The organism is Pseudoalteromonas sp. S4492 (genome assembly GCF_005886115.1).
GTDB lineage: Bacteria > Pseudomonadota > Gammaproteobacteria > Enterobacterales > Alteromonadaceae > Pseudoalteromonas > Pseudoalteromonas gelatinilytica.
In genome coordinates this window covers 115,344-173,014 of sequence record NZ_PNCP01000004.1, presented here as the reverse complement: position 1 = coordinate 173,014, position 57,671 = coordinate 115,344, and the positions used below count along the sequence as shown (strand labels likewise).

51 protein-coding genes, 1 tRNA gene and 1 pseudogene (2 of these 53 cut by a window edge) are annotated in these 57,671 nt (G+C 41.9%); 22 read left to right on the top strand and 31 right to left on the bottom strand.

Annotation, left to right across the window (positions count from 1 at the left end; translation table 11 throughout):
* From nusA to CWC28_RS01480, 3 genes are all read right to left on the bottom strand, one after another.
* Positions 1-107, bottom strand: the 5' end (the start) of a protein-coding gene (gene nusA, locus CWC28_RS01490) for a transcription termination factor NusA (RefSeq protein WP_063706756.1). It extends 1,393 nt beyond the left edge of the window; the window shows 107 of its 1,500 coding nt (coding positions 1-107); the start codon lies at positions 105-107; its stop codon lies beyond the left edge, outside the window.
* Positions 108-145: 38 nt separating this feature from the next.
* Positions 146-601 (bottom strand): ribosome maturation factor RimP, encoded by a 456-nt coding sequence (gene rimP, locus CWC28_RS01485; protein ID WP_054553177.1) that lies wholly within the window; start codon positions 599-601, stop codon positions 146-148.
* A gap of 291 nt (positions 602-892) precedes the next feature.
* Positions 893-969 (bottom strand) — tRNA-Met (locus CWC28_RS01480).
* Positions 970-1,211: 242 nt separating this feature from the next.
* Between CWC28_RS01480 and CWC28_RS01475 the strand changes: the two genes are divergently transcribed.
* Positions 1,212-1,673 carry a globin gene (locus tag CWC28_RS01475; protein WP_138624620.1) on the top strand — a complete coding sequence of 154 codons (462 nt, stop codon included), beginning with the start codon at positions 1,212-1,214 and terminating at the stop codon, positions 1,671-1,673.
* Here the strand turns inward: CWC28_RS01475 and CWC28_RS01470 are convergent.
* Positions 1,668-2,450, bottom strand: coding sequence for a hypothetical protein (locus CWC28_RS01470; protein WP_105175217.1), 783 nt, complete (start codon positions 2,448-2,450; stop codon positions 1,668-1,670). The genes CWC28_RS01475 and CWC28_RS01470 overlap by 6 nt on opposite strands.
* Positions 2,451-2,581: 131 nt before the next feature.
* On the opposite strand from CWC28_RS01470, the gene CWC28_RS01465 reads away from it, so the two are divergent.
* The 4 genes from CWC28_RS01465 to CWC28_RS01450 all read left to right on the top strand — a co-directional run bounded on the left by CWC28_RS01465 (position 2,582) and on the right by CWC28_RS01450 (position 6,968).
* The gene (locus tag CWC28_RS01465) at positions 2,582-4,132 is read left to right on the top strand and encodes a cryptochrome/photolyase family protein (protein WP_171038272.1); all 1,551 of its coding nucleotides are present in this window, start codon (positions 2,582-2,584) and stop codon (positions 4,130-4,132) included.
* 117 nt (positions 4,133-4,249) lie between these two features.
* Entirely contained in the window at positions 4,250-5,263 is a 1,014-nt protein-coding gene (locus tag CWC28_RS01460; RefSeq protein WP_138624619.1) for a phospholipase C/P1 nuclease family protein, read from the top strand.
* Positions 5,263-6,447, top strand: coding sequence for a peptidylprolyl isomerase (locus CWC28_RS01455; protein WP_249324935.1), 1,185 nt, complete (start codon positions 5,263-5,265; stop codon positions 6,445-6,447). Before CWC28_RS01460 ends, CWC28_RS01455 begins: the two co-directional genes overlap by 1 nt.
* Positions 6,444-6,968 (top strand): hypothetical protein, encoded by a 525-nt coding sequence (locus CWC28_RS01450; RefSeq protein ID WP_138624618.1) that lies wholly within the window; start codon positions 6,444-6,446, stop codon positions 6,966-6,968. The genes CWC28_RS01455 and CWC28_RS01450 overlap by 4 nt, the downstream gene beginning before the upstream one ends.
* Before the next feature lie 39 nt (positions 6,969-7,007).
* Here the strand turns inward: CWC28_RS01450 and CWC28_RS01445 are convergent, their stop codons facing one another.
* Positions 7,008-7,454, bottom strand: a complete 447-nt coding sequence (locus tag CWC28_RS01445; RefSeq protein ID WP_063706740.1) for an Hsp20 family protein — start codon at positions 7,452-7,454, stop codon at positions 7,008-7,010.
* 329 nt (positions 7,455-7,783) lie between these two features.
* On the opposite strand from CWC28_RS01445, the gene CWC28_RS01440 reads away from it, so the two are divergent.
* The 3 genes from CWC28_RS01440 (at position 7,784) to CWC28_RS01430 (ending at position 10,595) form a co-directional block, all read left to right on the top strand.
* Positions 7,784-8,242 (top strand): TlpA family protein disulfide reductase, encoded by a 459-nt coding sequence (locus CWC28_RS01440; protein ID WP_249324934.1) that lies wholly within the window; start codon positions 7,784-7,786, stop codon positions 8,240-8,242.
* Between the two features lie 118 nt (positions 8,243-8,360).
* The gene (locus CWC28_RS01435) at positions 8,361-8,624 is read left to right on the top strand and encodes a GrxA family glutaredoxin (protein WP_054553185.1); all 264 of its coding nucleotides are present in this window, start codon (positions 8,361-8,363) and stop codon (positions 8,622-8,624) included.
* Positions 8,625-8,771: 147 nt separating this feature from the next.
* Positions 8,772-10,595 carry a DEAD/DEAH box helicase gene (locus CWC28_RS01430; RefSeq protein ID WP_063706736.1) on the top strand — a complete coding sequence of 608 codons (1,824 nt, stop codon included), beginning with the start codon at positions 8,772-8,774 and terminating at the stop codon, positions 10,593-10,595.
* Between the two features lie 160 nt (positions 10,596-10,755).
* On the opposite strand, the gene CWC28_RS01425 is transcribed toward CWC28_RS01430, so the two are convergent.
* The 8 genes and pseudogenes from CWC28_RS01425 to CWC28_RS01390 form a co-directional block, all read right to left on the bottom strand.
* On the bottom strand, positions 10,756-12,315 hold the full coding sequence (locus tag CWC28_RS01425; RefSeq protein WP_063706734.1) for an AbgT family transporter: 1,560 nt from the start codon (positions 12,313-12,315) through the stop codon (positions 10,756-10,758).
* A 149-nt stretch (positions 12,316-12,464) separates the two neighbouring features.
* Positions 12,465-12,743, bottom strand: coding sequence for a YfcL family protein (locus CWC28_RS01420; RefSeq protein WP_054553188.1), 279 nt, complete (start codon positions 12,741-12,743; stop codon positions 12,465-12,467).
* A 2-nt stretch (positions 12,744-12,745) separates the two neighbouring features.
* A complete protein-coding gene (locus CWC28_RS01415) occupies positions 12,746-13,888 on the bottom strand; it encodes an ATP-NAD kinase family protein (RefSeq protein WP_138624616.1) in 1,143 nt (380 codons plus the stop codon).
* Positions 13,878-14,447 (bottom strand): elongation factor P hydroxylase, encoded by a 570-nt coding sequence (locus CWC28_RS01410; protein ID WP_138624615.1) that lies wholly within the window; start codon positions 14,445-14,447, stop codon positions 13,878-13,880. Before CWC28_RS01410 ends, CWC28_RS01415 begins: the two co-directional genes overlap by 11 nt.
* Positions 14,448-14,537: 90 nt before the next feature.
* Positions 14,538-17,714 carry an HD domain-containing phosphohydrolase gene (locus tag CWC28_RS01405; protein ID WP_105175220.1) on the bottom strand — a complete coding sequence of 1,059 codons (3,177 nt, stop codon included), beginning with the start codon at positions 17,712-17,714 and terminating at the stop codon, positions 14,538-14,540.
* A gap of 122 nt (positions 17,715-17,836) precedes the next feature.
* Positions 17,837-19,429, bottom strand: a pseudogene (locus CWC28_RS01400) (HD-GYP domain-containing protein); the annotation flags it as partial.
* 955 nt (positions 19,430-20,384) lie between these two features.
* Positions 20,385-21,548 carry a GGDEF domain-containing protein gene (locus CWC28_RS01395; RefSeq protein ID WP_138624613.1) on the bottom strand — a complete coding sequence of 388 codons (1,164 nt, stop codon included), beginning with the start codon at positions 21,546-21,548 and terminating at the stop codon, positions 20,385-20,387.
* A gap of 175 nt (positions 21,549-21,723) precedes the next feature.
* Positions 21,724-22,374 (bottom strand): glutathione S-transferase family protein, encoded by a 651-nt coding sequence (locus CWC28_RS01390; protein WP_138624612.1) that lies wholly within the window; start codon positions 22,372-22,374, stop codon positions 21,724-21,726.
* A gap of 101 nt (positions 22,375-22,475) precedes the next feature.
* Between CWC28_RS01390 and CWC28_RS01385 the strand changes: the two genes are divergently transcribed.
* Positions 22,476-23,315, top strand: a complete 840-nt coding sequence (locus CWC28_RS01385; protein ID WP_138624611.1) for a LysR family transcriptional regulator — start codon at positions 22,476-22,478, stop codon at positions 23,313-23,315.
* A gap of 13 nt (positions 23,316-23,328) precedes the next feature.
* Here CWC28_RS01385 and CWC28_RS01380 read toward each other — a convergent pair whose 3' ends face one another.
* Positions 23,329-25,329 (bottom strand): winged helix-turn-helix domain-containing protein, encoded by a 2,001-nt coding sequence (locus CWC28_RS01380; RefSeq protein WP_138624610.1) that lies wholly within the window; start codon positions 25,327-25,329, stop codon positions 23,329-23,331.
* Between the two features lie 130 nt (positions 25,330-25,459).
* Here CWC28_RS01380 and CWC28_RS01375 point away from each other — a divergent pair, with 130 nt between their 5' ends.
* A complete protein-coding gene (locus CWC28_RS01375) occupies positions 25,460-27,466 on the top strand; it encodes a fused MFS/spermidine synthase (RefSeq protein WP_138624609.1) in 2,007 nt (668 codons plus the stop codon).
* Positions 27,467-27,534: 68 nt separating this feature from the next.
* Here the strand turns inward: CWC28_RS01375 and aroC are convergent, their stop codons facing one another.
* Both aroC and prmB read right to left on the bottom strand, forming a co-directional pair.
* Positions 27,535-28,632: a chorismate synthase gene (gene aroC, locus CWC28_RS01370; RefSeq protein ID WP_138624608.1), complete on the bottom strand. Its 1,098-nt coding sequence runs from the start codon at positions 28,630-28,632 to the stop codon at positions 27,535-27,537.
* A gap of 65 nt (positions 28,633-28,697) precedes the next feature.
* Positions 28,698-29,633, bottom strand: coding sequence for a 50S ribosomal protein L3 N(5)-glutamine methyltransferase (prmB, locus tag CWC28_RS01365; protein ID WP_063706718.1), 936 nt, complete (start codon positions 29,631-29,633; stop codon positions 28,698-28,700).
* Positions 29,634-29,734: 101 nt separating this feature from the next.
* On the opposite strand from prmB, the gene smrB reads away from it, so the two are divergent.
* Positions 29,735-30,292, top strand: coding sequence for an endonuclease SmrB (gene smrB / locus CWC28_RS01360; RefSeq protein WP_054553197.1), 558 nt, complete (start codon positions 29,735-29,737; stop codon positions 30,290-30,292).
* Positions 30,293-30,316: 24 nt separating this feature from the next.
* Positions 30,317-31,237 (top strand): AEC family transporter, encoded by a 921-nt coding sequence (locus tag CWC28_RS01355; RefSeq protein WP_138624607.1) that lies wholly within the window; start codon positions 30,317-30,319, stop codon positions 31,235-31,237.
* 2 nt (positions 31,238-31,239) lie between these two features.
* Here the strand turns inward: CWC28_RS01355 and CWC28_RS01350 are convergent, their stop codons facing one another.
* Genes CWC28_RS01350 through sixA form a run of 4 tightly spaced genes read right to left on the bottom strand, consistent with a single transcriptional unit; the run spans position 31,240 to position 33,308 of the window.
* Positions 31,240-31,974, bottom strand: a complete 735-nt coding sequence (locus CWC28_RS01350; protein ID WP_063706714.1) for an SDR family oxidoreductase — start codon at positions 31,972-31,974, stop codon at positions 31,240-31,242.
* Complete coding sequence (locus tag CWC28_RS01345; RefSeq protein ID WP_063706712.1) at positions 31,971-32,447, bottom strand: ASCH domain-containing protein; 477 nt, start codon at positions 32,445-32,447, stop codon at positions 31,971-31,973. Before CWC28_RS01345 ends, CWC28_RS01350 begins: the two co-directional genes overlap by 4 nt.
* Positions 32,431-32,781: a RidA family protein gene (locus CWC28_RS01340; RefSeq protein WP_054562122.1), complete on the bottom strand. Its 351-nt coding sequence runs from the start codon at positions 32,779-32,781 to the stop codon at positions 32,431-32,433. Before CWC28_RS01340 ends, CWC28_RS01345 begins: the two co-directional genes overlap by 17 nt.
* A gap of 50 nt (positions 32,782-32,831) precedes the next feature.
* Positions 32,832-33,308, bottom strand: coding sequence for a phosphohistidine phosphatase SixA (gene sixA, locus CWC28_RS01335; protein WP_063706710.1), 477 nt, complete (start codon positions 33,306-33,308; stop codon positions 32,832-32,834).
* A 195-nt stretch (positions 33,309-33,503) separates the two neighbouring features.
* Between sixA and CWC28_RS01330 the strand changes: the two genes are divergently transcribed.
* Together CWC28_RS01330 and CWC28_RS01325 are read left to right on the top strand one after the other, a co-directional pair.
* Positions 33,504-36,224 carry an insulinase family protein gene (locus tag CWC28_RS01330; RefSeq protein ID WP_138624606.1) on the top strand — a complete coding sequence of 907 codons (2,721 nt, stop codon included), beginning with the start codon at positions 33,504-33,506 and terminating at the stop codon, positions 36,222-36,224.
* A 176-nt stretch (positions 36,225-36,400) separates the two neighbouring features.
* Positions 36,401-38,515: a sensor domain-containing protein gene (locus tag CWC28_RS01325; RefSeq protein WP_420820060.1), complete on the top strand. Its 2,115-nt coding sequence runs from the start codon at positions 36,401-36,403 to the stop codon at positions 38,513-38,515.
* On the opposite strand, the gene CWC28_RS01320 is transcribed toward CWC28_RS01325, so the two are convergent.
* Positions 38,512-38,706, bottom strand: coding sequence for a hypothetical protein (locus CWC28_RS01320; protein ID WP_138624605.1), 195 nt, complete (start codon positions 38,704-38,706; stop codon positions 38,512-38,514). The two genes, CWC28_RS01325 and CWC28_RS01320, sit on opposite strands and share 4 nt — an antisense overlap.
* 221 nt (positions 38,707-38,927) lie before the next feature.
* Between CWC28_RS01320 and CWC28_RS01315 the strand changes: the two genes are divergently transcribed.
* On the top strand, positions 38,928-39,404 hold the full coding sequence (locus tag CWC28_RS01315; RefSeq protein WP_063706703.1) for a DUF4234 domain-containing protein: 477 nt from the start codon (positions 38,928-38,930) through the stop codon (positions 39,402-39,404).
* A 61-nt stretch (positions 39,405-39,465) separates the two neighbouring features.
* Here CWC28_RS01315 and CWC28_RS01310 read toward each other — a convergent pair whose 3' ends face one another.
* The 7 genes from CWC28_RS01310 to efpL all read right to left on the bottom strand — a co-directional run bounded on the left by CWC28_RS01310 (position 39,466) and on the right by efpL (position 46,742).
* Positions 39,466-40,785 carry a DUF58 domain-containing protein gene (locus tag CWC28_RS01310; protein ID WP_138624604.1) on the bottom strand — a complete coding sequence of 440 codons (1,320 nt, stop codon included), beginning with the start codon at positions 40,783-40,785 and terminating at the stop codon, positions 39,466-39,468.
* Positions 40,782-41,765 (bottom strand): AAA family ATPase, encoded by a 984-nt coding sequence (locus tag CWC28_RS01305; protein WP_138624603.1) that lies wholly within the window; start codon positions 41,763-41,765, stop codon positions 40,782-40,784. Before CWC28_RS01305 ends, CWC28_RS01310 begins: the two co-directional genes overlap by 4 nt.
* Positions 41,762-42,910, bottom strand: coding sequence for a DUF4350 domain-containing protein (locus tag CWC28_RS01300; RefSeq protein ID WP_105175222.1), 1,149 nt, complete (start codon positions 42,908-42,910; stop codon positions 41,762-41,764). The genes CWC28_RS01305 and CWC28_RS01300 overlap by 4 nt, the downstream gene beginning before the upstream one ends.
* Positions 42,900-44,360: a hypothetical protein gene (locus tag CWC28_RS01295; protein ID WP_105175223.1), complete on the bottom strand. Its 1,461-nt coding sequence runs from the start codon at positions 44,358-44,360 to the stop codon at positions 42,900-42,902. The genes CWC28_RS01300 and CWC28_RS01295 overlap by 11 nt, the downstream gene beginning before the upstream one ends.
* Positions 44,350-45,300 carry a stage II sporulation protein M gene (locus tag CWC28_RS01290; protein ID WP_063706692.1) on the bottom strand — a complete coding sequence of 317 codons (951 nt, stop codon included), beginning with the start codon at positions 45,298-45,300 and terminating at the stop codon, positions 44,350-44,352. The genes CWC28_RS01295 and CWC28_RS01290 overlap by 11 nt, the downstream gene beginning before the upstream one ends.
* A complete protein-coding gene (locus CWC28_RS01285; protein WP_063706690.1) occupies positions 45,297-46,025 on the bottom strand; it encodes an RDD family protein in 729 nt (242 codons plus the stop codon). Before CWC28_RS01285 ends, CWC28_RS01290 begins: the two co-directional genes overlap by 4 nt.
* 144 nt (positions 46,026-46,169) lie before the next feature.
* Positions 46,170-46,742: an elongation factor P-like protein EfpL gene (gene efpL, locus CWC28_RS01280; protein ID WP_063706689.1), complete on the bottom strand. Its 573-nt coding sequence runs from the start codon at positions 46,740-46,742 to the stop codon at positions 46,170-46,172.
* A 190-nt stretch (positions 46,743-46,932) separates the two neighbouring features.
* On the opposite strand from efpL, the gene CWC28_RS01275 reads away from it, so the two are divergent.
* Entirely contained in the window at positions 46,933-47,319 is a 387-nt protein-coding gene (locus CWC28_RS01275) for an MmcQ/YjbR family DNA-binding protein (protein ID WP_063706687.1), read from the top strand.
* 13 nt (positions 47,320-47,332) lie between these two features.
* On the opposite strand, the gene CWC28_RS01270 is transcribed toward CWC28_RS01275, so the two are convergent.
* The 3 genes from CWC28_RS01270 to fadI all read right to left on the bottom strand — a co-directional run bounded on the left by CWC28_RS01270 (position 47,333) and on the right by fadI (position 51,536).
* Positions 47,333-47,863 carry a GNAT family N-acetyltransferase gene (locus tag CWC28_RS01270; protein WP_063706685.1) on the bottom strand — a complete coding sequence of 177 codons (531 nt, stop codon included), beginning with the start codon at positions 47,861-47,863 and terminating at the stop codon, positions 47,333-47,335.
* 137 nt (positions 47,864-48,000) lie between these two features.
* Entirely contained in the window at positions 48,001-50,226 is a 2,226-nt protein-coding gene (fadJ, locus tag CWC28_RS01265; protein WP_063706683.1) for a fatty acid oxidation complex subunit alpha FadJ, read from the bottom strand.
* Positions 50,226-51,536, bottom strand: coding sequence for an acetyl-CoA C-acyltransferase FadI (fadI, locus tag CWC28_RS01260; protein WP_063529462.1), 1,311 nt, complete (start codon positions 51,534-51,536; stop codon positions 50,226-50,228). The genes fadJ and fadI overlap by 1 nt, the downstream gene beginning before the upstream one ends.
* A 336-nt stretch (positions 51,537-51,872) precedes the next feature.
* On the opposite strand from fadI, the gene CWC28_RS01255 reads away from it, so the two are divergent.
* The 6 genes in view from CWC28_RS01255 to CWC28_RS01230 are tightly spaced (at most 3 nt apart) and all read left to right on the top strand, a layout consistent with a single transcriptional unit that may run on beyond the window.
* Positions 51,873-52,829 carry an AAA family ATPase gene (locus tag CWC28_RS01255; protein WP_054553219.1) on the top strand — a complete coding sequence of 319 codons (957 nt, stop codon included), beginning with the start codon at positions 51,873-51,875 and terminating at the stop codon, positions 52,827-52,829.
* Positions 52,830-52,832: 3 nt separating this feature from the next.
* Positions 52,833-53,777 (top strand): DUF58 domain-containing protein, encoded by a 945-nt coding sequence (locus CWC28_RS01250; protein WP_063706681.1) that lies wholly within the window; start codon positions 52,833-52,835, stop codon positions 53,775-53,777.
* Between the two features lie 2 nt (positions 53,778-53,779).
* Positions 53,780-54,220, top strand: coding sequence for a DUF4381 domain-containing protein (locus CWC28_RS01245; RefSeq protein ID WP_063706678.1), 441 nt, complete (start codon positions 53,780-53,782; stop codon positions 54,218-54,220).
* A complete protein-coding gene (locus CWC28_RS01240; RefSeq protein WP_138624602.1) occupies positions 54,213-55,202 on the top strand; it encodes a vWA domain-containing protein in 990 nt (329 codons plus the stop codon). Before CWC28_RS01245 ends, CWC28_RS01240 begins: the two co-directional genes overlap by 8 nt.
* Before the next feature lies 1 nt (position 55,203).
* Positions 55,204-57,087, top strand: coding sequence for a vWA domain-containing protein (locus CWC28_RS01235; RefSeq protein WP_138624601.1), 1,884 nt, complete (start codon positions 55,204-55,206; stop codon positions 57,085-57,087).
* Positions 57,081-57,671, top strand: the 5' portion of a protein-coding gene (locus CWC28_RS01230; RefSeq protein ID WP_138624600.1) for a BatD family protein. It continues 1,059 nt past the right edge of the window; the window shows 591 of its 1,650 coding nt (coding positions 1-591); its start codon is at positions 57,081-57,083; its stop codon lies beyond the right edge, outside the window. The genes CWC28_RS01235 and CWC28_RS01230 overlap by 7 nt, the downstream gene beginning before the upstream one ends.

Here is a 57,671-nt window from a genome sequence, read left to right as displayed (position 1 = left end):
TTTGTAGCAGTCGCTAATGCGAACTCTAACGCTTCAAAAATCTTTTCTTTTGGAACCGCTTTCTCATTGGAGACGGCTTCAGCAACCAATAATATTTCTTTTGCCATGGGTTATGCCTCGCTTGCCCTATTCCTTCGCACTCGAATTAAAATTTTGCGATGATGTTCGCACGTTCAATGTTACTGATCATAATCATATGCTCAGTGCCATCTGCTGAAAGTGTGATCATATCACTGCTAACTGATACTAAATCGCCTTTAAAATTACGACGACCATCTTGTGGAAGCTTTGTACGCACGCGTACTTCTTCTCCTTGCGCCTTCTCGTAGTGATCTTGTTTGAATAATGGACGATCAACACCAGGAGACGAAACTTCCAAATCATATTCATTTGTAATTGGGTCTTCGACGTCTAAAATTGCGCTAACTTGACGACTAACGTCGGCACAATTGTCCACCGTAATCCCTGCATCGTGATCGATATAAACACGTAATGTAGAGTGGCGACCAGCTTGCACAAACTCAAGACCATGTAACTCAAAGCCTAACATTTCAACGGCCGGTGAGAGCATGGCTACTAAATCTTGCTCAAGTTTTGTCACGAAAATCCTCCATACAAACAAAAAAAGGGCATATAGCCCTGAAATACTGAGTTTAATAATGATTTAAAATCACCGCCAAGCAGATACAACAACGCCCCGAACCAAGCGGGGCGTCACACCTAAAGCATAAAACTGTGTGGCCTAGGGCCAAGCTTGGTTGCGAGTCAGTCACCTGACTAAATTAAACTAGATAGCCTAAACGCAAAACGCGCATTACCAGAATGCGCGACTTCATACAGTAAAAACTTACTGTGTATACTAAGTACACTCAACAATGCCTTAGCATGTATTTGGTTGCGGGAGCCGGATTTGAACCGACGACCTTCGGGTTATGAGCCCGACGAGCTACCAGGCTGCTCCATCCCGCGCCAATTGATATTAAAAGTATCTTAATATCGTCTGATTGAGCGATAAACACCTCAATTCAATGGCGGCTATTATAAGCATGTAACGCTCAATTAGCAACCTTCCGGCATGAATTAGTTAGACTATTTTTTACCTAAAAATTTATGACAACCTTGTCATAAAATTTCCCATTACCGAAAAATCTCGTCTATATTTAGTCATATAATAAGAACAACCTATAGCCTTGGCTATTAAGCGATTTACTATGAGTCTCTCTTCGTTTCAAAAAAGACTGCTACAACAAGATATTGAATTGCTAAAACCCGATTTTCATCAGTTTACAAGCGCATATCATCGTAGTCTTTGTTCACGTAAATTAACCATGTCAGTGCCTGAACACGAAAGTATAACTAAACGCAGTTATATCTTGTACTGCGCGCTTAACAAAGTAGTGAGCCACCTTGATGATCTATTGCAAGTGACGCCATTTATTCATTATCTAGCAAATAATCTCAGCTTTTTAAATGTGTCGTTTGAGGACATCGATATCCTTTGCGACGCATTTATCGAAACCCGCAAATCGTATATGCATCACATCAACACGCAATTAAAACAAGCTTGGCTGCAAGCTATGCGTATATTTGCCAATATTGTCAAAAGTTACTTGTTTGCTTACTCAAATGTGGTGTCGTTTAGCGCGTATTGTCCGGCACGTTTAAGCTCATAACCTAGTTAATTCGCTGTTGAGTCTGTCGATTTGTTTTTGCTCAATGGCGATAAGCGTATTAAAGCGGCTAGTTAGCGCAGTCATTTTGTCTGCTAAGGCACTATCGCTATTTGCATCAGCTAAATTTCGAGGGCGGCTATTTAATTGTTGCTCAAGCTCTGAGATTTGTACGTTTAACTCACTTTGATAAGTATCTATTTTATTTTCATGCTCTGAAATTTTACGCATAATTTGTTTTGAGCGAATAAAACTAGCAACCTCATTATTAGCAACCGTATTTGCAGATGAAGTTAACGTGTATTTTTCAGCCGTGAGTCTATCTATACTGCGCTGCTCACTGTCTATAAGCACGCCGTAACGCTCAGATACCGCGGTCATTTGCTTGGCAATAGCCGCTTGTTTTTTAGCCCCTACCAAGTTACGTAGCTGAGCATCTGATTGCTCAGATAAAGCCACTATTTCCCTGTCCATTTTGAGCTTGAATGTGTCAATTTTATTGTTATGTTCTGCTATTTGTGCATCAATTTGCTTTGACCGAATGTAACGATCAACCTCTGCAGTATCTTTATCTGCTGATGGTTGTGCAGTATTTTCTGACGCGCTCGAAAGGTGTGGGTTTTGCTCTTTTATAGTGATTAGCTTTGCATCTTTGCCGCATGGCTGTTGACTAAATTCAGCAATACCATTTTTCTCACAGTGATACACAGTGCTGTGCGCTGTTTGGCAAACTAAGAGACTTATAAATAATAAGTTTAGCTTTAATGGAATAAGTGTCATGTCATGCCTTCCCTAGTAAATGACTCATTATGAACTTCATAATAGTACCTTATATATAGACTAAAATTATCGATCTATCTTGGTGTTTATTTCGTAACTACCTAGATTACTTGCTGCAAAGGTTATTAGAAGTGCAATACTCTACCCTGCGATTTATTTTTGGCGATCAACTTAATGCAAGCCACAGCTGGTTTAAAGAAAAATCACAACCAGATACGCTGTATGTCATTGCTGAGTTAAAACAAGAAACAGACTACGTAAAGCATCATATGCAAAAAGTGGTCGCCTTCTTCGCAGCAATGGAAAACTTTGCCAAAGCACTTACAAAAGCAAACTTAAACTGTCTGCACCTTACACTTGATGACACACAAAACGATGCTTCATTACCTGAACTACTCACCCGGTTAGCTAAGCATTATCAGTGCCACAATATAGAGTACCAATACCCTGACGAATACCGCCTGAAACAACAACTCGCTGATTTTGCAAAGCAGAGCGAATTTAATGTCAATGCGGTTGATTCGGAACACTTTCTACTACCTTTTAATGACATTGACCAGCACTTTAAGCCAAATAAGCCGGTAAAAATGGAGTTTTTTTATCGTGCTATGCGCAAACGTTTTACTATTTTAATGGACGATGATAACCAACCTCGTGGTGGCAAGTGGAATTTTGATCAGCAAAATAGAAACAAGTTAAAACCAAGCGATCTTAAAGAAATTCCCGCCCCCTTATGCTTCGCCCACAATGTAAGCCACATTCTAAAACGGATTGAAAAGCACCAAGTAAACACCTTTGGTGAGTGTAGTGAAACACTTATCTGGCCAACAACCCGCGCTGAAGCAAAACAATTGCTCGATTTCTTCTGCGACCATTTACTGGTGCATTTTGGTCAATTTCAGGATGCTATGACGTGCCAATCAGCGCATCAATGGTCTTTGTATCACAGCCGATTATCGTTTGCTTTAAACACCAAAATGCTGCACCCGATGCAAGTCATCAAGCGGGTATTAACCAGCTTTGAAAAACAGCAGATTGATATTGCACAAGTAGAAGGCTTTATCCGTCAGATCCTTGGTTGGCGTGAATATGTACGCGGTATTTATTGGCAAAATATGCCTGATTACGCCAGCAAAAATGCCTTAAATGCCAAGCGCGCCCTACCTGACTATTTTTGGCATGGCAAAACAAACATGAATTGTATGCACCATGCCATTACACAAAGCTTGCAAACGGCTTATGCGCATCACATTCAACGTTTGATGATCACGGGTAACTTTTGCTTGTTAACCGCTATAGAACCGAGTGAAGTGGATGCTTGGTATCTGGGTATTTATATCGATGCAATAGAATGGGTAGAAATGCCCAACACACGAGGAATGAGTCAATTTGCTGACGGTGGATTAATTGCAACTAAACCCTATGCGGCCAGTGGTAATTACATCAACAAAATGAGTGATTATTGCAAACACTGTAGCTACAACATCAAAGAAAAAGCCACTGATGATGCATGCCCATTCAACAGTTTATATTGGCATTTTATGTTAGAGCACGAACAGCAACTATCACAAAACCCACGCATCGGTATGATCTATAACAATTGGTATAAACAAGATGAATCTGTTCAGCAAGCAACACTCAAGCGCGCTAGCTGGTGCTTAGATAATCTAGAAAAGCTGTAATGACAAAGTACCAAAATAGGTAAAGTTGTTAATTAAATGTTTAATTTTTCTGTCACTCTAGTGTAATCACGCTCTTTTTTAATAGCGCTGCATATTAAATAACACTATGAGGACACAATGAAAAAAACACTTATTAGCGCAGCGTTTTTAGTTGCATGCAGCAGTAACGTACATGCGTTTAGTCAAGAAACCCACAAACGTATAGTGATTGATGCTGTTAATTACATGCAACAACACCCAAGCACAACACAATACGCTGCGTTAGCCAGCTATGCACAGCAAAATAATATGACTATCACTCAACTTGGCGAGCTACTTGGTCAAGCAGCCTATGACGTCGATGATTTTGAGGACACGTTTTTTTGTGGTGCTATTACAGGTTCTTGTGTACAAGCACCAGTTTGGGGTGCTGCAGAAAGTATCGTGAAATACACCAGTTATTGGCACTTTCAAAATCACACGCAAGGTGCTGATCAACACGGCAACGACTTTGGTGGCTACAACTATCAAAAGCTGACGGTGTGGGGGACGGTTGATAATCTTGCAGCGACATGGCTCAAAGGCGATTACCTAGATGATGGTAAAGGTGGCGAAACAGGCTGGTTCAATGCTGACTCTTCAAAATATAATAGCTATGGCGTTACTGAAGCCCATTACCGTATAGATAGCCAATCAAGTTACAGCATGTATGATGATTTTGAGGAAATGCCATTCCAACCTATCGATAACTTAGGGCAATACTGGTATCAAAGTTACTTGCAAAGCGGAAATCCACAGATTTTAGGTTTTGTATTTCACACCACCGATTTACTCCAGCCTCATCATACTTGGACAACCTCTGATTTAAATCACTCAAGCTGGGAAAGTTGGGTGAATGATTATTACGACCAAGAAAACCTCAATGATCCAGCACTTGTTACACAAGCAATGACGACCTTTGCAGCATTAGATACACAATCAACTGATGTACGTCCCTTATTAACCCAAGGTGGGGCATTTTCGTATGCACAAGGTGGGATCGTGTTAAATTCAGAAGATCATTACGACCGACTCGATACTGCAAAACAAGTGGTTCCTCATGCGATTGCAATGGTGGTTCACCTACTTAATCATGCCATGGTTGCTCGATAATGCGTGGGCTTTACATTTTGACAGCACTGCTAGGTTTGCTTTTTAGCAACCTAGCAGTTGCTGCGTTTAATCAATACACGGAATCTGAAATTGATCTCATGTGGCAGGTCTACAAAGAACAACGCCCTGAGATTAGCAAACAGCAAACACGTGAACGCCTTTACGAAAATCAATTTTTACTTGAGTACGCACAGAAAAACATGCCAGAACTTGTAGAGCGCCAAGCAAGCGTTGGCTTTTCGACTCATTACCATGTTATGCGCTACTTAGATAATCTGTTTATTCATCAGCTAAATCTCACCGATAAACCAGCTAAAACTGGGCTTGAACCATTTGATAAACACTGGCTGAAAACCAACTTAGGGCAATACCCGCTAAATGGTCAGTACAGTGATGACCAAATCAAACAGTTCAATGCTATTAAACTCAATTTGTTTGAAAACTCAATGACGCTGTACGAATTTATTGCACCTCTTTCTATGCAGACTCGCTTTCGTTTGCATCAAGGGGATAGCGACTTGTTCAAAACCGAAATTTTAAAACATCGACAATTTATTTTGCATTTAAAGCAAGCTAACGCAGTCTTACAAACACAGCAACTTTCGCTACTCCAACTTTATTCTATCGCCATGGGCGATATTTTAAGACCTTCAATTCAAAGCTGGCTAGGCATAAAAGGTATTATGCATGTTGATAGCCCAGTACTCACTCGCTTAGAAAGCACGGTAACTGGCACTGAAATCCAGCAATATTACCAACAACACAAAGAAAGATTTCATTATCTAAAATCGGTTAAGGCCCATGGCGGCGAATTTACCGAAAGAGAGGCAGCGTTAGCATTTAGAAAGCAAGCAGAAACAAGTTCAATACAACACGCACTAAAGCAATTAAATCAGCCCGATATTTACACTCAATATAAAAACCACTTAACCCGAGAGCATAAACGAAATTGGGCAGTACAATTAGCTTTCACACAAAAACCTCAACAGTTGAGTGAGGTAATACGCTCACCGAATGGTTTATGGGTGGTAGTAATGAGCTATGATCATACTTTTGGCTACTTTAACGAAAATGACGAAACTGTTCGCTATCAAGCTAAAAAAGCCATCGCAATTGAAAAAGCCAAAAGCAGCTATCAACAAAAATGGCTGGCGTGGCAAAAACACCATGGCGTTAAGCTATGAAATGGTTAGCTTTAGCACTCATGGTACTGTTCAGCGCTGCCGTTGTTATTCATCTGCAAACTCACCCTATTCGTTTAGCGCCAGCTAAAAAAGCACCGGTGTCCGTTGAGGTTGAAAAGAAAGATGTTCATGATCAGCAAGCACTGACCAGCACGCTCGAAAAGCAAGCCCACCCAACCATTGAGCAAATCGAAAATGCCGGTATCAAAGCGATAATCACCACACCTGATTATATAGCCCCTATTGCAAAGCAGCCCCAGCAAGCAAAGCGGTTTACAGGTGATCTTAATGATCACAAAGCATATCAGACATATCATCAAGCGCAGCAAACTGAACTAGAGCTTCGCTTTATTGATGCCGCAGAAAGTAAAATTGCTACTCTCGAATCCCTTTTAGAACGTGGTAAGCAAGCGGGATTATCAGAAGATAAGCTTAATGAAGCCGTCGGTAAAATTGCGGCTTTAAAGACGATGCAAGCAGAATTAATTGCAAAGCATAACGAAAAAAGCCGCCTCAGATGAGGCGGCAAAACTAACTAGGGGAAACAATGCTGTTGGAAATTACTTATTTTCGAGTAATTTACCGTTACCGATTTCGATTTTACGTGGTTTTAGTGCTTCTGGAATTTCACGTTGTAAATCGATACTTAGTAAGCCATTTTCAAGGTCAGCGCCAAGTACTTTAACGTGGTCGCCCAACTGGAACTTACGTTCAAAGTTACGCTCTGCAATGCCTTGATGAATAAACTTACGTTCCGCATTATCTTGTTTATCAGCTTTAGTACCGCTAACTTTTAAGGTGTTGTTTTCTGACTCAATGGTCAACTCACTGTCACTAAAACCTGCTACGGCCATAGTGATACGATATTTGTCTTTATCGAGTGCTTCGATGTTATACGGAGGAAAACTTGGCTGCTTGTCTGTGCGTGCTGCCGCATCCATTAATGATGCTAAATGATCGAAACCGATGAATGAACGATAAAGTGGTGATAAGTCTACTGTACGCATAATTATATCCTCATATTTAAGCGATATTTTGTTAGTACTCTTCTTTTGAACCAGCGCTAACAAAGTTAAATTAATACTATATATTTCAATTACTTTAGTTTGGTTGGGACCCATCAGGCGTCCTCACTAAACTATTTATGGGCGGTCAAAATCTTTTCAAGATTTTTAGCAAAAAAAATTGCAATTTTTTTAAATTAAATGAAATTTAAACACCCTCAAACGGGTCTGAATAAGTTGATTTTAAAGGGCTAAACACGTACAAAATAACAATGAAAAAAAATCCAACTTTTTTAAAAAAATTTATCAGGGTGCTAAAAAATGTCGTCTTAATGGCGGTCATTGTGTATGCCGTAACCTTATTTCAACAACGAAATTTACTCTCAACTGATAAAACCCCTGCCCCTTATTTTAATTTAGCCACGTTAAAAGACCCGACAGAGCGGATGACCATTGCACAATTACAAGGCAAGCAAACAGTAGTGTATTTCTTTGCGCCATGGTGCTCAATTTGTCGTTACAGTATGCCGAATTTAGAGACCGCCCATCAGCAAGGTAAACTTAATGCGATAGCGATTGCACTCGATTACCAAAGCATTGCCGAAGTTAAACAGTTTACGGATTCGCTTGATTTGACTATGCCTGTATTGCTTGGCAGTAAAAGTACAGGTCAAGATTACAAAATCAGTGCTTACCCAACTTATTATGTTATTGATGAGCAATTGGTCATTACTGCGCATTCTATGGGTTACTCAACAGAACTGGGTCTTAGAATGCGAACGCTTGATTAGCTCAATCGCTAATAATGAGAAAAAACAGAACAGAGCAATCGATTTTATGCACTGTTTTTATTCATTTAATTCGTTAAGATGATAACCAGATAAACACATTCACATCGAGGAGAGCGATATGTTAACTGTAATTTTTGGCCGTGAAGGCTGCCCATACTGTGTTCGTGCAAAAGACGTTGCTGAAAAACTAGCTAACGAGCGTGACGATTTTAAATACCGTTACATCGACATCATTAAAGAAGGTATCAGCAAAGCAGATTTAGAACAGTCTGCTGGCAAACCTTGCCCAACTGTACCACAGATTTTTATTGACCAAGCCCACATTGGTGGCTTCACTGAATTCGAAGCGTACGCTAAAGAAAATTTAGGGTTATATCAATAAATTGTAAACGTGGTTGATTTTGGTAAATTTAAACTGATTAAATTATGACCAACATCAACCACATACAAATTAGTTGTAATTTATACAAGCAATTGCCTTGTATTTCCTATACAATGCGCGCCTCTTTAAATTCGTTGAGGCGTATTAATGTCAGAACCAGTCACGTTTGAATCTCTAAATCTTTCTCCTGCAATCCTTAAAGCAGTTGAAGAGTTGGGTTACAAGACTCCATCTGAAATCCAAGCTCAATGTATACCGTTATTGCTAGAAAGAAAGGACGTACTGGGACTAGCGCAAACGGGTACAGGTAAAACAGCAGCATTTGCTCTGCCGTTACTAAATAATATTGACCCGTCTGTGAAACAGCCACAGATCCTTGTTTTAACGCCTACGCGTGAACTTGCGATCCAAGTAGCTGAGGCATTCGAACAATATGCTAAGCATACTCGTGGTGTTGAAGTTTTAGCCCTTTATGGTGGCCAAAGCTATAGCATCCAATTAAGTGCACTTCGTCGTGGCGCGCAAATCATTGTTGCAACGCCAGGCCGCTTAATCGACCACATTAACCGTGGCACAATCAAGTTTGAGAGCTTACAAGCCCTTGTTCTTGATGAAGCAGACGAAATGTTACGCATGGGCTTCATTGATGATGTTGAAAGCATCATGGAGCAAACGCCGCGTGAAAAGCAAACATGTCTTTTCTCTGCGACTATGCCAAAGCAAATTCAAAATATCAGCAGCAAGTACATGAATGAGCCTGAGCAAGTTCATATTTCTGCTCGTAACTCAACTGTATCAACTGTTGAACAAGTATTTTGGAATGCACACGTACACAAAAACAAAGCTATCGTTCGCTTCTTAGAAGCTGAACAATACGATGGCGCGATTGTTTTCGTACGTACACGTAACGACACGGTACAATTAGCTGAATTACTTGAGCATGAAGGTTTCTCTGCTGCACCACTTAATGGTGACATGAACCAACAAGCACGTGAACGCACAGTAGACCGTTTGAAAAACGGCCTAGTTGATATCGTTATTGCAACAGACGTTGCTGCACGTGGTCTTGATGTTGACCGTTTAAGCCTAGTAATCAACTACGATATTCCACAAGACTCAGAAGCCTACGTTCACCGTATTGGTCGTACTGGTCGTGCGGGTCGTACAGGTAAAGCGATTCTTTTCGTAAAACATAACGAACGTTATTTACTTAAAAATATCATTCGTCATACGAAATCAGATATCGCACAAGTTGAATTACCGACTGCTAAAGTAGTTGAAGAAAAGCGTATCAAAGCACTTCAAGACAAATTAACAATTGCTCTTGAAAACAAAGACATCACTTTCTTCAATCAAGTTGCTGCTGATATGGCAGAAAAACTTGAGTTAAGTGCTGAAGACTTAGCAGGTGCATTACTTTGTTTAGCGCAGCAACAATCACCAATCAAGGTTGAAGAAGTTAAAGCTCAACCGCGTGGCGAGCGTAACGACCGTCGTCGTAACGAACGTGGTGATCGTGCTGAGCGTGGCGACCGTCAAGGACGCGAGCGTAAACCTCGTGAGCCACGTGAGCGCAACAGCCGTAACATGGGTCCTATGGATACTTACCGTATCGAAGTAGGTCGTGAGCACGGTGTACAAGTTAAAAATATCGTTGGTGCGATTGCTAACGAAGCTGATATCTCGAGCAAGTTCATCGGTGATATCCGTCTTCATGACACGCACAGTACGGTTCAGTTACCGCAAAACATGCCAAAAGACGTGTTAGACCATTTCCAAAAGGTGTTTATCTGTAAGCGCCCAATGAATATGTCTTTAACACAAGATCAAGGTCCAGCGCCAACTGCTGCACCTCGCTCTGAGCGCCCAAGCGGTGATCGTGGTGATAAAAAGCGTAACTTCAAAGATCGTGGTGAAAAACGTGGTGGCCCTCGTAAAGAGCGTCGTCCAGTGAGCTTCACTGCGAACTAATTGAAGCTTTAAGCAATAAAAAAACCTTGTCATGAGAGTGACAAGGTTTTTTTGTGTCTGTAGTAAAGCTGTCAGCCGTCAGCTATCAGACTTCAGTTCTGTAAAGCCTCACGTCTGTAAAGCCTCACGCTGGATGGCTGAGGCTTTGTTACTCTAATCGTTATGAGCCGATGGCTGGGTATGCGTAGCTTGATTGTAAGCCAAGCGGGATGCCTAAGCCCCAGTACGCGAGTAAGAAGATACTCCAACCGATTAAGAAGGCGATTGAGTACGGTAACATCATCGCGATTAAGGTGCCGATACCGGTGCCTTTTACATACTTTTGACAGTACACAACAACCAATGGGAAGTATGGCATTAGTGGCGTGATGATATTCGAGCTTGAGTCACCTACACGGTAGGCAGCTTGCGTTAAATCAGGTGAAATACCCAGTTGCATCAGCATGGGTACAAATATTGGTCCTAGTAACGCCCATTTTGCGGAGCTTGAGCCAACAAACAGGTTCACAAACGCCGTTAAAAAGATAATACCGATCACCGTTACTGAGCTTGGTAGTGCCATTGCTTTTAACAGCTCTGCTCCTTCAATTGCAAGTAATGCACCTAGGTTTGATTTACTAAATGCAGCAATAAATAACGCACAGAAGAACGCCATAACAATATAATAAGCCATACCGCTCATCGCTTTGCTCATTGCATCTATCATATCTTTAGAGCTTTTGAAGGTACCCACGGCAAAACCGTAAACGGCACCTGGGATCCAAAACAGTAAGAAGATAAGCGGTACAATTGATTGCATTAACGGTGAACGGAAATTAGTTAATGAGCCATCGCTGCTTCGCATCGCAGAGTCTGCTGGGGCCGAAACAAACCAAAGTAAAGCAAGGCCAGCAATCATCACTGTACTTGCAATATAAAACGCACGTTTTTCATCACTGCGCGCTTCATCAAATGCAGGTAAGTCTTCAGTATCTCCATCAAGTGGCGTGTTTTGTAAACGCGGCTCGATGATTTTATCTGTGATATACCAGCCTAATAAGATAATAAATAAGCTCGAAGCTGAGGTGAAAAACCAGTTATTGAGCGGGTTAATCGCCATATCTGGGTTAATAATTTGTGCGGCACTTTGGGTAAAGCTTTGCAGTAACGGGTCAATCCCAGACGGAATAAAGTTTGCGCTAAAGCCACCACTTACCCCCGCAAATGCTGCAGCAATACCAGCAAGCGGATGACGCCCCATCGCATAGAAGATTACCCCAGCAAGTGGGATCACTAATACATAACCCGCATCCGTAGCGGTATGGCTGACAATCGCCACTAAAATAATAGACGGTGTTAAAAGCTGCTTAGGCGTAACCTTTAACATTAATTTAAGGCCAGTATTGATAAAGCCAGAATGCTCAGCAACACCAACACCTAACATAGCAACCAGCACCACACCAAGCGGCGCAAAGCCAGTAAAGGTCTTCACCATTGAAGACAAAAAGGTGGCAAGGGAATCCCCTGCTAATAAGTTATGCACTACAATCGCTTCACCGGTGCGCGGGTCGATTGCATCAAATGTGGTGCCCGAAAAGAGCCAAGATAAAAACCAAATAAGCAGCATTGCGACTAAAAATATAATCGCCGGATCAGGTAGTTTGTTACCCACCCTTTCAATCGTATTTAGAAAACGTGCGATTGCACCACTTGGTGCCTGCACATCATTATTGTTATTCATTTTCAAATTCCCTGGAAAAATATCTTTTTTACCTTAACGCATCTGTGCAATGAGGTAAATTTTAAGTTAATAAAATTACCCAATAAAGGTAATGTGAATATATAAAAAAAGCGACAAAAGGCCGCTTCTTTAGATTCTATTTAAGTCAATTAAGCTGCAAGTGCTTTTACTTCATCCCACAGACGCACAACAAGCTCTTTATCTTCTTCGTTTAGCTCGCCGTTGCGATAAGCTTTAACGAGGCTAGATTCAACTTGATTGTTTAGCTCATCAATCGATAAGTTTAATTCTTCTACTTGTGCATAGCCTACAGCTAAGTCAAAGTGACCACGCAAATAGCCACCAGCAAATAGCTCGTCGTCTGTTGCTTTATCGACTAAATCATCAAAATATTGCTGCGCTGCATCAATATAACTTACTAAACTCATTGTTACTTCTCCTCTGGGTGCAGCCCATCTTGATGACCCACTGCATACATAATATGGTCATTGAAACCTGTGGTTACTCGAATATAACCACTTAATTCATCGTCTAGTTCACTATCACCCGTATCGGCAATCAGTGGTCGGCCATTCAAGGCCTGTAATTTAGTTTTCGTCGCTACCACAATAATATTGTCGCGACCAATGGCACGAATAAGTGCCGGGCTTAATTGCTGATTACCTCGACCGAAAATATGGCCTTGGCCACCAATTAAAGTGATCACCAACTTGGTTTCTTTACCTTCTGTGAGCTTAAGTAATTGCTGGGCAGTTAAGTCCTGCGCCACAAGCTCTTGGTCTGCCACTAAGTCTACGCCTAGCAAGGTATTTTCAAGACCCATTTCTTCCATAATTGCCGCGACTGTAGACCCACTGCCCATCACATACAAGCAGTCTTCATCCATTTCACTAACAACATAGGCAGCTATATCGGCAAGCACTAATTCATCGGTTTCTTTGCCGCCATTTTTAACCGCTTGTACGTAGCGCACTTCACTCGGCACTTGCATTTCACCGTAACGCTTAGCTTTTACTGTACCTTCGCGAAATGCCTCTTCGTCGATATCCATCACATCGGCATCACCAAGGCTTACAAGTTCACCTTTAACTAGCATCTCAACAACACGTCCAGCTGCTTTGGGGGTTATTGCATAAACACCAGAATGGATTTTACAACCAGCAGGAATACCCAGCACAGGGGTACTATCACCAACCGCGTGGCAAATATTGCGAGCAGTGCCATCACCACCCGCAAATAAAATAAGGTCGACACCTTGCTCAACTAATAACTTAGCAGCCTGCTCTGTGTCTTCCGGTGTAGTGATATCATTTGTTTGGTAAATAACATGAGTATTAAAACCAAGTTGGCTTGCAGTTTGCTCACCCATTTCACCATTTACAGTGTAAATAGTTAAGTCATCTTGATGGGCAAGCAGTACTTCAAGTGCTGCTCTGGTACGTAAGTTTGCTTTTGGCTCAGCGCCAAGTTGCATTGCTTTTGCAGCTGTCTCTGCGCCATCACTGCCCTTTAATGCGACACTGCCACCTAAGCCGGCAACCGGGTTTACAATTAAACCTAATTTAAACTGCATTAGATAAAGCTCCTGGGTTGTCCTGATAATCACGCTGCCATGTAAACTGTGCAGCCGTTAATGGCCATGGGGTTTTATAAAAATCGCTCAATGCGTTAAGCAGTGCTGTTGTGCGCTGGTTAAAGCCAGATGCTAAAAAGCTCAACACCTGCTGGTGAACCCGCGCTTGAAAATCAAATCGGCAAGTTTGCTCGCCATTAAGATTATCAACCGATACATTAAAATCGAAACCTGCTGCGGTACTGAGCGCCCATTCGATAGCTTGGGGCTTTACTTCAACCGCTTCAAATTCAGCTTGCTGGTGCTTATCACGGCCATCAGGGCAATACCAATAGCCATAATCTTCTTTTAACCGACGCGCCTCTCCAGCCACTAGCCAATGGGCAATTTCGTGTAAGGCGCTGGCATAAAAACCATGGGCAAACACAATTTGGTGATAAGGCGTTTGCTCATCAGCAGGTAGGTAAATAGGTTCATCATCACCCTTTATCAAACGCGTGTTATGGCTTTGATAAAAAGTGTTTTCAAAAATAGCGATTAAGTCAGCATTCTGATGCATACGGCTTGAATTCATCTCGTTAAAAGCGTCACTAAAAACGAGGCGAATTGTACGGACTTTTCACTGTAAAGTAAAAGCAACTACCCTCAGTTACAGGTATTTTGCGATATCAACATCATCGATTTGTGCTGGGTTTAAATAGCGTTTTGCATATTCAAGGTAAATACCTGATGTTAAAAACAATTTGAATACATCTTCATCAACATGTTGATCGGCTACCATCTTGGCTAAAATATCTATGGCAACACTCAGCGGTTTGGCTTTTTTGTAAGGTCTATCGGCTGCGGTTAATGCTTCGAAGATATCAGCCAGCACCAACACGCGCTCTGGTATTGATAAATCATCCGCAGACAACTTACGTGGATACCCTGTGCCTTTGAGTGTTTCGTGATGGGTCGAGGCATAACGAGGCACACGAGCTAATTCATCAGGAAATGGCACGTTATCGAGCATCCGAATGGTGCTGATAATATGCTCATTGATTTTAAAGCGGTCTTCGTTTGTTAATGTACCGCGTTGAATTTGTAAGTTATACAACTCGCCAAGATTATACTTATACTCAGGAATAGTAACTTGAATTCCTAAGCGCTCGTCATACTGTATTGGTTTATCGTGGGCAATCAAATGCTCAGGTTTATCAGAAAGTAGCTTTTCAGTCACAGGCAGTTGCTCATCGTTGCTGTGAACTCGCAGCTCTTCCACTGGCGAAAGCCCTATCTTATCGTCAAAATGTCGCTGCCACGTAATGTTACTGAGTGCCTCTAAGCGCTCAAGACTTGCTTCATCCATAAACTCGCCACCCACATTGCACGCTGCGATAAACGAAAAATCACTGCGTAATTGTGATTGGCGTTTGCCAAGCTCAGCTTCAAGCTCAGGTTGCTTTTCTGGTGAGCTTTGCAACGCTTTTAAATAAGCGATTTCTGCATCTCGCCACAGTACTTCAAACCGTGTACGCACTTCGTGGATACGGTTATAAATGGTTTCTAACTTCGTGCCTTTATCTACGATATGCTCTGGGGTGGTGATTTTACCGCAGTCATGTAGCCAAGCTGCTAGGCTAAATTCTCTTAGCTCGTCTTTATTTTTAAAGGCAAACTCTTTAAAAGCGTGTTCATTTGAGTTTGAGGCCGCTTTGGCCAGCATAATGCCCAGCTCTGGTACCCGCTCGCAGTGCCCTGCTGTATAAGGCGATTTATCATCGATAGCCTGTGCAATAAGCTCAATAAATGACTCCATTAAGGCTTTCTGCTTTTGCTCATGCTGCTGAATAGATTGACTCATTTGCACCATGGAGCTAGCCAGGTTATTGATTTCTTTAATACTACTTTTTAATGTAGATACTTGATCAAACTGTCGACGTTTAATTTTTAAGTTTTCGCCCTCTAAGGTCTTAATAGGTGCAACGATGGGTGAGGCAAAAAACCATGACACCGGCAATACCATAATTAAGCATGCGGCAGTGATAAAAATAGAAAGCTTAATTTTTTCACGGGTAGAGCTCAAAACGCCTTCTTTCGGCACCACTATCGCTAAGTAATCACTATTACTGCCCCCTTCTGAAAGCGGAGTGATATACACATATTTTTCAATGCCATTTAGGGTCATCAAACGTAAATGGGCAAAGTTTGTTTTATCTGTGATTAAACTTAAAAACTCAGGATATGGTACGGTACCAATCACTTGTGATTGCTGATTGGGATCGCTCCCTAACCATTTACGCTCGAGTGCCGCAATGTACGAATTTGGCAGGTGTGTTATTGCCATATCAATTAAGTCTTTAAGCGCTTCATCTTCTGGGTGAAATAATAAATGCAGGGTATCGGGTAAAAGGTCGTGGCTATATGTATCTAGCTGATTGTACTGAATGCCATCAATAAAAAACTGCTTTTGGGTGTATTTGAACACCGCCTCGTTATCTAAGCCTGCAAAGACCCGTCCTTGGCTAACTGCATCAAGTACCGCTTTTGTACTTGGTAGCTCAACAATGTCGATGTCGGGAAAGTGCTCTTTGATCACGTTAATCACCGACCAGCCCTCGCCTATCGCCAACTGTTTGCCCGCTAGCTGCTTCATGGTGACAACCGGTGTGGTGCCTTGTGCAGTAATTATGCTAAACGGCAACCTTGCCATGGTTTCACTCATTACACCAAGTGGCTCATTAGCAGGCGTTTTAAATATAGGCTGAATAATGTCTATTTCATTTTTTGCAAATTGCGTTAAAAACTCAGACCAAGTAAAACCGTTGATAAAGGTCACCTTAATTCCAAGCAACTCAGCCAAACCATTAATATAATCAATGCTATAGCCTTTGGGGTTTCCGCCGACACTAAAATCCATCGGTGGCCAGTTTGTCTCGTTTGATACGCTTAAATAAGGATACTTTGCCAATACACTTTGCTGCTCTTCAGTCAGAGGCAATTTTTCAAGCCTTGGCAGACGTAAGCTATTTTTTTGTTGATTAGAGGCAACAATTTCACCCTCTTTATTGTATATATACAGCTCACTTAAATACTGGCTGCTCATTTTACTTTGCTGTTTGCTTAAATATTCAGAGATGCTCGACAAACTAACGTCTAACGCTAAGACACTGTTTTCGCTTGCCGACTTTATCGAATAGGTTTGCCCGGGCGCTTGCAGGTGGGTAAAGAAATACGGCTTGGTTTTATTGACTCGGGCAGAATTTGCTTGCTTAAACCACAAACGCTCTCGGGGGTCATAGCTGGTACCTTTAGTTTGAGAAATGCGTAAATTAAATTGCTGATCAAAATAATGGGTGTGCTGAACACGCTCAGCCCCTTCGCCGGTAATGTGGATCACGACCCAGCGATCTGCTTCGATGGCTTGCAACTGCTGACGAACTATTTCACTACTTTCTAAATTTATTAATTCATAAAAGTCACCATTTTCATAGCCAACATACAAGGCATAAAACAATGGATTGAGCTGCATGATTTCACTCATGACATTTCTCAGTTCACTTTTATCTTCGCTGTCGGCACTGATAAGGCTGCTGTTTTGTACCATCACACTTAGCGTGTTTTCCGACTTTTCATTGACACCGGTAAGGTAATCAGCGACAGAGCCAGTGGCTAAATTAAAGTTTTTAACACTGGCTTCTAAGGCCATTTTTTCACTGAAATAATATTGCAGACTAATTGCAATCAGGGCTGTTAATGAGGTGGCTAATACAAACACCGCAACAACGGTAAGACGAATCGAGAAACGTATTGTTTGTTTTAGTTTTTGAAAAGCAGATACCAGCACTTATGCATCTCCTTGCAATGCTTTGTTCGTAAATAATATTAGCTTGTATAATATGTATACACCAATAACTTTGTATTACAAACAAAAACACTGCAATATTAGCCTAAAGCATAAGCAAATAATTATCTTAGATATTTTTGAATATCGACCGAATCGATTTGCGACTCATGTAAAAACTGTTTTGCATATTTTAGGTAAATGCCAGAAGTTAAAAAGAGCTCAAATACGTCACGGTCAATGTGATCGTCATCGACCATTTTCGCTAAAATATCAACAGCAACACTCAAAGGTTTTGCTTTTTTATAAGGTCTATCTGCCGCGGTTAATGCTTCGAAGATATCAGCAAGTACTAACACACGTTCAGGTATTGATAACTGCTTAGCGGTTAATTTTCTCGGATAGCCAGTCCCTTTTAAGGTTTCGTGGTGGGTTGATGCATAACGCGGAACTCTCGCTAACTCTTTAGGGAATGGCACACTCCCAAGCATACGAATTGTACTGATCACATGCTCATTGATCTTAAACCGATCTTCCGCTGTTAACGTGCCCCGCGCCACCGACAAGTTATAGACTTCGCCAAGGTTATATTTATACTCTGGAATCGCCATATTAATGCCCAAACTTTCTGGGTACTCAACGGCTTTTTCGTGTGGAATTAAATCACTTGGCTTATCGCTCAGGAGTGACTCTTCGACAGGTAAATGCTGATCTTTCAAATCAGCCATACGCATTTCTTCAAGGGGCGATAAACCTAAACTTGCGTCAAAATAGCGCTGCCACTTGATGCTAGCAACCTCATGTAAGCGAGTCAACTGCGCTTCATCCATAAACTCACCACCGACATTACAGGCGGCAATAAAGCTAAAATCAGCGTGTAACTTTTCTGTTTGTTGCTCAAGCTTTTGCTTTAGCACAGATTGCTGCTCTGGGTGCGCGATTAGTTGCTCGTAGTAGGCAATTTTTGCATCACGTAGCAGCACTTCAAATCGGGTGCGTACTTCGTGAATGCGGTTATAAATGGTTTCAAGCTTAGTGCCTTTATCAACAATATGTTCTGGTGTGGTGATTTTACCGCAGTCGTGTAACCACGCCGCTAAACGAAACTCGCGTCGCTCATCCGGGGTTTTAAAGCTAAACTCAGAAAACGCCTCATCGGTTGAACCAGATGCGGCATCTGCAAGCCAAATACCCAGCTCTGGCACACGCTCACAATGCCCTGCCGTGTACGGTGATTTATCATCAATGGCTTGCGCAATGAGCTCGACAAAAGACTCCATCAGCGCTTTTTGTGAATTTTCATGTTGCTCAATGGAGCGACTCATATCGACCATCGAACTGGCTAAATAATGAATTTCTAAAATATGACTAGAAAGCGTTGAAACCTCATTGTAATCGCGCTGTTGAATTTTTTTATTTTCACCCACTAGTTTCAGTATCGGGTTAACGATTGAAGAGGCAAAAAACCAAGAAACGGGCAGCAGCAAGAGTAAAAATAAGCCCGTGACTAAAATTGAAATACGTATTTTTTCTTTAATTACCGCTAACACATCTTCTTTAGATACCAGTACGGTGAAGTAATCCACTTCATCAGATTGCATATCGCTACTGAGCGGCAGAGGCAGCACAAACATGTACTTTTCTATGCCCTTTTCATGGACGCTCAGCATTTTGCCAAATTGATACGCTTTATTAGCAAGCCCTGATTGCTGTTCATCCAATTTAATCAACTGAGATAAGTCATCAAAGGTATGCTGATGGCTTTGATTTTTACTGGTCGCAATAATTTCGCCATTGCCACGATATACATACATTTCACTTTCAACCAAGTGTTTCATTTTAGTTTGTTGCGCGGTTAAAAAATGATTCAAACTTGCACTGGCAATATCAATTGCTAATACATCGCCTGTTTGCGCTGACTTTATTGCGTAGGTATAACCTGGTACATCAAACACGTTAAACACGTACTGCTCGGTTTTCGTCACCGAAGTACTGGTTGCATCCTGAAACCAAACACGGGTTCGCGGGTCGTAATCTGTCGCTTGCGTGTCTCTTTTACGAACAGTGAGCGACTCATCTAAATACGTGGTCACTTGCTTACGCTCACTACCCTGCCCAGTAATTTGGTATACCAGCCAATGATCGTCTTCATCAAGTTGAAACGATGAAGGAAGCTTTGCATAGCCTTTTAAATTAATAACCTGCAATAAGTCGCCATTAGCATGACCAAGAATGAGTGAATAAAAGTCTGGATGGCGCGTTAAAATTTCGAGCAAAACATGCTGTAAAATGTCTTTATTATCTTGGCTATTCGAAAAGAGTCGCGTGTCGTGGATCATCACGCTCAAGGTGTTGTTAGCACGCTCATTAATTCGGGTGATATGATCGGCTATTTGCTGGCTAGTTTGTTTAAATTGTTCTGATTTAGTTTGCAGTATCAGCTTTTCACTAAAGTAATAATGCAGACTAATCGCCACCACGCCAGTGAGTAAACTCGCGAGAGCGAACACCAGTAGAACACTGGCCCTGATTGAAATTTTATAGCCCTTATCATGGCGTGATAGCATTCGCGACTCCTTGCTAGCTAATAATTCATATTGTTTTAAAAAATGATACTTTAAGATTATATCGAAACAACAATAAGGTACATGTATTTGTGCGCTTTTCAGCCATTTATAGTTTTATTACTAATTGGTTTCGCCCAGCTTCTTTCGCCTGATAAAGCGCAGCATCAGCCCGTGAAATAACTGATTTTTTAGGCTCTTCTTGCATCACAGTTAAACCAAAGCTGGCGCGAATTGGTAAAGACAACTCACCAACCTCGCACACTTCACTATTCAATCGTGAAATCATACTGTTGATAATAACCGTTGCATCAGGCACAGAGCATAGTGGCAGCACAATAACAAACTCTTCTCCGCCAAAACGATAAACGTCATCAGAGGTACGTAGTGAGTGAGTTAAAAATGCAGAAAAACGTTGTAACACGACATCCCCCACCTCGTGGCCATGGGTATCATTCACACGTTTAAAATAATCAATATCAGCCAGAATAACACACACTTGTTTTGCCTCACCTTGCTGTTGCTTAGCCAACCGCTGATATTCTTCATAGGCATTATCAAAAGCACGGCGATTGGGCAGTTGAGTAAGTGCATCTTTAAGGGCTTGGGTTTTCATTTCATGAGCAAGCTGGGCAAGCTGTGTATTTCTTACAAATAATGCGCGGCGCATCGTGTGCTCTTGAGCTGCCATGATCAACCCCACTAAATTAGCAGCCACATGCGCTAAGATCACCACATAAAATGAGTGAGTGGATATATCTTTATAGGAGTAAATAACAATCACAGCGAAGACACTGTAAGCAACACCTAAAAACAAAGATAACTTCAAAGATAACAATGTTGAAAAGTAAAAGGTGATCAAAATGATCACATCAAAAAACATGTGCAAAATATAATTTCGCTCATAGGTGACAACCATGAACTGGATATTCAAAAATAAAAACACCATAAACACGACAATCACGGGTTTTAACTGCCCCGGAGTTTTTATAAAACCTAAACCAAAAGCACTTAGTAAACAAACTGATATAGTAACGGCTCTACCGATCAGGGCAATATCGGGCCAAAAGCTCGCTTGAATGATCATCTTATCAAAGAATGTCACCAAAAAAGTGACTACTGCAATCAAGCAGGTAAGAAATTGAGCTATTTTTTTATCTTGTACGAATTTACTTTGCAAAAATGCTTGCTCAACCTGTAACGATTTAAATTGGCAAGCATAACGCTCAATCGACATATCTTCGTTTAATAATTTTGCTGCAAAAGCGCCCATAAATAAATGCCTACTACGAAAGGAAGTGAGGGGTGTTAGATTAAAGAGCAACTACTCTAGTATAGAATGTATGCTCATTAATTAAACTAGTATTTTTGTATAAAAATACGACAAAAACCCCCAAATAAAAGTATAGTAGACAATAAATTAAATAGGAAAATATTCTAAATTTCAGTTAGTTGATTTCTTCACCCGCTTCATCACAATCTACAATATCGGTTTCTTTCAGCGCTTCGCTGATCCAGCTTTGCATTACCGGGCAACTAAGTACGTACTGACAATACGCTTGTGCAGCATGCGAAAGCTCCACCTGATACGTTTTGAAGCGCAGCACCACAGGTGCAAACATCGCATCAACAATAGAGAACTCACCAAATAACCATGCGTTAGGGTAACTTTGCTGCTGAGCAGAAAATATCTCATCGATACGCGCAATGTCTTTTTTAGCTTGCTCTGATAATTCAACATGCCTGTTAGCGCGAATATTCATTGGCATTTCATTGCGAAGTGCAGCAAAACCAGAGTGCATCTCAGCCGCTAGACTGCGCGCTTTTGCTCTTTGGGCTATTTCACTAGGCCAAGCAGCACCATTTAGATAAGCATCATTGATGTATTCACAAATAGCGAGTGAATCCCACACGATTAACTCAGCATCAATAAGGGCCGGCACTTTTTGCACGGGAAACTTACTTTTTAATGCTTCATAAAACTCAGGCGTATCTAAAACTAATTGCTGTTCTGTAAAAGAGATATTGAATTTACTCAGTAAATACCAGGCCCGCAATGACCAAGTTGAGTAGTTTTTATTGCCAATAAATAATTGCATTGTGCTTCCTTTAACGTTTAGATTAGGTTCACTATAAAACAGCAATTGGGTAATTACTCGCCAATTGTTTTTATGCTACCTATAAGAAAAGCTGATACATTATGGATATTGATGCCCTCAGAACTTTTTGTGCTTTTGTTGATACAGGCAGTTTCACCCGTGCTGCAGCACAAATTTGCAGAACCCAATCTGCGGTAAGTATGCAAATGAAAAAGCTTGAACAAGACCTCGCAAGTCCGCTATTTGAAAAGCAAGGCCGTCAGTTGGTGCTAACCCATCAAGGCCACCAGCTAGCAAGCTATGCAAAGCAGTTGATAGCGCTTCATGATGAAGCCTTTAAGCAATTAAAAGCAGGCACTGGCAATTTACGTGTGCGCATTGGTTGTCCTGATGACTATGCCCACTCTTTACTACCAGAGCTTGTTGATGCTTTACACCAACAGTTTAATGCACTGGATTTACAAATAAGCTGCGCCCCAAGTACTGAGCTTAGAGCCAAACTAGACCAAGGTATGCTCGATTTGGTGATTGCCACTCGCTCGCCAGACAGTGAAGAAGGCTACTTATTACAATCAAGCCAAGGCGTGTGGGTGAAAAGCCCCGGTTTTAAGATTAACAATTCAACCCCACTTCCTATCGCCTTGTTTCAACGAGACTGTAAGTTTCACCAAGCCAGTATTGAGGGTCTATTAAAAGCCGAGCGTCGCTTTAATATTATTGCCTGTTGTGGCTCAGCGGGAGCGTTACATGGCTTGATTAAACAAGGACTGGCAATTGGCAGTATGGCGCGAATAAGCATGCAATCAGGTGTGGAAGAGGTGAGCGATAACTCACTTCCGGTACTGCCTGTCATTGATATCGTCCTGCTTTATGGTAATCATGCCCACAACCCTCTCAGTCATGAACAGCTTAAGCAGCTTGTGGAGTTGATTAAGACGTAAAAAACATATCAAGCTAAAGAAGCTTTACTAACTTACGAGTTCTATTAGGCTCTGTAAGGTATAAAAACTCTGTTAAATCATGGGCACTGTTGATCAGCATATGTTGCTTAGGTTGAGTTAATTGCCAACTTTCTGTTGCAGCGGTTGCCAAATCAATACGTTGGAAACTAATAGTATCAGCATGCTCCATAGTGACCGCTAATTGCTGGTTACTTACAGATATACCAATGATGTCATTGTTAGCAGCTTGCCAAACAGTCTCAGTATCTCCTCGGCCATTAACTCGAAACACTTCGTTGCTATTTGAAAAATAGATCTGGTCTTGCTCATCTAAATCCATGCCATAGCAGCTTAAACGTTTCCCTGAGCCTGTGAAAGGTGTCAAAGTTAGGCTTGTTAAATCGAGTTTTGCTGGATGAAACGTCTGTCCATCCTCCGCTCGATATGAAACTAAAATCGCGTCTTGATTGTGATACATTTCTCGCAAGTAAAAAGAGTGATTTCCATGAGGAATTGTTTCATAAGTGCCACTGCTTAAATCAATTTTAAACAATGTATCTTTACTTGCGGTGTAAACCTGCCGTGCGTCTTGGCTCCAAACAATACCAAATAACTCATGGTTATCAGGGTTAGCAAAAATGCGAGTTTGCTTACCATTATCGTATAAAAATAATTGCTTTAATCCAAAACGATGAGACTCAAAAACAAATTTAGTTGAGTCTGGCGAAAACACGGGTAGAAAGTCGATTGATGAGGTATCTACGAGTTTAGTCAGATTGTCAGGGTTAGCACGTGTTTGGCTAACAATATCTACATCAACATTCACTAGCTCCATCAAAATGGCTTCAGCGTCTGGTGTGTACTGGGCATCACGGATTATTTGATAATTATTAAATGAAATTAACTGCTGTTCACCATCAAGATCCAGATTAACAAGCTGATTTCGTTGGCTAATCAATAGTGCTTGATTATTCGGGTGCCAACTTAACCCTTGAATACCGTTTTCTATAATGGCAATAGTTTGTATTTTTTTACTGGCTAGGTCGAGTACATCAATACGGTATTTGTTTTGCCCCGCCTCAATCCCCATTGCGACTTTACGGCCGTCTTTCGATAACGCATTAACAAGTAACCAATCTTGCTGTGTGGCAGCTAGTAAATGTGCCTTTTGTTTAGATTCTAAGTTAACTGAAACGAGTCGAGTATCGTTGTGTAGTTTATCTTTTTCTATGTAATAGAGCTTATCAGCATGCCAATCGATGTGGTGACTGGTTACAACGGTGCCATCAAATACACTCACCGTCGCTTGTTCTAATGGCTGAAATTTAGATAAATTAATGCTTATCGTGTTTAGATGTTGTTTCTGCTCTGTACTTTTCACAAACGCAATCGCATTATCGGAGGTCGACCACCCCAAAGCATAGTAGCTTGCAGCATCTTCAGTCAGCCTCACTTCTCGCTCTGTCGCAAGTTCTTTAAGCCAAATTTGCTGACTTCCTTTATCACCTCTAACAAAAGCAAGGTACTTACCACTATGTGAAAGTGACAAATTAGCTTCATTTAGTTCACTCGAAGTGAGTGGCATCAACTGGGTAAAGTGAGCAGTATCTTGCTGTTTAGGGATTAGTTGCCACGCAATAGCGATAAGGCTTACAAGTAAAAAAAACAGCAACCCAAGATTTTGCGCTTTTAGTTTTTTGCTCTGCCCCTGTGTTACTTTTTCAAGGCTATAACCGCGCTTTGGGTGTGTAATTATATACTGCGGATTTTTGGCATCTTCTTGGAGTGCTTTTCGTAGCAATGCGATACAACGCTGTACCGAACTTGGGTTGTAGGTGGCATTAGGCCATACTTTTGCAAAGATTACTTCTTGGCTTACAACTTCACCTTTATTTAAATAAAGGGTATGTAATACATCCATGACCTTTGGCTCGACTATTTGCTCATAATCTTGCGATGAAATTAAACATCGACTCTCATCAATTGCAAATTTACCGATTCGATAACGCGCCACTTACTTCTCCAATAAATATTTACGAATCAAAGATTAAGGTTTTCTTAAGAGAAACTCAAGGGTTACTCCATTGTCACTTTGCTCTGGCTATTGGATTGTTTTTGCTATCTCAAAATAGGTAATAAAAACAATGTATAAATATTTATCAACGCTCACTATTTTCATCAGTGCTTTTTTAATTTTTCAAATTCAGCCGATGCTTTCAAAGCAACTTCTACCGCAATTTGGTGGTGGTGCCTCTATCTGGTCAGCAAGTTTAGTGTTTTATCAAGTCATGTTACTTATTGGCTATTTCTATGCACATAACATGGGTCGCTTTCATATTAAGTTGCAGGTAGTCACCCATATAGTTTTAGTCACCTTTGCCACACTCATTGTTGTGACAAAATTTGCAGCCCCAAATCTCACAAATTGGCCGCCTACGCTTGCGGTGTTTGTTAATTTATTTATAGAAATTGGTCCAATATTTATTCTACTGAGCGCTACTAGCGTACTTTTACAAAGATGGTATGTGCAAACTTCTTCAGCACAGGTGCCTTACCATTGGTATTCCATCTCAAACTTGGGTTCTTTACTGGCATTAATGAGCTACCCGCTCGTTTATGAATTACTATTTTCTTTAGAGCAGCAAACTACATACTGGCTATTTGGACTTATCAGCTACTGCTTGGTATTAGCACTTATAGTAATATTTTTACTAAAAAAAGCCCCCGATTTATCAAGAGCGTCTATTCAAACTAGGCCTGTCACGCTTATAAAAGGTAAAGGTCAATGGCTGTTATTAAGTGCCTTAAGCTCAGCCATGTTGGTATCTACCACGCATATGATCAGCACTAATATTCCACCCATGCCATTACTTTGGTCGTTACCTCTTGTAATTTACTTGCTCACCTTTAGTTATACGTTTGCCAACAGAGCAAATTATCAGCGTCATGTGTGGGCATTTGTGTTTATATTTTCGGCTTTTGCAGGTCTGTTAATGTTTTATTTTGGCAGCTTATTCAATGCCCTAGCCCAGCTTATAATTTACAGCCTGATTCTATTAACCGCCGGTATGGTCTGTCATGGTGAGCTGAGATACAAAGCCCCTGAAAACGAGCAATTTACCATTTTTTACTTTTATATTGCCCTTGGCGGTGTGTTAGGGTCGCTTTTCAGTACACTCATTGCCCCATTGCTATTTGTCCAAATTGACGAGTATGTACTTACATTAGCGGTTATTTTTAGTTTTGTGTGTTATTACCAAATAAAAGCTAAAACAAAGACAAAACAGCTCAAATTCACTCTCGCAACCAGCTCCATCGCTTGGTTAGCATGCTATTGCTTTTTAGCAGTAAACTTTAACCAATATAACGTTGCCACTAGCCGCAACTTTTATGGCTATTTAGCGGTAAAAGATATAAACACTCAATCAATAAAAGAAAGGCGCTTAATTGACGGCACCACGATTCATGGCTCAGAGCCACTAAATCCAAACCAACAGTTTGAGCAAAGTTATTACCATCAGCATACTGGTGTCGCTAAATCACTTGCCATACTAAAGCAACACAGCGCACTAAACATTGGCGTCATTGGTTTGGGTGCAGGCGTTTTAGCGCGGTTTGCAGACCAACAGGATAGTATTCACTTTTTTGAGTTAAACCCTGCTGTGGTCGAGATGGCAAAGCGCTATTTCTCATATTTAGAAAACAGTGAAGCCAAGCTCACAGTCAGCTTAGGGGATGGTCGTATTGCGCTAAAAAATAATGCGGACGAAGTATTTGATGTCTTGATTATTGATGCATTTTCAAGTGATGTAATTCCTGCGCATTTACTAACCCAAGAAGCAATGTCACTTTATTGGCAAAGGCTCAATGAAAATGGCGTATTGATTGTGCACATTTCAAATAATCATATCGACTTACTGCCTGTATTACAGGCACATAGCCAACACTTTAATAAGTCTATGTTAAAGTTTAGCTATCAAGGCCATAGCCCATCAGACATAGGCTCAGACTGGGTGGTGCTAACTGATAATCAGGCTTTTTTAAATCGTGTATCTATCAGTGATTTGTCGCCTATTAAACGCTACCCACATAGCGAGCTGTCAATGTGGACTGATAGCAAACACAGTCTACTCCCCTTATTAAAATTCTAATAGGCATAAAAAAGCGCGATGATAATCATCGCGCTTATTAACTGCGTTTACTTTATTTAAGACTGCACTTAAATAGAACCTTTGATTGGTCCATGTTCGTGGCTTACATGTGGGTTTTGACCACGTTGGCGCAATAAGTGATCCATTAAAGTAATCGCCATCATCGCCTCAGCAATAGGAATTGCACGAATGCCCACACATGGGTCATGACGTCCTTTGGTGATCATCTCTACCGCTTCGTTGCGGGTATTAATGCTGTTACCCGGTATGGTAATGCTTGAAGTTGGCTTAAGTGCGATAGAGGCAATGATATCTTGCCCTGTCGAGATACCCGCAAGTACACCGCCCGCGTGATTTGATGTAAAACCATCAGGAGTTAACTCATCACGGTGCTCAGAGCCTTTTTGCTCAACCACATCAAAGCCGTCACCAATCTCAACGCCTTTTACCGCATTAATGCTCATTAATGAGTGTGCAAGCTCTGCATCTAGGCGATCAAATACTGGCTCACCGAGACCAACAGGCACATTTTTAGCAACCACTTTAACTTTAGCGCCTACCGAATCACCTTGTTTTTTTAGGTCGCGCATATATTCATCAAGCGCATCTAATTTACTCGGATCCGGGAAGAAAAATGCATTATTTTCTACTTCATCCCAGTTGTAGTCTTCTGCTTTAATTGGCCCAAGTTGGCTCAAACAAGCACGCACTTCAATACCGTGAAATTGTTTTAGGTATTTTTTTGCAATTGCACCTGCCGCTACACGAATCGCCGTTTCACGGGCAGAAGAGCGACCACCACCTCGGTAATCACGAATACCGTACTTATGCCAATAGGTATAATCACCATGACCGGGGCGAAATACATCGGCAATTTTGCCGTAATCTTTTGAACGTTGATCGGTGTTTTCAATCAGTAAACCTATGCTAGTACCTGTGGTTTTACCTTCGAAAACACCAGAAAGAATTTTTACTTCGTCACTTTCGCGGCGCTGTGTTGTATAACGACTTTGCCCCGGCTTACGACGGTCTAAATCAATTTGTAAATCGGCCTCGCTAATTTCAAGACCTGCTGGTGTGCCATCAACAACGCCGCCTAATGCAACGCCGTGGCTCTCACCAAAGGTGGACACTTTAAATAGTTGCCCGATGCTATTACCTGCCATTAATTTTCCTCATTCCTAATGACTACTGAGACCGAGCCCTCAGGCTCGGCTTTTAAAATCTGCTGTTAATCTTCGAAATAGTTAACAAGCTGCTGTTTGCTGATCACAAAAACACCAAGGCCACCTTGTTCGAATTCAATCCATTCAAATGGTGCGCCTGGGTACAGCTCTTCCATATGTACCATAGAGTTACCAACTTCGACAAATAACAAACCGTTATCAGTTAGATGCTCTGCAGCTTCAGCTAGGATGGTGCGAGTAACATCAAGACCATCATGACCCGATGCTAAACCAAGCTCTGGCTCGTGATGGAATTCACGAGGTAAATCAGCCATATCTTCAGCGTCAACATACGGTGGGTTAGCTACGATCAGGTCATATTTTTGACCCGGAACACCACTAAACACATCTGATTGAATTGGCAGTACACGGTCATTTAGCATGTAATCGCTAATATTAATATCTGCAACTTCGAGCGCTTCATATGAAATATCAACCGCATCAACCTGTGCATCTTCAAATGCTTGTGCAAGTGCAATAGCAATACATGCAGAGCCAGTGCATAAATCAAGAATGCGCGTTACTGAGCTTGGTTCTTCTAACCAAGGTGCAAAGCGATTGTTAATTAGCTCAGCAAATGGCGAACGTGGAATTAACACGCGCTCATCAACATAAAACGGCATACCTGCAAACCACGCGGTGTTGGTCAGGTACGGTACTGGCGTACAATCATTAATACGCTCTGCAATTAGTTCAGCTAAACGGTTTTTCTCGGTGCTGGTTAAACGCGCATGCATTAGCTCTTTTGGCGCATCGATTGGCAAACTTAATGCGGGTAACAATAAGCTAACTGCTTCATCCCACGCATTATCTGTGCCGTGCCCAAAGAAAATACCACTGCTGGCAAATTGACTGGTTGTCCAACGTAACCAATCATGCAACGTTGAAAGTTCTGCAATTGCCTCGTCTAAAATTGCGTCTTCAATCTGGAAATGGTTCATGTATGTTCCTTAACTTTCAAAGTCTGTTCTGACGCGTATTGTACCGTCTTTTCAGTTGGTTTTTACTCGATTTTTAGCGTTTTTTTGTTTAGACTGCCGCCATGAAAAAAGATCCCCACGCCAACAACCACATCAGCACTGACGATATTGACTTATTTCGTCAGAGTATCAGTGGTGCCAAAGCATTTAAACAAGACACAATTCGATTCACCAATAAGCCTAAAGTGTCACAAGCGAAGCAATTTTCCCAGCAAAAAAAGCAACATCAGGCAGAATTTTTCTTTTCTGATGAATATGTACCAGACATCGACACTCATGGCACTGTAAGTTATGTCAAACCAGGTCACGATAGCTTTTTAGCAAAGCAACTTCGCCGTGGAGATTACCCACCTGAGTTAACTCTTGATTTACATGGCTTAAATAAAGAATTAGCCAAAGATGAGCTAGCAGGTTTAATTCATGAGTGTAAAAAACAGCATTACTATTGCGCTTGTGTTGTGCATGGCATTGGTGAGCGCATACTTAAACACAAGGTACCGCAATATTTAGTGCAACACCCTGATGTGATTGCGATGCACCAAGCACCTCTTGAATTTGGTGGTAAAGGTGCGGTACTTATTTTAATTAATCTTCCACAAAGTGATGAGTTCAGACGCTAACGTCTTCTTGTCATAAGGCCTAAAGTGCATATTTTTTCGATTATCTTTCCACTGATTTTTATCGTATTAAGTGGTTACATCAGCTCGCGAAGTACGTTTTTATCGAAAGAGAATATAGCTGGGCTAAGTAAGTTTACTTTTTACATCAGTGTACCTGCTTTTCTATTTTTAAATATGGCCCAAGCCGATTTACAAAATAGTGTGTCTATTGCAGGTTTTTTGAGCTTTTACATCCCAGTATTGGCCATTTACGCCCTGGGCTATGTGATTGACCGCTATCTCATTAGCAAGCACTCTGCGCCGTCACGTCATGCTGTATTTGCTCTTGGCAGTAGTTACTCAAATACGGTACTGGTAGGTTTGCCTATTATTATTGCTGCACTTGGGCAACAGATGGTTGGCATTGTGTTTATGATCATTACTTTTCATAGCGCACTTTTGTTTACCCTTACCTTTTTGCTCAGTGCGAAGTCGCAGCAAACATTCTCTTGGCAAGCATTTGCTAAAAACATGCTGCTGAATCCAGTCGTGTTAAGTATCAGTAGCGGCTTGGCTGTTAACCTACTTGGCTTTACACTTTTTGATGATTTGGCAAATGGCCTGAGTCTACTTGCCAAACCTGCCATTGCCTGTGCGCTTTTTGTATTAGGGGCGAACCTTGCGTTTTATAAAGTGGCCGACAACTTACAAGCCTCAATCATCGCAACCATCATCAAGCTTGTTGTGTTCCCGTGCGGGGTCTACTTTTTTGCAGGCAGCGTATTCCACCTAGAGCAAACATTACTGAACGTGTTAGTACTTTTAAGCGCCTCTCCTTTAGGGGTCAACGCTTATCTAATCGCCAATCAAATTAAGCAACACCAAGCGACACTGGCAAGTAGCGTCGTGCTTTCAACAGTATTGAGTGTGGTGAGCTTTAGTATTTGGTTAAGTATTTTACTTTAGTTTTATAAGCCACCAGATACATCGATAAAACTGCCCGTTGTGAATGAGGCTTGCTCACTTGCCAAAAAATAAATTGCTGAAGCGACCTCGTCAGCTTCACCACCTCGCCCTAGCGGTAACTTAGATTTTAACCTATCAACTCGGTTTGCTTCACCGCCATCACGGTGCATATCGGTATAAATAAGGCCTGGCCTTACCGCGTTTACCCGAATACCTTTACTCGCGACTTCTTTGGCAAGGCCAATCGTGAAAGTATCAAGCGCTCCTTTGGATGCGGCATAATCTAAATATTCATTTGGCGAGCCTGTTCGCGACGCACCCGATGAAACATTGACAATACTACCTTTGTCCATACGCTTTATTGCTTCTCGCGCACACAGAAAGGCGCCAGTAACATTACAACTTAAAATAGCGTTGATACGCTTAGCATCCATCTCTAATAACGGCATTTGCGGCATCATCATCGCTGCGTTATTAACTAATACATCTAACCGCGAAACCTTAGCATCTAATTTAGCGAACATGGCGAGCACTTGCTGCTCATCGGCAATATCAGCTTGCAACGAATACGCATTCACGCCATAGGCTTTTAACTTATCAGCGACTTGCTCTGCACTTGCTTGATCTGACTTATAATTAATACACACATCATAGCCATGTTTAGCAAACAGCTTTGCTGTCGCTGCGCCTATACCGCGGCCGCCTCCGGTAATAAGAACCACAGGATTCGTGCTCATTCTGACTCCTTGAAAACTAACTTAAACTGCTCACACACCAACGGCATCTCAGGGTGACAATGATAGCCTGTACCTGCGAGCTCTCGCTGATAATAATCCCAATGCACACGCTGCCAGTACTCAAGGCTTTTGTCGCCCTCGCCTTCTAATGCGGCGTAATCGGCGCTTATTTGATTATATGGGGTAATAGTTACAGAGACGGTTTCAATTATGCCGAGTGGCTGTCCCTGCCAATTGGTAAAAATGGCTAAATCACCAACTTCAGGAAGGGCTTCATTATTGGCTTTAAACCAATAAAGTGAAGGGGTTGTTGCTTGTTTTACACCATTTAAAACCAATAATGCGCAGTCATTGGCATCTTGCTCATTGTCGCAAAAATGCCAACTTGGCAGTTCACTCACTTCGCGCCCTGATTGCTCATTAAAGCGAGCAATCATTTGCGCTATACGCTGCTCGTTACTTAACGGCTGCAACGACAGAAATCTCAACTAATAGCGCATCGCGCGCCATTTTGGCCTCAACACAAGCGCGAGCAGGTGCATGACCCTGTGGTACCCATGCATCCCAAACAGCGTTCATTTGTGCAAAGTATTCCATGCTTTTCAGGTAAATTGTGGCGCTTAGCATGTGCTCTTTGCTACTACCCGCTTCAATAAGTAGCGCTTCGACCTTGTCTAACATGGTTTGAGTTTGTTCGGTGATATCTTTTTCAGCATCAGCACAAACTTGGCCGCATAGGTATACAGTGCCGTTATGCTTAACGATGCGGCTCATACGCGCACCGGTTTGTAAACGTTCGATTGTCATAGTAAGAACTTAAAAAAATTAACAGTGGCGCTAATTTAGCAAATCCACTGTTATATTTCGACGTTATTTGGCGAGTGAATACTGAGGTAGTGACTGCGCTGTTTATGTTCATCATATTCGATAACAGCAACCGCACCAGTATTGAAAATTGGCATATGACCAGGACTTAACTGATCAACTAAGTAACTAACAATGGGCATATGGGCAACGACTAACCAGGTGTTGCACTGTGGATGCATAGCAATCAGCGTTTCAAGATAATCAGCAGCAACTTGCGGAACACCATCAGGGGTAATATCGCTACAGGTTTCATTAAATTGTAACGAAATATGTTGTGTCGCATCGGCAGCAGTCTGTTGTGCACGAATGTAAGGACTTACCAACAAAGCGTCAGGTTTATGGTGTGTTGCTAACCACTGCCCCATTCTACTGGCTTCTTGGTGACCGGTCTCGGTCAGTTGTCTTGCTGCATCATCTGCTTGCATTGGCGTAGCTTCGCCATGGCGCATGATTAAGATTGTTTTCATAAAAAATCAACCGATTAAAGAATATAAAACAGTAGCCAGTTTGCTTGATTGTTCGCTATATTAGAATATCATCACTAGATACATTAAACATCCGCTTATGATATTCAGGTAGATTTTCGTAGCTCTGTCTTTTTTAGCTTTCCTGAAAATATCATCTGTTGTTAAGACATTAACGCATTCTTTCAGGAGCATCTTTTGAATATCAGCCGCAATGATAACAGAACATATCAGCCCCTAACACTGGACAATGGTCTAAAAGTACTTTTAGTGCAAGACTTAGAGTCAACAAAATCAGCGGCTTCTATGGCAATCAATGCAGGCCATTTCGACGATCCCCTTGATAGACAAGGTCTCGCGCACTTTTTGGAACACATGCTTTTTTTAGGCACTGATTTGTACCCAGAATCGGGCGGATTTTCCAATTTTGTATCACAGTCTGGTGGCAATACCAACGCGTGGACTGGCACAGAGCACTCTTGCTACTTCTTTGATATTAACAACCAACAGTTTGCTGAAGCACTGGCGCAATTTAGCCGCTTTTTTATTGCCCCCCTATTAAATCCTAAAGAAACCAGTAAAGAGCGTAATGCTATAGATGCAGAATTTAAGCTAAAAATAAAAGATGATGGCCGACGTATTTATCAGGCTCACAAAGAAACTGTGAACCCAGCTCACCCTTTTGCAAAGTTTTCGGTCGGTAATCAGCAAACTCTTGCGGATCGTGAAGGTTGCATCAGTGATGAGCTACGCGCTTTTTTCGATAGTCATTATCAGGCTCAGTGGATGACACTGGTGATCTGTAGCAATGAAGATATTGCAACCATGACAACTTGGGTAAAACAATTTTTTAGCGAAATAAAAGGGCAGCCTAAAAGTAAAGAGATCATAGAGCAGCCACTTTACCGTAAACAAGACTTAGGTAAGGTGTTACACATTGAACCTCATAAACATATGCAAAAGCTCATTATTAGCTTTGCGATGCCAAATATTGATGACTTTTATCGTCACAAAACCGTTAGTTTTATTGCCCACTTACTCGGCTACGAAGGCAAAGGGTCGCTATATTCTATTTTAAAAGAGCAAGGTTGGATCAATGCTCTGTCAGCAGGTGGCGGTATTAATGGTAGTAACTTCAAAGATTTTAATATCAGCATGGCGTTAACTGATGAAGGTATTGAATACTATGAAGATATCGTCGAAATGGTGTTTGAGTATATCTGCTTAATCAACCAAAACTGCGATAAATTGCCGCGTCTTTATCAAGATAAAAAGAACCTATTACAAATCGCCTTCGATAACCAAGAAAAAGCGCGCTTAATTGATTGGGTGAGTAACTTAAGCATTAATATGCAGCATTACGATGAAGCCAACTATGTGCAAGGCGATTATTTAATGGAAGGCTTTAATCGCTGCGCCCACGAAATTGCCATGCAATGGCTCACGCCTGACAACATGCGCTTGGTACTAATCCATCCAGGTGTTGAACCAGAGCACACCACCGCTTGGTACAATACCCCCTATAAAGTAGAAGATATCTCAACAAGTTGGCTTGAAGCACTCAGTGAAATAAACACACCATTACCACAGATGTGCTTGCCTAGTGCCAACCCCTATCTCACTAAAGATGTTGAACTACTGCCATTAGATGAGCCAACCAATGAACCAGAATTATTAGTCAAAAGAGAGGGCTTTGATTTTTGGTTCAAACAAGATGCGACTTTTCGGGTGGCTAAAGGACACTTTTACTTAGCAATGGACTCAACCTTTGCGATTAAAGATGTTAAACACATGGCGCTTACCCGCTTGTTTGCCGACCTGTTTATGGACAGTGTAGCTGAGCAATTTTATCCGGCAGAATTGGCAGGCCTTAGTTATCATTTAACCTCGCACCAAGGCGGCTTAACCCTACACACTGCGGGCCTTTCATCGAGTCAGTTAGAGCTCGTTAATGAATTACTGGATGCGCTCTTTAATGTTGAGATCTGTGCAAAACGCTTTGCTGAGTATAAAAAGCAGCTTGTGAGACACTGGCGAAACAGCAATCAAAATAAACCCGTCAGTGAGTTATTTAGTATTTTGGGTGCGCAAATCATGCCGTGGAACCCAGAGCCGAATGCCTTAGCGCAAGCTTTAAAAGATACCAGTTTCCATCAGTTTAATTGCTTTAGAAATGAGTTTTTTAAAGCTTTGCATGTTGAGTCTTTTTTACATGGTAACTGGCAGCGCAGTGATGCTATTAAGTTTCAAAAGCAAGTGACTGAACACTTAGCTGGCAGCACCACGATTATTGATTTAACGCGACCACTCAATGATATTACCGATGTTGAGCAGCAGCGTTTTACGTTAAATTGCAGCGATCATGCGATGGTGCTCTACTACCAAGCACGCACCGATGACACCACTGAAAAAGTCCAAATGATGGTACTAAATCATTTGATAAATCAAGACTACTTTAATGAGTTAAGAACCAAACAACAGCTTGGCTATTTGGTTGGTGCGGGCTATGCCCCATTTAATACCCGTGCAGGTATCGCTTTTTATGTGCAGTCACCTAAGCATAGTGCAGATGAGATACTGAAACGTCATCAGCTATTTATTAGCAATTATGTCTCGCAAATAAACAGTATTACTGAACAACAATGGCTCGATGCCAAAGCGGGTCTTGTCACACACATTGCTGAAAAAGATAAAAATTTACGCCTGCGCTCGCAACGTTTATGGTTAGCAATTGGTAATCGCGATACTGAATTTAATATGCAACAGCAGCTTTTAGAGGCGCTTGATAAGTTAAGCCTTACTCAAATGCAGCAGTATATTACCGAGACATTTAGCGATAACCGACCAAGAATAGAACTTTTAAGTGAGCCAAAGGCCAAAAAACAGCCAAAAGCAACCCTTTCTTCGCATTCTCTTTGACTCGGACGCGGGCTTAGATTAGATTAATTGGTGCGAATTACGGTAATGCATTAATGACAAAAATAATAAAAATGATTTCTGCTTTTTTAACAATAAGTATGGCTGGGATTTTTTCAGCATCCGCCAGCCCTATAGAGCTGGAACAGAGCACATTGCTGCTTATTCCAAGCGCTATCATGATGCTGTTATTGCCGTACCTATTATTTGTCATTTTTAAATTAAAACGCTCACGTCAGCAACTTCGAATTTCAGAACATCGCTTAAAAAGTACCGTAGAAGGCAGTGGTGACACACTTTGGGATTGGAATATTAAAACCGGTGAAGTGCTGCGAATAAATGATAAATACACCTCAGATACAAACAGCAGCAGTGGCTTTCCCCCTAACCGCGAATTGATTCACCCTCACGATTTACAACACGTCGAAACAGCGCTAAAAAAACACTTTGCTGAACACACCGCATTCTTTGAAGCGAGCTACCGTATAAAAGACAGTTTTGATCGCTGGCACTGGGTACTGGATCGCGGCAAGATCATCGAAAAAGATGCAAACCTAAACCCTTTACGTATGACAGGTACAGTGCGAGATATTTCTCAGCTTAAATCAACTGAAGCACGTTTAAACCTGTTTGCAAAATGCGTTGAGTCGTTAACTGACGCCATCGCCATTTACGATAAAAACTTCAAGCTGGTTGACTTAAACCCGAGCTTTTTGACTTTGTTTGGTGGCAGCCGCGAACAATATTTAAAGAAAGATTTTACCTTAAATGGTTATGACCAAAGCTATGTGGATGAAATTAAAGCCACCGTAAAAGCGACGGAGCATTGGCAACAAGAGGTAAAACTTCGCAATGCAAAAAGACAGTTGTTACCGATTGAAATTTCAATTGATGAAATCAAAAATGAGCACAACCAAATTTGTAACTATGTGGTGGTGTTTTCAGATCAAACAGAACGAAAAAAAGCCGAATCACAATTACATAACTTATCTAATCGCGACCGCACAACGGGCTTACCGAACCGAAATTTGTTTTTCACTAACCTGAAAAAGCTTGCTAAACAAGATAACCATCACGCTTTGTTAGTGTTTGACCTAGATAACTTTAAAAAGATTAACGACTCACTGGGTCACCAACTTGGTGATAGCTTATTGTCTAAGCTTGCGATGCGTTTGAATAAGTTAACCCGCGAAAAAGATGTGTTTTATCGCCTAGGCGGTGATGAGTTTGCGCTGGTAATGTCGGGCACCAACGATATTCATACTATCACTCGAATGGCTAAACTCTTTTTAGCTGCAATTGCCACGCCTTTCAATATGGCGGGTCACGAACTGGTGATCACCTCGAGTGTCGGGATTGTACTGTTCCCTGAAGATGGTAATACCCCAGAACTATTACTTAAGAATGCGGATACAGCCATGTATCACGCCAAGAAAAAAGGTAATAGCTACCTGTTTTTCAACGACACCATGAACCGTGAAGCGGTTAAACGCTTACAAATCGAAAACTTGATGCGTTACGGTCTAAAAGAAGATCACTTTGAGGTGTATTACCAACCGAAGATGAATATTCGTACTGGTAAGCTAGATGGTATGGAAGCACTTGTGCGCTTTATTACTCCGAAAAAAGGCGTCATAAGCCCTGGTGTGTTTATTCCTATCGCTGAAGAAACTGGGCAAATAATCGAAATTGGTGAAGTGGTTTTAAACAAAGCGTGTCGCGATGTAAAGGCGTGGATAGATCAAGGTTTATTCAGCGGTCGTGTGGCAGTAAACTTATCGGCCAAGCAGTTTAGCTTACCTGATTTAACCACTCGTATTGATGTAATTTTGCAAAAAAATGAACTGCCCTCTTACTTCCTTGAGCTTGAGATCACTGAAGGTACGGTTATGGACGATCCGAACGAAGCAATTGCAGTCATGCGCTCACTCAGTGCTCGTGGTATTCACCTTGCAATGGATGACTTTGGTACGGGTTACTCTTCATTAGCCTATCTAAAACAGTTCCCACTAAATACCTTGAAAGTTGATAAAGCCTTTATTGACGACATGCAATCAGAACGTGGTCGTAATATGGTCGACTCAATTGTGACCATTGCTCATAACCTTGATTTACATGTGGTTGCAGAAGGGGTTGAGCAAGCTGATCAGGTCGTTATGTTAGAGCAGTTAAAGTGTCAAACAGTCCAAGGTTATTATTATTCTAAACCGTTATCTCAACCTGAATTTACCGCATTCTTACAAAAGCAACTCGATAAATCTGCACCAAGTCTTCTAAAAACTGTAAAAGCTTAAGGTCGCCAACCACACGATTGTCGGCCAACATGGCGCACAAATGCGCGTCGGTAATGCACGTTAAACAAACACCAAGCGACAGGCCCAAGCACTCCACCTAACAGCATCCAGCGCTTTACAGGCATCCCTTTAGACAGAGACTCAAGATACATCACCAAAATAAATACACAGCTCAAAATAACAAATAACACACAGCACCTCATTAAAATCAGCGGCAGTGTACATAATTTCAGCAAGCTTTAAAACTTCACTCATGCTATACCCTCTATAAGGCTTATTTATACTGACCTTGATGCTACTTGGCCTTACTTTCTAGGCTGTTGAAATGATGTACAAAAACCAAGCTCACTGCTATTATCGGTACGTGCAATTTGCACAAAGGAATATACAAAAATAATTATGAGGAATCGTTATGTCTGAAGAATCAGCTAACATTTATGAAGCACCAGAAGCTGAGCTTACTCAGCAAAATACCAGCGGTAATAGACCTATTTTAAACTTTGACCGCTTCTCTGCTTGGGGCGTGTTCTTTTTATGCCTTTTCACATTTGGTATTTACGCCGTATACTGGCTAGTAAGCCGGACCAATCAAGCAAATACGCTAGCTAAACATAAGGTAAGTCAAAACCTAGTTTATGGCTATGTTGCCCTCTACGCAATTAACATTGGTTTAGCATTCACATCTATTCCAGAAGGTTTATCTGCGCTTGTTTCGCTGGCTTCTTTTGTTGTTGGGATTGTATTAGTTTTCTCTCTTCGTACATCAATTAAAGAGTTGATTAATGAAGGCAGCAATGAACCAGTTCATTTAGGTGGTATTTTAACGTTTTTCTTTAACGTTATTTATTTCCAATACAAAATCAACGAAGCTATTGATAATCAAAAATAATCGTTTCGTTATTTATTAAAAAAGGCATTGAGTTCAATGCCTTTTTTATTGCTAGCTAGTATTACAATGCTCCGGAGTGCTTCACATTTAAATAGGTGTTAAGCACATGAGGTAGTAGCTGCTCAGGGTTACAGTCTAAGGCTATCACCCCTTGTTTTTTCAGCTTTGCCATATTGGCTTTATGTGAATTTAACAGTGCTAAAGCTGCACAATAGCTGGTTGCATCTTCGTACTTTTCAATAGGCTCATCGAGCACTTCACTCACGGCACGATTGTTAATATTAATAAGCGCAACTAAGTGGTGTTTTTGTAATAACTTTATTGCAGGCATCAACTCATCAATACTTTGCTCATCAAGGGTGGTCACTAATAACACTAAAGACCGTTTACTGCGTTTAGCGATTAATTGGTTCACAGCCACTAAATAGTCACTGCTGCTCTTATCTGGATATAGATCATAAAAGTGATTCATTACCCGTGATACATTCTGTGCGCCTTTTACATCGGGTAACCAGCGCAGGTTTTGGTTAAAGCTTTGCATGCTAAACCAGTCACCTTGCTTTAAAACTGTGTGCGACAGCAGTAATAATGCATTTAAAGCATGATCAAAGTGGCTGCCCTCATTGGCTTCTATGGCCATTTTTTTAGAGGCATCGAGCATCACGATGACGTGTTGGTTTTGCTCTTCTTGATACTCACGAGAAATGAGTTTTCGACGCTTACTGGTCGCCTGCCAGTCTATCTGTCTAACACTATCACCTTGGCGGTATTCACGTAACTGCTGAAACTCAATACCATCACCGCGCTTCTTAGTGAGTTTTAAGCCTGAAATAGGCTTATTCACTACACCATTTAAATGCTGCTTTGAGGTAACACGGCTAAAATCGGGATACACTTTTAATTGAATCGCTTGCGCAGCTAACCAGTTTGTTTGCCAAAGGCCAAATGGCGACCCGACCCTAAGTTCAATGGCACTGATCTGCGCATCGCCTCGTTTGTGAGCACGTAATGTAAAGCTCTGCTTTGCTTGTTGCATTGCATCTATAAACACCGTTTGCTGTGGCTTTTGCAGCTCAATTGCATTACTCAAATGAACACTGACATCTAACATCGTCGCATGCTTCGCTTTGTTTTTAATCACGACCTGTAATGCTTGGCGTCGATACAAAGCCATGTTGAGACTCGTTTGTGCACTTATTTCAAGTAAAGGCTCTGACTTCGCCGCCATATAATCGACAAATGCGACCAATAAGGGCACTACTAACAAGGCCGTTAGCACTAAGCTGTCAACTGATGCAATGGCACAGACAAGCAACAATAACAGCAACAAAGCGGTTAATTGCACTAAGCGTTTTGCAGGTCTATGCTTGATGCGTTTCATGAGCGCGGCGCTTCAACACTGGCTAAAATGGCACTGATCACTTCATCAAATGACACCCCTTCCAGCTCCAAATCAGCCGATAAAATTAATCGGTGTCTTAATATATTCACAGACACTGACTTCACGTCATCTGGGGTTACAAAGTCACGGCCATTCATTAATGCCATTACTTTTGCGGCTTTAATGATATTAATTGAGGCACGTAACCCTGCGCCGTGCAGCACGCCTTGCCACGTTCGTGAACTACGCACGATATCGACGGCATAATTCAGTATTTGTTCGTCCACTAAGATATCTGCACAAAGCTGTTTAATGTCTGCAATACGCTTAGCATCCAAGACTGCTGGCAGCTGCTCTACTTTGGTTTCATTAGAAACAATCTGTGTATTCAGTTTTAAAAGCTCAACTTCCGATTCATGAGAAGGAAAACCAAGCTCCACTTTCATCATAAAGCGGTCTAATTCAGCCTCAGGCAGTGGGTACGTCCCTTCTTGATCTAATGGGTTTTGAGTGGCTAATACCATAAATGGTGAATCAATAGATAACGACTCGCCATCAATGGTGATTTGTTGCTCTTGCATCACCTCAAGGAGAGCTGATTGCGTTTTAGCTGGTGCACGGTTGATTTCATCAGCCAGCAAAATATTAGTAAAAGCGGGACCTTTTTTAATATTAAACTCACCTGATTTCATGTCATACAAACTATGGCCAACAACGTCCGATGGCATTAAATCCGGCGTAAATTGCACGCGTGAGAAGTTCACATTTAAGCTTTTTGCTAAGGCTCTAACCAATAGCGTTTTACCAAGCCCAGGAACCCCTTCAAGTAATACATGACCACCTGCAAATAACACGGTAAGCACATCTTCAACAATGGCATCTTGACCGACTAACACACGCGAAATGTTATGCTTTACTTGTTTTACTGCATCAGCTGCCTCAACTAAGCTCATGCGATTAGTGTCCAATTCCGTGCTCATAAGGCATTCCTTAATTGTTTGAATCGTTTTATATATTCTGTTCGTTGTTCTTTTGACTCAGGAAACTTGCTAGCAAGTAGTTGAGCCACTTGTTGTTTTTCAAAATGAGTTAAACTAGCGATGATCTGCGCCTGCTTTTCTACACTGAGCATTTTAAAATTAGGTACCCGCGATTCAACTTTGGCGTAAAAGTCTTTCTTGAGTGCAGCAAATAACACGGCTTCGTGACCATGCTCAGAATAAAAGCTCGCCACTGCACGGATATGCTGATTAAAGCTGGTTTTTATGTCAAAGTCAGGTGCATAAGAGCGGCCGATGCGACTACTGATATGCCACACTGCAAGCACAATCAATAACAGCAACGTCACCACACATTGCCAGCTCCAGTGCCATAATTTGGCAAACCAATTTGGGTAAGTTAGATAAGGTACATAGGTTACTTTTTCAGCCCCTTTACTTAACCAAAGTAATAAGCTGCCATGATCAAGATGGCGAAGTCGATAATTGGTAAAAGGTAATAATGAGGGCATCACGATGATCCGACCTTGACCAAATGCAAAGTCACACATCAGGGTGTCGCCATTATCATTATTGGTACTCACACCTGGGCAGTTTTCAATAAAAAAGGCACGGCTTAGCTCAAGGTCAAGCTGAGTGTTTTCATCGATTGACAGCGTACTATTTTTATTCCCTTCTTTGAGCATCGCAAAATCATATTCAAACACATCTTCTTGGCTTTCTACATTGATGCCAAGCTGACTAAAAAATACCGTGCTATCAATCGCCAGCTCATCGCGCTGCCTGTTTAATACATAAATTAAACGTCCGCCCTCACCAACCCAATCAGCAAGCTGTACATCTAACTGGTAAGAGTCAGCAAGCACCGCCTCATCCAAAATTAAGATACTTTGCGGGTCAATGTTTAACTCATCACTTTGTGCTTGTTCTGCCAAGCGTTTGTTTTTATTCCAATCGATACCATTGGCTTTAAGTAGCCGCTTAGCCATCGTGAAGTTATCTTTTGCCACATCACTATGAAAGCCAATTTCTATTTCTTTTTTCTGCCAATCTAAAGAAGCAATACCAGCAATAACAAATAAGCTAAACACCACTAGCACCGCTATGAGCACAACTTTAAGCTTCATGGGCTTGCTCCTTAGTCTTTGCTGTCATAGTAGTAACTTGCTCAGTCAGCTCGATAAAGTCGATATCAGGGGTTTTATGACCCCAAGCAACCGTGATCCACGCAGAAAATAAGCGGGCAAAAATCGCTTGTCCTTGGTTTGGCACTCTTGCATCAATTGCACGTTTACATTCGCGCTCAGTCATCGAGCGGTGCAAGCGCACTTCATGTTGTTGCTGTGCCCAACTCAGCGCATGATGAAGCAAATATGCCAGTGCCAAGCGGTGCTCACCTTGCTCAAAACACTGCTTTGCTGCGGCAATTAAATCAGTCGGTAAATCTTTGCTTTTAATTTCAGCAAATAAAGTGGGGATCACTGGCTCTTCATTTACTTTAGTACGTTCTGGTAAGCTTAAATTTGCAAAAAAACCGCGCTTTTGCATCAGGTAATAAACCAACCAAATGACTAATAAACCGACCAGTACCCAAACAAATATGCCAAACACTTCACCAATCGCAGTAAACACATCGATAAGCCAAGACCAATCACTCTCTGATGAGCTGTCTTTTGCTTCGATATTGGGCACCCACGTGGTCTCAGTTTCAATGACATTAGGCTCATTATAAAGAGCAGTAACTTGCTCTTTTACCGCTTGCTTATCGATTTGCTCTGCATAGCTTGTTGATGGCTGTAACGAAAACGTTGTCAGTATAAATAGCGTCACGGCACTGACGACGCCTGCAAGACGGGTGCGAATATTTTTAAAAGCCAGCTCTATATCCCAGCCTTCTAGTTCGACACGGCGGTGTAAATAAGCAAGGAAACCACCTGTTACAAATAACGGTGCGACTAACGAGATACTGATGATATAGATAAAGTTAAATGCTATCTCAACCCAGATTGGCGCTTCGAATAGCTGATACATCGCTTCTTGTGCAGAAAATGAATGGGGCACAAGCGCAATCGTCAGCGCCGATATCCCCATTAAAATGATGAATTCAAAATGCACACAAAACAGCATCCATAATGTTTGTTTTGGCTTAGTTGAAGCAAATAAAACTCGCTTACGCTTAGTTTTGCGCTCGCCTGATAGTCGCTCGAGTTGTTCTACAGGGGCTAAAAATGCTCTGTTTGGGCTGAGCCTAAAAACGGTTAAATGCGCTAGCATATCAGCGATTTTTAACTGCTTGAGTGACTTTAAGCTACTCATTATGTTGACTGGCTGATTGAAAACCGCTTTTGACATGTAATCGAGTAAAGGTCGCTCAAATACAGGTTTAAGCCACCAAACAACAAAGCCACCTATGCCCCAATTCACTAAGAGGCTAACAATCAGAAATACAGGCACGGCCATCATCAAATATAAAGAGACCAACGCCATAGCATGCTGCTTAACTAACAACACGGTTAAATCAAAGGTCTCGTAAGCACTGCGCTTGCGGGGATTGAAGCTAAGACGATTAAGCTCCATAGCGCATTCCCCTGTATAAGCGAAAAATGACATAGGCCCAACAACCGCTGCCAACTAAATATTTAATTTCGTTAGCAATATCACGGGGTGACCAAAATGCTTCGATGAAAGCGGCAATGACTAACATCAAAAATGCGCCAACAATCAGTGGAAGCGCTTTTTGTGCAGCCTGTTTCATCGCATATGCACGGGTATACTGCCCTGGATTTAACAAGCCGTAGCCTATTTGACACCCCGCCGCTGAAGCAATAATGATAGCGGTTAACTCAAACGAGCCATGGGTGATCACAAACGAGAAAAACGGCCCTTCAAATCCAACATTCACAATGTGAGCCGCAACGGCACCAAAATAAAAACTATTGAACAACAAGAAAAAAGCAGCGCCAACACAAAACAACACGCCACCTGCAAACATCTGAAATGCAATGCCAATGTTATTGTAGATATAGACCCCGAACATCATCAGATCTTGTGATGCACCGCGCTCAGCTGATTGAACACTACCACTTGGGTTATACATTTGTTCGATATTAAGAACGGTGCTTTGCCCTAAAAATGTATACGCGGCATCAGGGTCGATTGTCACCCAAATAAAAGCAATTAAGGCCAATCCCCAAAATGCCAATAAGTTAATGCCAAGCATGAAACGATTTTCATACAGTGCACGCGGAAATGCCGTGCGTGCCACATGCCATATTTCAGAGAATTGATTACTTCGAGATAAATAAAGGCGCTTTTGTCCTAACTGCACCAGCCTGTTTATTTGCTCAATCAACACTGGGCTGTATTGACGACTTTGGGCAATAGCTAAATCATTACAGACTTTGCGATACAAATTAGGGAAATTAACAGGTAAAGACTCTGCATTATTTTGTTCACAAAGCGCTTCAAATTCATCCCAACTGACACTATTTGATTTTACAAATTGAGTTTGCTTCATTGCTTACCCTCCTGCTGCGGGTAATCGCTATCGTGTTGAGATTGTCCAGCAAAGTGGCGTGCATAGCTAACGAGCTGCGCCTCAATCTCATGCTCTTCAGCAGAAAACGGTGCAGCTAAGATAGCTGCCAACTCACGGCGCCTTGCATCAGATAATTCATCATGACGCTCAGCAAAAGCAAGCACAGCTAATTGCTCTTCGGTGGTTAAGCTGATGGTCGGAATATGCACTTCACCTTGAGATAATTCAGGGCGCGTAGCTAACTCATCGTCGTAAATGACCATGGTGCCTGCAGCCCAATCACCAATGCGTTTAAAACGGTTGTTAAACAACATAACCACAAGGCCTAAGAAGTAGCCTATCGGCAGCATATCTGCTGGGCGTAGTAAGTTACGCACCACTATTTGCGAGAAGCTTGCTGGTAAGCCATTGTCTTGCACAACACGGATTTTAAGGCGTTTTTTACCCGGCGTTTGGCCACTTTCCATTTCAAACAGGATGTTATAGCCCCATGAAATTAAAAAGTAAGCAATTAATATAAGTCCTTGCCCTGCATCGCCAAAAAATGCCAATACAGTACCCACAGCAAGTAAAACCAAACTACGGATAAGAAAATCGATAATGTAAGCATAGCTTCGCGCAACAACGCCGGCGGGAGTGATGGCGATATCAACGCCTTCGGGGAGTTTGATGTATTCTCTGTTTTCCAATCCGTGGTTTAACATTAATCTACTACTGGTATTTATTATTGTTTTCGTAAGCTAATAATAATGCGCGTTTTTCGTTCCTTTTTCAATGAATTTTGTTATGAGCACGTTACAAATAAAACAAAAAAACCGGCATTAAGCCGGTTTTTAAGAGCCTCAGAATTATTTTTCTGCACGACCCATAAATTTTTGTTCAACAGTGTTGATACGAATACGATCGCCTGTCGAAATATGCTCAGGAACTTGAATTGTTAAACCTGTTGTTAAACGCGCAGGTTTAGAACGAGCACTTGCAGAAGCACCTTTGATTGAAGGGTCAGTTTCTTCTACAACAAGTTCAACACTTGATGGTAAATCTAAACCAACCGGAGCACCATCAATCACAATAACGTGAAGACCTTGAGTTTCTTCATTAACGAATAAAACTTCTTCACTGATCGCTTCTTTATTTAGGTTGTAAGGCGTGTAATCTTCGTTATCCATAAAAACATATTCGTCTCCATCAATGTAAGAGAACATTGCTTCACGACGAGTTAAGTCAGCTAGCTTTAGCATGTCGCTGTCTTTAAAAGTTTCATCAACTTTACCGCCTGTTACTACATCGTATAAACGCATGCGGTATAAACTACCACCAGCACGACCCTGTGGTACAGAACGTTGAATATCTTTAACTACTAAAACACGGCCGTTATGCTCGATAGCGGCGCCTTTTTTAACTTCACTTGCCTTAGGCATGGGTGTATTCCTATCGTTTTTTGATGACAGAAATTTACCACGTAATGGCTTTTGTTCAATAAAAATTTGCAGTTTTCACTCATGCCCGTTATTTATTCGATTTTTCAGCAAATTATGACAATAGTTGTCTCCAAACTACGAAAAAGCTGCTATGTTTATAACTACGAAAAATGACTTCAAGGATTGGATCATGAATCAACACACAGTACACGAGTATTTAATGAAAAAGCCATTGGTGATGATCACCCAACCATTTGGCCAAGATGTCGACGTTTACAAGGTGAATCATAAAATGTTTGCTACCCTTGCCGAGGGCAAAGAAGGTCAAACAGACGATGAAGGTAATCTTGTATGGTGGCTAAATCTGAAATGCGATCCAGATGAAGCCCAAGCACTGCGTGATATTTTCCCGTCGGTGATCCCGGGTTATCACATGAACAAACGTTTATGGAATACGGTTATTTTAGATGGCACCGTACCACAAGGAGAGATTGAACGAATGATCGATAATTCGTTTGATTTAGTGGTTGCGAATATGCCAGAAAAAGACAGAAAAGCGATTGCGCTTCATCTGTAAAATTGCGCACTGATCACACTCTGTGATCAGTGCAACTTAAATGAAAATGATGATCGGTATACAAAACGCCGCCAATGGCATACGCATCTAGCTGCTTCTCGACTAACTGAAAACCACACTTCTCAAGTACTTTTTCCGAACCGATATTACCCTCGGTGACAACCGCTTTAAATTCACGCACCGCATGCTCTGATGTGGCGTAATTAAGCACTGCTTGCAAAGACTCTGTAGCATAGCCACGACCATGAAAATTAGGCAGTAGCAAATAACCAACCTCTTGACTATCTGGCACTGTTGATGAGGTAAAGCCAGTTACACCCACCTCTTTACCGGTACTGGTTTCAACAATAACTAAACAAAGTGGTGAATTCGTATTTGGCTGCCAAGGCTTTAAACGTTCATTAAACTTAGCACGTAACTGCGCCTCTGAGGGCTTATCGAAGCATTTAGCTATAACTTCGGCATCATTATGCAAAGTATAAAACAATGGCCAGTCATCGGCATTTAATAGCCGTAATGTTAATCGCGCAGTGGTGAGAGTCATGGTGATTAATCGCTTTGTAAATAAACCTAGTTATAACAAACCGACTTCACGAGTTAAATACCACTTATGGCCAATATCGAAACAAAAAGCCCCGCTCAATGAGCAGGGCTTTTATATTAACTAATCAATTTAAAGAATTAGCTTTTGGTCGTTTCTGTATCCGCGACTTCTGACGCTTGCTCGTCTTCGACCACTTCTTTGGTTACTTCAACCGGATCGACTGGCGCGATTTCAGCTACTGCCGGCTCTTCGCTTTCTGCTTGGTAAAAACGATCACCCTTTTCAGCCATTGCTTTTAACGTATCGCAAGGTGTGAAAATTGGGTTGTAGTTAGCAAAAGTCGCCATTTCTGAGCTCACTTGTGCTGCACCCAGTTTATCCATATAGCTAAATGGACCGCCTAAGAATGGTGGAAAACCGATACCAAAAATTGCGCCAATATCACCATCACGCGGGCTTGCAATAATGCCATCATCTAAACAGCGTACCGCTTCGTTTAGCATTTGCGCAACACAACGTTTAGCAATTTCGCTCTTGTTTAAACGAGGTGATGGCGTAACACCAAGAAGCTCGTATACTGACTCATCCACTTTTTTATCTTTCTTGTCGTAAAGATAAAAACCACGGCCAGTCTTACGACCTAAACGCTTAGAGTCGATTAAGCGATTGAAGGCATCCGGGGCTTTAAAGCGCTCGCCCAATTCTTTTTCAAGGATTGGCGCAATTTTAGAACCGATATCAATCCCTACTTCATCAAGTAACGCTAAAGGCCCTACCGGGAAACCAAACTCTACTAATGCTTGGTCAATCTTTTCAATCGGCTCACCTGCAAGCAGTAAATTAGCCGCTTCATTGACATAAGGCGCTAAGATACGGTTTACATAGAAACCAGCCATGTCTTTAACCACAATCGGTGTTTTACCTTGCTTACGGGCAAAGTTAACGACGCGAGCGATGGTTTCTTCAGACGTACCAGCATGAGGAATGATCTCAACAAGTGGCATTTTCTCAACTGGTGAGAAGTAATGCAGACCAATTACATTTTCTGGGCGTGCTGCATCCGCAGCAATTTGTGCAATCGGTAATGACGAGGTATTACTTGCAAAAATAGTGTTGTCTTGGCATTCACGTTCAACATCAGCCACCATACCTTGCTTTAAAGCAAGATCTTCAAACACTGCTTCGATAACGATATCAATGTGTTTAAAGCCACTGTAATCGGTAGTACCGGTAATGCGGTTCATGGTTTGTTGTAGCTCTGCTTTAGATAAAATACGACGCTTTTGCTTTTTATCTAAAATTTTATAGCTGTAGTTCATTGCATTGCTGATGCCCTTTTCAGCCACATCTTTAATGCGCACAGGAACACCGGCTTTTACAGCACTAACATGGGCAATACCCGCGCCCATTAGGCCGCCACCTAATACTGCCGCTTTAGCGATTGCTGGTGCATCATCATTACGCCACTCTTTTTTCATTTCAGTGGTTGCAAAGAAAATACCGCGTAATGCTTTTGACTCATCGCTCATTACCAGCGTGGCAAAGCCTTCAGCTTCAGTTTTGTATGCTTTTAACTGATCAAGTTCAACACTTGCACGAACCGCTTTAATAATGGCTAAAGGTGCTGGGTAGTGACCGCCTGTTTTCTTCAGTACGTTTTCTTGTGCTTTTTTGAAAATAATATTGCGACCAAATGGGTTTGACTCAAGTAATTGGCTTAAACGGTCTAGCTTTGGTTTAGTGACCTTTGCCTTACCTTTCAGGGCAAACTCTTTAGCAACGTCAAGTAATACACTGTGTGGAACACAATCATTTACTAAGCCTGTTTTCTTCGCTTGCTTAGCACGTACTTGCTTACCAGTAAGCATCCACTCAAGTGCTTTTTGTAGACCAACTAATTTAGGTAAGCGCTGAGTACCGCCACCACCAGGTAATAAGCCTAACTGTACTTCTGGCAAACCAAGCTTAGTGATATCGCTGTCTGAACACACGCGATAATCACAAGCTAAAGCAAACTCTAAACCACCCCCTAATGCCGCACCATGAATGGCACTCACTGTTGGGAAAGGCAGCTTTTTCATATCGAAAAATGCTTGCTGGCACATTTCGCTTAACGCTAATGCATCTTCACGGCTATTAGCGCTATCAAGCATTTTAATATCAGCACCAGCGATAAAGTTATCGCTTTTACCACTGATAAATACCATGCCTTTTACCGCTTGCGCTTGTGCGTCTTTAAGTAAGGTTTTTAAATCTTCTGCAAAACTACTGCGCAGGGTGTTCATTTTCTCACCCGGCACATCAATGGTTACAACGGCTACGCCGTCATCAGCCACTGATAAACTAAATACTGAATCTGTCATTACGCACTCTCCAATACAAAGGCTGCGCCTAAGCCACCCGCTGCACACGCAGTCGTAAGCGCTAAGCCGCCACCGCGACGATTAAGTTCATGTAAGCTTTGCGTGATCAGGCGCGCACCTGTTGCCGCAAATGGGTGACCGTATGCAAGTGAGCCACCTAAAACATTGAACTTGTCCATGTTAATTTCGCCGATCGCTTTGCTACGACCTAGCTTTTCTTGTGCAAATTTATCTGACGCAAACATCTTCATGTTAGCCAGTGTTTGCGCTGCAAATGCTTCGTGCATTTCGATTAAATCTAAATCAGCTAGTGTGATACCTGCTCTATCTAGGGCAATTGGCGTTGAGTGTGCCGGACCCATTAGCATATCTTCATGTACACCAATTGCTGAGAAAGCAAAGCTACGCACATAACCTAAAATGTTGTAACCCAATGCTTTAGCTTTACTCTCGCTCATCATTAATACCGCAGCGGCACCATCGGTTAATGGCGTTGCGTTAGCTGCAGTCACTGAACCATGTTGACGGTCAAATACTGGTTTTAACTTCGCGTAGCCTTCAACTGTTGAGTTATGACGAATGTTATTGTCTTGCTCAATAAAGCTCTTATAAGGCGCAACATGGGCAGTCATTACTTCGTCTTTCAGTTTACCATCTGCCCACGCTTGGCTTGCAAGGGTATGAGAACGATGTGCTAAAGCATCTTGATCTTCGCGGCTAATGTTATGCGTTTTTGCCATTTGTTCTGCTGTTTGACCCATAGATAAACCAGTAGAGTACTCAGCGACCGCTGGCGGAACAGGAAGTAAATCTTTTAAACGTAGTTTAGAGAAAATCTTTAAACGCTGGCCAAGCGTACGTGCTTTGTTTAAATCAACAAGGCTACCCGCTAATTTTTTGCTAACACCAATGGGTAACACAGACGATGAGTCAGCACCACCAGCGATACCTACTTGCACTGAGCCTGCCATAATTGACTCGGCTACGTTAGCAATGGCTTGGAAACTTGTCGCACACGCACGCGAAACAGAATAAGCATCAACAGAAACAGGCATACCCGTACCTAGTACAATTTCACGGGCAATATTTGGCGCTTCTGGCATTTGCACTACTTGGCCAAATACAAGTTGGTCAATTTCAGATTTATCGAAGTTAAGTCGCTCAAGCATTTCGTTGACAACTAACTTACCCATATCAAGGGCTGGTACATGATGGAATGCTGTGGCTTGCTTTGCGAATGGCGTTCGCAGGCCGCTAACGATAGCGATACGATCGCCTTTTGCTGTTTTAAGTATATTTTGCTCAGACATTTATGCTCTCCCGCTGACAGGTCTGACCTGTTTGTTTTTCCTGATTCTAAAACAACCCGTGTACGAATGCCAATAGTAAGTTTTCAACCATAGGCTTTTTTCGGCCTATTTACAAAAAAACACCGAATTTATATGGTAGGCTAAAAATCCTTAAAAAATAACGAACTATTTGAGGATTTTCTGTCTAACACTTGTGTTATAACTTTTGAATCCTTATAACTTGTTGATGGCGCCCCATCACGGTACCGCGAAAAGAATTTATCGGCACTGAATGTAACGTATTGGCGCATAACAAAAACAATTTTTGACTCACGCTTTTAGGACAGTCTTTTTATTATGGCAGTTAACGCATTTTCACAATTAAAATCATACCTAGACACGCAAATTATCGGCCAACCACAATTAACTCAAGCACTGTTAATCGCGATTTTGGCAGACGGCCATTTATTAGTAGAAGGCCCTCCGGGTCTTGCTAAGACACGTGCAGTGAATGCCTTAGCAAAAGGCGTTGAAGGCAGCTTTCAACGTGTGCAATTTACCCCAGACTTATTACCTGCAGATGTCACAGGTACCGATATTTATCGCCAGCAAACCAGTGAGTTCGTATTTGAAAAAGGCCCGTTATTTCATAACCTAATTTTGGCAGATGAAATAAACCGTGCTCCTGCTAAAGTGCAATCAGCTCTTCTTGAAGCCATGGCTGAACGCCAAGTAACGGTGGGTAAAAACACCTATCCACTGTCTGATCTCTTTATGGTTATGGCAACCCAAAACCCGCTAGAACAAGAAGGCACTTACCCACTACCAGAAGCTCAGCTTGATCGTTTCTTATTGCATTTGAGCATTGATTACCCGGGTGCTGAACACGAATTAGATATCCTACGTCTAACCCGTGGCGAGGCTATTTCTGACAAGCAAGCTACGACACAGCAAATTAGTCAAAGTGAGCTATTTGCTGCCCGTAAAGCGATATTAGGTTTGTATTTAGCTGAGCCGCTTGAGAAATACCTAGTACAGTTAATTGTTGCCACTCGTGAAGCTGCAGAGCTTGATGAGCAACTTGGTCGCTGGATTGAATATGGCGCAAGCCCACGTGCAACGATTGCCCTTGATAAGTGTGCCCGCGCGCATGCTTGGCTAGAAGGTCGTGACTTTGTTGCGCCTGATGATATTCAAGCTGTGCTGCACAATGTATTGCGTCACCGTATTATCTTAAGTTACGAAGCACAGGCCGATGGTATCAGTAAAGACGATGTGATCAGCCGTATTTTAGAATTGGTGGCAGTACCATAAGCTATGTCGAGCCAATTTGATCCAGCGGCGTGGTTAGCAGCGAGTCATAGTCAAGGCGTCAATTTATCACTCAAAGAGTTGATGTATTACAAAGCCAAAGCTCGTTTGCTAGAACTTGCGCCCAAAGTAAAAATCAAAAACAGCTTAGCTGGGCAATACCTTGCGCCCCATAAAGGCCGCGGTATGGAGTTTGCCGAGGTGCGTCATTACCAAGCCGGTGATGACATACGCTCTATCGACTGGCGTGTTACTGCACGCACTGGCGAAACCCACACTAAGCTGTTTCAAGAAGAAAAAGAGCGCCCTGTTTTTGTCTTTACCGACTTCTCTAACTCGATGCTATTTGGCTCAAAGTTACTGTTAAAATCGGTGCAAGCAGCGCATATCAGCGCATTGGTTGCTTGGTCAGCGTGCCAACGAGGTGATCGCATCGGTGGTCTGGTGTTTAATCAGCAAGGTCATCACGAATTAAAACCGACCTCTCGAGAAAAAGCCGTGTTAAAGCTTTGTCACAACTTATGTGATATTCACAGTCAAGCACTGGCTAATATCGACCAAACAGCCTCCAGCTTATTCAGCGAAAACCTTAAACGCCTTAATCATTTAGCAAAACCAGGAAGCTTGGTTTATATCGTCTCCGATTTTAGTGCGCTTGATGAAGCAAGCTTCAAACAGCTTGAAATACTCAGCAGACACTGTGAATTGATTGGTTGCCATATTAGCGATCCGTTCGAGCACCAGCTACCTGCTTTTAAACAAACTGTGACCGTGTCGGCGAATGGCCAAGAGCTTGCGTTACCGTTAATGGATAAGCAATTTCGCGAGCGCTTTGCTAAGTCTGCCGAAGAGTCGTTTTCTAATAGATTAAAGCGCTTACAAAAATCTGGGCTTAGTTTAATTTCATTCAGTGCAGCCACTCCACTTGAGCTGCAATTAGTGAGAAAGTAACAATGCAAAAAAATCCGCTAGATGGCTTACATGATGTCATTGCACCGACCGAGGTTGCATGGTGGCCACTTGCTCCAATTTGGTGGCTGATCATCGCCTTAGTTGGTTCGTTATTAATTATCGGCTTAGTGCTTTTATATAAAAACCAGCAGTTTAAAAAAGCCAAAAAACAAGCCATTAAATTAAGCAAAACCCTCAGCGATGAGGATACGCAAGAGCTGCACATTATTTTAAAACGCTTAACTCGCCATTATTACAACAGCCAACTTGCCTCTCAGCCTTTGGCTAAATGGTCAGAAAGTTTATCTAAGCTCAGTGGCGACAACTTTAGTTATGATGAACTAATGCCGCTTTATCAACAGCATAGTAATAATGCTGAGCTTGGGGCTAAATTGCGCAGTGCTATCAGCAACTTTAAACTCAAGGAGCCAATTAATGTTTGAGTTTAGTTGGCCATGGTGTTTTGTACTTTTACCACTGCCTTGGTTATTGAGCCGCTTCATGCCCTTAAAACAACAAGGGCAGTTACGTTTACGTATTCCTGGCTTTGCTAAGCTTGGCTTAAATAATCAAGCAGTACAACAACATAGCCGCAAAGTTTCGATTCTCGAATGGGCTGTTTGGGTCTCTTTGGTTGTCGCTATTGCAAACCCAACTTGGCTTGATGAACCGATCACGCTGCCTAATGAAGGACGCGATATTATGCTTGCGGTGGACTTATCTGGCTCAATGACAGAGCAAGATATGGAGTATCGAAATAATCAATATGTAGATAGGCTCACTATGGTAAAAGCTGTACTCAGTGATTTTATCGAGCAGCGTCAAGGTGATCGCCTTGGTCTTATCTTATTTGGGGATACCGCATTTTTACAAACGCCCCTTACCCGTGATGTTAAAACGGTGAGCCAAATGCTCAGCGAAGCGCAGATTGGCCTAGTAGGTAGAGCAACAGCCATCGGTGATGCGTTAGGTTTATCCGTAAAACGTTTTGCTAATAAAGATGAAAGTAACCGTATCGTAGTGCTATTAACCGATGGTCAAAACACCGCCGGTAACCTTGATCCTGAAGATGCGCTACTGTTAGCCCGCGAAGAAGGCATTAAAGTGTATACCATAGGTGTTGGCTCAGATAGTAAACGTGGCTTTAGCCTGTTTAATGTGGGTGGTATGAGTGGTGGTAACTTGGATGAAACTTTACTAAAACGCATTGCCGAGCAAACTGGCGGCTTATACTTTAGAGCAAAAGATGTCGCTGGTTTACAGCAAATTTATCAAGAGCTCGATAAACTTGAGCCTATCAGTAGTGATGAGCAAACGTTCCGCCCACAAATTTCATTGTTTTATATTCCACTGCTTGTCGCACTTGGATTTATCGGTTTAGCAATGCTAGTCAATTTTATTCGCCAATTTAAGCAGGAGAGCTAGTATGGATTTTGAATTTATTCGCCCTGCCCTACTTTGGTTATTAATCCCCGCGCTGATTATTTTTAGTGTGCTGTTGGTACGCAACAAAAAAAGCGCCCCTGCTGATTTAATTGCGCCCCATTTGGCGCAGTTTATAATGAGCGACAATCATAAAAAACAAAGCCAACCGCTTTGGCTAGTTGCTGTATTTACTCTGTTAGCCATCGTGTTTACAGCAGGTCCAAGCTTTGAGAAGAAACAAGTCCCGGTGTTTCAAGCAAAGAATGCACGGGTCATTGTGATGGACATGTCGTACTCCATGTTCAGTACCGACATCGCACCAAGCCGGTTAGTTCAAGCTCGCTTTAAAGCACTTGATATGATTGATCTTTTCAAAGAAGGTGATACGGCATTGGTCGCTTATGCAGGCTCTGCATTCACAATTTCGCCGCTAACCAATGACGCCAGCACCTTGGCTAACCTTATCCCAAGTCTAAGCCCTGATATCATGCCGAGCAAAGGTTCAAATGTTATTGAAGGCCTAGAAAAAGCCGACGATTTACTAAAACAAGCGGGCTATTTAGATGGTGATATTATTTTAGTCACCGATGGGGTTGATAGCTTAGATCAAGAAGATATTAGCCGCTTTACTGCTCAGTCTAATTATCGCTTAAATGTCTATGGCGTCGGCACAGAGCAAGGGGCGCCGATTAAGTTACCAGAAGGTGGCTTTTTAAAAGATATGCAAGGGCAGATTGTGATTCCGACGCTAAATATCAGCCGCTTAAGTGCGCTTGCACGTAATAGCGGTGGCAAATTTGCACTGTATCAAACCAGTAATCAAGATATTCAAACATTTGCCCCCACTGCTAATGCTGAAGTACTCAAAGATGAGAAACAAAGCCAAGCATTATGGCGAGTTGATGCAGGTATTTACGGCCTGATTATTTTATTGCCGTTAGCGCTATTTTTAATTCGCCGTAGCAGCCTAGTACTTGGCTTTTTGTTTGTTATGTTCCTACCTCAGCAACAAGTATACGCCGCTGAATTACCAGAGGTATTTAAAAACCAAGACCAACGCGCTCTTGATGCCTACCAGCAAAATCAATTTGAACAAGCCGCTCAAGCTGAAAACACGCAACTTAAAGGCGCCGCCCTTTACCAGCAAGGTAATTACCAAGCTGCCATGGATGCGTTTAGTGAAGATAAATCTGCGACGGGCTTTTACAACTACGGTAATGCCCTTGCCAAGGCGGGTGAGCTAGAACAAGCCATAGAAGCGTATAAGCAAGCCCAACAGCTTAAAAATGACTTCACTGAGGCAAAAGAAAACCAAGCCCTCGTTGAACAGTTATTGCAGCAGCAAGAGCAACAACAACAGCAACAGCAACAAGATCAACAGCAAAACAATGATCAACAAAACTCTGATGGTCAGCAAGATAACCAGCAAAAGCAACAGGGTGAAAACTCCCAGCAAGGCGAAAACTCTGAGCAAAGTGAGCAGCAAGATGGCCAACAACCGTCTGAGCAAGGTGAGCAATCAGATCAAAAAGGTGAACAAAGCGAGTCTGAAAGTGACCAGCAAAACAAACCTGAAATGCAATCTGAAAAAGACACGTCGTCACAATCAGGTGAACAACAGCCAGAGCAAGCTCCCGAGCAACAAGATGCCCAGCCACAGCCTTCGCAAAGTGATGAACAAGCTAAACAGCAAGCAGAGCAACAAGCCATGCAGGCACAAGCTGCTGAACTGACTAATGAAGAGAAAGAGAAAGCTCAGCAACTTAACCAGCTGCTGCGCAAAGTTCCCGATGATCCTGCGATCTTATTAAGAAATAAAATGCAATTAGAAGCACAAAAACGAAACTATCAACGTCGTCCACGAGGAGCCGAAAAATCATGGTAATGCGATTATTATGTTGTTTATTGCTAATCGCGGCAGCGCCGCTTTGGGCTGCCACCCAGTTACAGGCAAGTGTTGATAAAAACCCTGTCCTTGCTGGTGAGTTTTTTGTTTTAACCATCTCAGCAGACGACTCTATTAACAGCGAGCAACCTGACACTTCGGTGTTATTAAAAGACTTTGTTGTAGGGCCAACCAGTGTCAGCTCTCGCACCAATATTATTAATGGTGAAATCAGCAAGCAAACCAACTGGTCTGTAAAGCTGATGACCCGTAAAGAAGGCACTTATACCATCCCTGCCTTTACTGTTGCCGGTGTTAGTTCAAAACCCATTGAGCTAACGGTGGCTAAACGCAGCCAAACCTCTGAACAAAATAAAGAAGCCTTCATTAAAACCAGCATCAAGCCAACTAGCTTATACGTGCAAGAAGCCGGTGTTTATACGGTTAAATTGTATTTAGACAACAACAAAGAATTGCTGGATGGCAACTTAACTACACCAGAAATGGAGAACGCTGAGTTAACACCGATTAACAAGCAGTCTGAAGAATATGAGTTAATTGATGGTAAACGCTATCTAGTGATC

Coding starts and splice junctions, on each gene's coding strand:
- CWC28_RS01475 (WP_138624620.1), top strand. CDS start 1,212: ATGAGTCTCTCTTCGTTTCAAAAAAGACTGCTACAACAAGATATTGAA.
- CWC28_RS01470 (WP_105175217.1), bottom strand. CDS start 2,450: ATGACACTTATTCCATTAAAGCTAAACTTATTATTTATAAGTCTCTTA.
- CWC28_RS01460 (WP_138624619.1), top strand. CDS start 4,250: ATGAAAAAAACACTTATTAGCGCAGCGTTTTTAGTTGCATGCAGCAGT.
- CWC28_RS01455 (WP_249324935.1), top strand. CDS start 5,263: ATGCGTGGGCTTTACATTTTGACAGCACTGCTAGGTTTGCTTTTTAGC.
- CWC28_RS01450 (WP_138624618.1), top strand. CDS start 6,444: ATGAAATGGTTAGCTTTAGCACTCATGGTACTGTTCAGCGCTGCCGTT.
- CWC28_RS01445 (WP_063706740.1), bottom strand. CDS start 7,454: ATGCGTACAGTAGACTTATCACCACTTTATCGTTCATTCATCGGTTTC.
- CWC28_RS01440 (WP_249324934.1), top strand. CDS start 7,784: ATGGCGGTCATTGTGTATGCCGTAACCTTATTTCAACAACGAAATTTA.
- CWC28_RS01435 (WP_054553185.1), top strand. CDS start 8,361: ATGTTAACTGTAATTTTTGGCCGTGAAGGCTGCCCATACTGTGTTCGT.
- CWC28_RS01430 (WP_063706736.1), top strand. CDS start 8,772: ATGTCAGAACCAGTCACGTTTGAATCTCTAAATCTTTCTCCTGCAATC.
- CWC28_RS01425 (WP_063706734.1), bottom strand. CDS start 12,315: ATGAATAACAATAATGATGTGCAGGCACCAAGTGGTGCAATCGCACGT.
- CWC28_RS01420 (WP_054553188.1), bottom strand. CDS start 12,743: ATGAGTTTAGTAAGTTATATTGATGCAGCGCAGCAATATTTTGATGAT.
- CWC28_RS01415 (WP_138624616.1), bottom strand. CDS start 13,888: ATGCAGTTTAAATTAGGTTTAATTGTAAACCCGGTTGCCGGCTTAGGT.
- CWC28_RS01410 (WP_138624615.1), bottom strand. CDS start 14,447: ATGCATCAGAATGCTGACTTAATCGCTATTTTTGAAAACACTTTTTAT.
- CWC28_RS01395 (WP_138624613.1), bottom strand. CDS start 21,548: ATGGGCGCTTTTGCAGCAAAATTATTAAACGAAGATATGTCGATTGAG.
- CWC28_RS01390 (WP_138624612.1), bottom strand. CDS start 22,374: ATGCAATTATTTATTGGCAATAAAAACTACTCAACTTGGTCATTGCGG.
- CWC28_RS01385 (WP_138624611.1), top strand. CDS start 22,476: ATGGATATTGATGCCCTCAGAACTTTTTGTGCTTTTGTTGATACAGGC.
- CWC28_RS01375 (WP_138624609.1), top strand. CDS start 25,460: ATGTATAAATATTTATCAACGCTCACTATTTTCATCAGTGCTTTTTTA.
- aroC (WP_138624608.1), bottom strand. CDS start 28,632: ATGGCAGGTAATAGCATCGGGCAACTATTTAAAGTGTCCACCTTTGGT.
- prmB (WP_063706718.1), bottom strand. CDS start 29,633: ATGAACCATTTCCAGATTGAAGACGCAATTTTAGACGAGGCAATTGCA.
- smrB (WP_054553197.1), top strand. CDS start 29,735: ATGAAAAAAGATCCCCACGCCAACAACCACATCAGCACTGACGATATT.
- CWC28_RS01350 (WP_063706714.1), bottom strand. CDS start 31,974: ATGAGCACGAATCCTGTGGTTCTTATTACCGGAGGCGGCCGCGGTATA.
- CWC28_RS01340 (WP_054562122.1), bottom strand. CDS start 32,781: ATGACAATCGAACGTTTACAAACCGGTGCGCGTATGAGCCGCATCGTT.
- sixA (WP_063706710.1), bottom strand. CDS start 33,308: ATGAAAACAATCTTAATCATGCGCCATGGCGAAGCTACGCCAATGCAA.
- CWC28_RS01325 (WP_420820060.1), top strand. CDS start 36,401: ATGATGCTGTTATTGCCGTACCTATTATTTGTCATTTTTAAATTAAAA.
- CWC28_RS01315 (WP_063706703.1), top strand. CDS start 38,928: ATGTCTGAAGAATCAGCTAACATTTATGAAGCACCAGAAGCTGAGCTT.
- CWC28_RS01310 (WP_138624604.1), bottom strand. CDS start 40,785: ATGAAACGCATCAAGCATAGACCTGCAAAACGCTTAGTGCAATTAACC.
- CWC28_RS01305 (WP_138624603.1), bottom strand. CDS start 41,765: ATGAGCACGGAATTGGACACTAATCGCATGAGCTTAGTTGAGGCAGCT.
- CWC28_RS01300 (WP_105175222.1), bottom strand. CDS start 42,910: ATGAAGCTTAAAGTTGTGCTCATAGCGGTGCTAGTGGTGTTTAGCTTA.
- CWC28_RS01295 (WP_105175223.1), bottom strand. CDS start 44,360: ATGGAGCTTAATCGTCTTAGCTTCAATCCCCGCAAGCGCAGTGCTTAC.
- CWC28_RS01290 (WP_063706692.1), bottom strand. CDS start 45,300: ATGAAGCAAACTCAATTTGTAAAATCAAATAGTGTCAGTTGGGATGAA.
- CWC28_RS01285 (WP_063706690.1), bottom strand. CDS start 46,025: ATGTTAAACCACGGATTGGAAAACAGAGAATACATCAAACTCCCCGAA.
- efpL (WP_063706689.1), bottom strand. CDS start 46,742: ATGCCTAAGGCAAGTGAAGTTAAAAAAGGCGCCGCTATCGAGCATAAC.
- CWC28_RS01275 (WP_063706687.1), top strand. CDS start 46,933: ATGAATCAACACACAGTACACGAGTATTTAATGAAAAAGCCATTGGTG.
- CWC28_RS01270 (WP_063706685.1), bottom strand. CDS start 47,863: ATGACTCTCACCACTGCGCGATTAACATTACGGCTATTAAATGCCGAT.
- fadJ (WP_063706683.1), bottom strand. CDS start 50,226: ATGACAGATTCAGTATTTAGTTTATCAGTGGCTGATGACGGCGTAGCC.
- fadI (WP_063529462.1), bottom strand. CDS start 51,536: ATGTCTGAGCAAAATATACTTAAAACAGCAAAAGGCGATCGTATCGCT.
- CWC28_RS01255 (WP_054553219.1), top strand. CDS start 51,873: ATGGCAGTTAACGCATTTTCACAATTAAAATCATACCTAGACACGCAA.
- CWC28_RS01250 (WP_063706681.1), top strand. CDS start 52,833: ATGTCGAGCCAATTTGATCCAGCGGCGTGGTTAGCAGCGAGTCATAGT.
- CWC28_RS01245 (WP_063706678.1), top strand. CDS start 53,780: ATGCAAAAAAATCCGCTAGATGGCTTACATGATGTCATTGCACCGACC.
- CWC28_RS01240 (WP_138624602.1), top strand. CDS start 54,213: ATGTTTGAGTTTAGTTGGCCATGGTGTTTTGTACTTTTACCACTGCCT.
- CWC28_RS01235 (WP_138624601.1), top strand. CDS start 55,204: ATGGATTTTGAATTTATTCGCCCTGCCCTACTTTGGTTATTAATCCCC.